The following is a 53,894-nucleotide window of genomic DNA, read 5'->3' as shown; positions in this document are numbered from 1 at the left end:
CCCCGCCGTTCCGGCGTTGCTGGTGCCGCCGTGGCCGCCGTCACCACCGTCGCCCATCAGAAGTCCGCCTGCTCCACCGTCAGCGCCGAGGCCGGCGCGGTTGGAGGCGAACCCGCCCGCTCCGCCGAGCCCGCCGTTGCCGATCAGGCCGGCGGCGCCGCCGACACCGCCGTTGCCACCCCAGTGGCTGCCGACCCCGCCGGCGCCCCCCGGACCGCCGTCGCCAATCAGGCCGGCAGCGCCACCATTGCCGCCGTTGCCACTGAAGGCAGATGCGATGGCGCCGGCGCCGCCAGCGCCGCCATTGCCGAACAGCAGCCCACCGGCGCCGCCATTGCCCCCGGGTCCGCCAATGTTGGCGGCGAGTCCACCTGGCCCGCCGGCCCCGCCATGGCCGAACAACAGCCCGCCATTTCCACCATTGCCGCCGGCCCCGCTGCGCTGGCCGGATCCACCCACCCCGCCGCGTCCACCACTGCCGATCAGTCCGGCGGAGCCCCCGTTTCCGCCGGGCAAGCCACTCGTCCTCCCGTTGACGGTGACTGTTCCGCCGGACCCGCCGTTGCCGCCGTTGCCGATCAAGAGCCCGCCGTCGCCGCCGTTCTGACCGGTGCCCGGCGCGCCGTCGGCACCATTGCCGATCAGCGGGCGGCCCAACAACGCCATGGTGGGCGCGTTGATCGCATTAAGCAGCTGCTGCCCGGCGCTGGTGATATCGGTGGCCGCATAGGCGCTCGCGCTGGCCTGCAGGGTGCGCACAAACTGGTCGTGAAATGCCGCCGCCTCGGCGCTGAGAGCCTGGTATGTCGCGGCGTGGTCACCGAACAACGCGGCCAGCGCCGTCGACACCTCATCGACTGCGGGCGCCAGCACCGACAACGTCGGTCCCGCGGCCGCGGCATTGGCCTGGGCGAGGGCAGAGCCGACCCTCGACAGATCACCGGCTGCGGCAGCCACCACCTCCGGTGCGGCGATGACAAACGACATGGGTCCTCCTAGCGCCTAGCTTCGCTGCCGGCATTGCCCGCGCGCGGGCGCCGGCTGCTGGCCCTAGGGTGCCTGGAGGGTGTGCGGCAGGCCTTGACGAATCATGAAATGCGCTTGTGCGGGCCGTTTGGCCTGGTCAGTGCATCATGCGGGGGGAGTGACGAACCGTTGCAGGCTCGACCGAGCCCGAGCCACCATCGCGGCGCTGTCGCTGACTGAGTCGCGGTGTGCCTCGAATCGATTCGCGCCCAAGCGGTCGATGAGGGCCTCCAATTGTTCGTCTCGCAACGGCGACGGCATGCCCGCCTTGACAAACGCGCAGTGGAGGAAGGCGGCGTCGTCGTCGGCGCCCAAGCGGACCAGCAACCGGGTGATGTACCGCAGCGCCGCCCCTTGCTCGAACCAGTCGCCGACGCGGTCCCAGTGGTCGAGCACCTCAATGAACATCCGCGCCGCCTCGACGGGATCACCGTGTACGGCGCGCGTTGCCGCGGCCGACATCAATGCGGTGCCGCTGTGCCAGAAGTTCTGCACCGCCGCAGCCAGCTGCGCCGCCTGGTCGAACAGGGCCGTCGCGCGGACCGGCTCCGATCTCTTGAGCAGGTAACCCAGGGCAAAGTAGGCCATCGACCGTGCTGTCGGGTTGCCGGTGCTGTCGGCGAGCGTCACCGCCTCCTCCGCGGCCGGCAGGCCGTAGTCTGGTTTGCCCAGCGCGCCCGAACAGATCGCAATCTCATACAGCGTCCACACCAGCCGGATCGGGTCGGCATCCCCGCGGGCGCGGGTCACCTCGCCTTCCCAGTAATCGAGGGCCCACTGCGAATCGCCCTCAAAGAAGATGACGTCGGCCAGCACGTCTGCCGGGTAGGCCACCCGTGCCGTACCGGGGCCGGGCACCCGGCCCTGCGCGAGCTCCGCCAGCGACCGCGCGTGGGCATAGTCGCCGCGGGCCCAGGCGCCGCGTGCCGCCACCCCGACAGCCGTGGCGAACAACGGATGCTCGGGGTGGGTCACCGTGATCAGGCGTTCGGCCCATTCGGCCATTTCGTAGCCAATGCGTAGTCCAAGGAGCTCGGGTAATGCCGCGACCAGACGAAGGGCAAGGTCGGTGGCGCTGTCGGCCATCGCGCGTTCGAACGCGGCGCGAAGGTTGTCGTAGTCCGGCATCATCCGCTCGACCCACTCTTGCTCCTGGCTATCGTGCAATCCGGTTGCGGCCCGCTCGGCCAGTTCGGTGTAGTAGGTCGCATGCCGGGCCGCATATGTATCGGTGAGTCCGGCTTCGCGCAGGTGCTCGCGGCCAAAGGCCCGAAGGGTTTCCAGGATGCCGTAGCGAGTCCGGTCGGTGACGCTGCGCACCACCACCATCGACTTGTCGACCAGACCGGCGAGCAGGTCTAGGGTGTCCTCTGCGACGTCGCCGTCGGAGCCGCACACGCCGTGCGCGGCATCCAGGTCGAAGCTCCCGGCGAAGACGGAGAGCCGCACAAACAGCGCTTGTTCAGCCTGGGTGAGCAGTTGATACGACCAGTCGATCGCGGCGGCCATGCTTTGCTGGCGCGGCAGGCTGCCCCGCGCGCCGCCGCGCAACACACCAAGGGTGTCGAGACGGCGGATGACGTCGGTACTGCTCATCATCCGCATGCGGGCCGCCGCCAGCTCCACTGCCAGCGGTAGGCAATCCACCATCCGGCAGATCTCCGCGACCGCGCCTTCAGGCTGATCTTGGAGATGAAAATCCGGCCGGCCCGCTCGGGCTCTATCGGCAAACAAGTGGGTGGCATCGTCGACCGTCAGCGGTGGGACGACCACAATCCGCTCGCCATCGATCGCAAGTGGTTGGCGGCTGGTCGCCAGCACCGCCACTTTCGGGCAGTGCTGGATGATCCGCGCCAGCAGATTGGCGACCGCTTCCACGACATGCTCGCAGTTGTCGGCGACCAGAAGCACCTCGCGGGCGCGCAGGTATTCGATCACCGAGTCTTCGATGCCCAACCCCTGCTGTTGCTGCAGATGCAAGGCTGTCGCAATGGTGTGGCTGACCGCTGCGCCATGCTCCAGCGGGGCCAGTTCGCAGATGGCTACACCTTCGCTGAAACGGCCCTGCTCACGCCGCGCGACCTCCAGCGCAAGCCGGGTCTTACCGACGCCGCCGACTCCGGTCAACGTCACCAGGGGACCTTCGGCCATCGACTCGATCACGCGCGCCACTTCGTGTTTGTGGCCGACGAAGCTTGTCGCTCGGCGCAGCAGCGGCGAATGCGGCCGATCCACCACCAGGTGCGGCGTCGGCGCGCGGCCCGGCGGCTGCTCGTCGCCGGTAAGAATTTGCTGGTGCACCTGGTCCAGCGAGGCGCCGGGGTCGACGCCGAGTTCGTCGGCAAGTCGCTGCCGCATCTGCCGGTAGGTGTCCAGCGCATCCGCCTGTCGGCCGCTGCGGTACTGGGCCAGCATCAGCTGTCCGGCCAGGCGTTCATCGAGCGGGTGAGCGGCGTGCGCCGCGGTGAGTTCCACCAGCACCTCGCTGTGGCGTCCGACGCGAAGTGCGACGTCGTTGCGGTCCAACACCACCGACAGCCGCTCGCCCAACAGAGTGCTGCGCAGGTTGTTGATCCATGGTGTGTCCAGCGCGGGAAACGGCTCGCCACGCCAGCCGCCCAGGGCGCGTTCGAACAGGTCTGCGGCTTGCAGCGGATCTTGGCAGCCCCGCGCTTGACGCACCACATGCCGGAACCGATGCAGGTCCACCGACAGTGCGTCGGTGCTCAGCACATATCCGCCCGGCTCCCGGGCAAGCGCTACGCCCGGGGTATCCGAAAACAGGTTCCGCAGTCGAGATACATACCCGGCCAACGAGTTTCGAGCGTGGTGCGGCGGGTGATCCGACCACACGTGATCAACCAAATGGTCCACCGCAATCGGGTGGTTGACGTCGACCAGCAACGCGACCAGTACGCACCGCTGGCGCGCGTGACCGATGTCGAGCCGCTGCCCGTCGACGTGCACCGCGACGTCGCCGAGCAAACAGAACTCGACTGACATTCAGTGCACCTTCTCCCCACGCCGCGCGCAGCTGCGCCGGGCAACATCAGGGGCGAACGCCGGCAACTCCCGGTGACCTCAAGGCGAAGTCGAAGAGCCCGCGAAACACCTGGACTTGAGCGGCAATGTACACCCAGCAGGTCGGTGACGCCGACGAATTGACCAGGCCGTTAGGAGACTGAATTCGCCGAACTACTGAATCCGGCGGTGCTGCGTCGCAGTCACGCCTGCGGCGCTTGGGCGCCCTCGAGCGCGACGGCCCGCGCTAACCGTGCGTAGCGCAACTCCAGGTCCTTGAACCGCATATAGGTGCTCAGGGTGGTGAAACTGAACGCCATGATCAGCGCGTAGAGCATCAGGTCGGTGCCGCGGCGCACCCCGAACCAGTGTGCGACCACCGTCGTGTCGTCCGGCCGCAGCACCGCGTAGACGCCGCCCAGCACGAACAACACGTAGCCCACCTTGACCCACGCCCGCGAGCGCGCGCTGCGGCGCGACCGCAGCAGGTACACCAGCAGGACGACGATCGACCCGATCAGCAACACCTGGATCCAGTTCAACGCCGTATCCTTCCTCGCAAGAACCCGTCGAAAATGATGTTGACGCCGTTGAGCAGCGGCTGGCCCTTGGACTTCGAATACTCGGTGTAGAGCACCTCGACGGGCTCTTCGGCTACCCGCCAATGGTTTTCGGCGATCAGCATGACGAATTCCGTGGCGTGGCTCATGCCGCTCATGGTGAAGTTCAGGCCGTCGGCCACCGTCTTGTTGAACACCCGCAGCCCGTTGTTGGTGTCGGTCAGGCCCAGTCGCCGTCCTCGTCGGCTCAACCGCGCCGCGGTCTGCAGCACGAGTCGCTTCAGCAGCGGTGGACGGTTGGTCACGGAGCCGCCGAAGCGCGTCCCGATCACCACGTCCACGTCACCGGCGGACAGCCGGTCGATCATGGCGGCCACGTCCTTGACGCGGTGCTGGCCGTCGGCGTCGAACGTGGCGAACACCTGAGCACCGGGCTGGCTGCGGGCGTACTCGACGCCGGTCTGGATGGCTGCGCCCTGGCCCAGGTTGACCGGATGGCGTACCAGATGGGCCCCGGCCCTCAGGGCGATGTCGCCGGTGCCGTCGGTGCTGCCGTCGTCGACGCAGACGACGTGGTCGAAGACGGACCGCACGTCGGCAATCACGTCGCCGATCACAGCGGCTTCGTTGAAGGCGGGGATGACGATCCAGACGTCGGGGTAATGCGAGGTCATTTAAGTCCACAAGTTACACGTTGGGTCTGCACTGATCATCGGCTACGCGCCAGCGCCGCCAGATGAACACCGATGCCTATCAGTGGGCCACACAACAACGCGACGACCGTGCGGGTCTCCAGCGGCACCGGTAACAACAGCATCAAGCCGGAGGCCACCGTCGCGCCGACCCAGCCCAGCGAATACGCCCGGTGCAGCGCGGCCGCCACCGCCGCGGCACCGGTGATCGTCAGCATGGCGATCGCCACCGCGGCGGCCGTCAGCCAGGCCAGCAGCGCGCCGCTGGCCTGGTATTGCGCCCCGAACAGGGCGCGCAGCAGCCAGGGGCCTACCACGCCGGCCGCCAGCACCCCGATCGCGCCGACGCCGCCGATCACCGCGGCCGGAGCCAGCAGCGCGCGAATCCGGTGAGTGCTTTCGTCGACGAAATGGGCGATGAGATTTCCCTGCATGGCCGTCAGCGGCACCAGCAGCGGGGCTCGCGTCAAGGTCACCGCCAGGATGACGACGCCGCCCCGGGCGCCCAGCTCGTCGGAGGTCAGCTTCAGCAGCACCGGAAAACCCATCACCAGGATCGCGCTGGCACCTGCCGCGGTGATCGAATGAGCCGCGCCCCGCAGGAACGTGGCGATGCTGCCGGGTGTCAGCAAACGTGCGGTCACCCGCGTGGCGGGCGACGCCGCCAGCATTATCAGCCAGGCCACCGAGCCGGCCACGGTGGCCCACAGGAAGCCGACCAGACCCCATCCAAGAACGAACGTGCCCGCGGCCACCGCAACCCGGATGACCGCGTCGGTCACCATCAACGCCCCGTATTGGGTCCACCGGTTCATCCCGGCGAGCATGCCCATCAGCGTGGCGTGCAGGCAGAATCCGGCCAGCCCGACGCTGAGCAGTCCTACCGACAGCCACCGCGCCTCGACGAACATCCGCGCGCTCCACAGCGGCGCGCTCCCGGCGATCACGACGGCTGCGGCGACGCCGACCAGTGCGGCGGCCCGCAGCGGATGAATACGACCGCCGTCCGGCAATACGTCCAGGTAGTGCATCGACCGGACTTCCCGGGTGGTTTCTTGCAGCAATCCGAAGGCTGCCCCGGTGACCAGCCCGAAAGCGCCCCAGAACACCCCGAAGACCGAGAAGCCGTCTGGCGCGAGATTGCGGGCGGCCAAGTAGATCACCGCGTAGCCGCACAGCCCGGTGACGGCGGTGGCGAGGCCGACCCGCGCCACGCTGCCGCGGGTGATCGGCCCGCCGGGTGCGGGGGCCGTGCCCGGGGTACCGCTGACGTCGGTCACCGTGGCCGCATTAACGGCCAACCGACCCGATGCGTGCCACGTTCGCACATATTAGGCGGGCCGGGCGCCGGCATTCGTGAGGCTGGTTAGGCCCAGCTGGATCCGATCGCTGAGTCGGTTTGGGCCATGTTGGAACCGGCGGCTTGCACCTTTTGGCCGTGCGCATTGGCTTGCTCGTAGATCGCCTGGAAGTTGCGGCCCAACGCGGTGATGAACTCATGGCAGGCCACCGACCCGGCCCCGCCCCAGAAGTCCCCGGCGGCCAACACATCACGCACGATCGCCTGATGCTCGGCCTCCAACGACGCCGCCTGCGCCCGGATCAACGCCCCATGGGCATCGACATCACCGAACTGGTAATTAATCGTCATCGCCGAAATCCTTCCTAACTGCTCAAAATCTGCTGCGACGCCTGCTCTTGCTGCTCATAGTTATTGGCGTCGCGGATCAACCCATCACGCACCCCGTGCAACATGGTCACGATATTGCGAAACGCCTGATTCATCTGACCCATGGTGTCCAACGAGGTCGCCTCGGCCAACCCACTCCAGCCGGCCCCGGAAATATTTTGCGACGACGCCCACATCCGCCGCGCCTCGTCCTCGACGGTCTGCGCACGCACCTCGAACCGACCCGCCATATCCCGCATCGCATGCGGTTCGGTGATAAACCGGGTGGTCATTACCTTGTGTCCCGTCAATCGTGGCTGAAAACTGCGCGACCGATCACCCCCGCCCTATCCGACGCCGGTGCGCGGAATCACACTCGGGCGCGCCTGCACCACATGCGGATTCGCCCCACCGCGGCCCATCATCGCGGCGGGCATCCCCGCACCGGCACCACCCATCCCCATCGGCATCGGCATCATCGGCATCCCCCCACCAGCCGGCGTGGCTGCCGGCGCCGTCGCCGCAGGACTTGCCATGGCACCTAACCCCGCCACCGCCGCACTGGCCATCCCCTTAGGCATCGAGCCCTGCCAGGCCGGCGGCACCGACATGGCCCCCAGCAAATGCGATTTACCTAACTGCGCGGCCATCCCCGCGCCGCCGCCCAGCGGCTTTAAGGCCGGAGCGGTGCCACCGACAAATTTCGGAACATCAGCACCCGCCCCCGCCGCCGCACGTGCCAATCCCGCCGTGCTCGGATTGGCGCTCTGCGCCAACGACATCAGCGGGGAAATCAGCATACTGGCCGGATACATCGCCATCTGGGCTAGCGACGTCAACGATGACACCGGAACCACTGAAGTCAACGACTGGACCCCGCTCAGCAAGGAGGGAGCCGTTGCCACCGCATGTTGGGCCGCCGACGCCATCCCAGCGATACCCGCACCGACTTGCGAAGCCAACCCCGCCAAATCCAGCGGCGGCACACTAAACGACGTCAGCGCCGCGGCCGCCGATGTCGCCCCGGCGTGATAGCCCACCATCGCGGCCACGTCCTGGGCCCACATTTCCATGTAGTCGAATTCAGTTGCCGCAATCGCGGGGGTGTTTTGTCACAGGAAGTTTGTCGCCACCAAAGCCCCGAGCAGCATCCGGTTGGCCGTCACCGCGGCCGGATGCACCGTGGCCGACATCGCCGTCTCAAACGCCGTCGCCGCCGCTCTAGCTGTGGACGCCGCCCGCTCCCCCTGTGCCGCCGCCTCATTGAGCCAACCCACATAACGCGTGGCCGCTGCGGCCATCGCCACCGCTGCTGGACCTGCCCACGGCCCACAGGTCAATCCAGTAACGACCGAGTCGAACGAGGCCGCCGATGCTGCCAATTCGGCGGCCAACGTATTCCAAGCCGCCGCGGCCATATGCAGCGGTCCCGATCCGGCGCCGGCAAAGATCCGTGCCGAGTTGATCTCCGGGGGCAACCCGGCAAACTCCGGAACCATCGCAACCCCCGATCGCTACCCACGCGGCCGCCTAGCCCGGCAGGTTCTGCGGCGCTTGCCGCCACGACGGTAACTGCGCGGCCACCTCCGAAGCCCCGGCGTGGTAGCCCGCCATCGCCGTCACATCCTGGGCCCACATTTGCTCGTAGTCACCTTCGGTGGCGGCGATGGCGGGAGCGAGGAGGCCCAATAGGTTCGACCTCACCAGCGATACCAGCTCGGTGCGGTTGGCCGCGACCGATAGCGGATGCACCGTCGCCGCCCGCGCTGCTTCGTAGATGGCGGCCGCAGCTTGGGCTCGTGCAGCTGCATGCCCCGCTCGGGCGGCCGACGTACTGAGCCATCCGGCGTATGGGGCTGCTGCGGCTGCCATCGCGGCCGAAGCCGGGCCTTGCCACGCCATGCCGGTGAGCCCCGACGTCACCGACTCAAACGCGGTGGCCGCCGAGCTCAACTCGGAGGCCATCCCGTCCCAGGCCGCCGCGGCGGTCAGCAACGGACCCGAGCCGGCACCGGTATAGATTTTTGCTGAATTGATTTCTGGCGGCTGCATCGAATAGTTCATTACCGTCGTCCTTTCTGCTTGAAAGATTTATGAACCGGCGCCGAGCCGATACCTGCCAATTCCGTCGTAGCTGCCTCCAATTTTTCGGTCACACCGCATGCCGGTACGCGAAGCGCAATAGTGAGGTGTTGACTCCGCCACACGGAATTTTTAAGGGTCGTAAGCCGGCCACCCCACAGCGCTGCTGAGGCTAGGCCAGATGACGGAAGAAGAAGAAGAATTAAATGGGCACGGGCGCACCGATTGCCTCCGCAAGCTGTTCGGGCAGGAAGGTGAACAAATCGGGAACGACGCCTCCGAATGCGGTGCCACTGAGCGGGAAGGGTCCTAACCCGAACAATGGGATGGAAAGTGACGCGAATTCCGATGGAGTAAGGATCCCGCCAAGCGGGACACTGGTGTCCACCTCGACGCCGGTAAGGAACGCCGGTATGGTGAGTGACCCGTGGCCGTTGAGGAAGCCATTCGCAACCACCGCCGGAGCGTCAATTAATGCGGTGGCGGCGCCAAGGATGTTCCCCGTTTGCGCCGCGCTGATAAACGCATTCACGCTGGATCCCAACGCGTTTACTGTGGTGATCGCCGGAGCTATCGCGCCCAGAGTCATTACCAGCGGCAACCCGACGTGAAGGACGCTGGTATTGATGTTCAACGCCTGAGAGGTGTCGGTCAGCGTGTTGATCACATTGGTGACGTTCTGCGAAATCTGACCCGGAATGGACGTGGCCGGTAGCAGGTTGGTGAAGCTCTGCGCCATCTGTCCGGGGATGGCGAGGATGGGTAAGAGATCTCCCAAAGTGCCCACCGGCGTGACCGGGATCACGCCACCGTGGATGGGGCCAGCGACGAAACCTGTCAGGAACAAATTGCCGAAGCCGGTCGCGATATCGCCGACCGCACCCGAGACGTTGCCGGCCGCAAAATCCTGGAAGGCGGTTTGGAAGGCGGCCGGCAGGGCCGCCAACCCGGCATCGAAGTCGTGGGCGGCGCTGTGCAGGGCGGTGCTGATCGTCTGGGAGTAGCCGATCTGTTGGTTGACGAGCGCCTGCAGGACTGCCGCCGGATCAGTGGACAACAGACCTTGGACGGAAGCGGGGAAGTTCTGAATGGCGCTTCGGAGCGCGGTGGCGAGCGTCTGTTGGTAACCGATCTGGTTGCTGAGGAACTGATGCAGGAACGGCTGCGGGTTCGCTGCGATGGCACTTTGTAGGCTTTGCAGATTGGCGGCAGTCGTGGTGAAGAGCGTTTGGTACGGGCCGGCGACCGTGGCGCCAAACGTGGCCAGGCCGGTGGTCAGCCCGGGCAACCCGCCTGTCGGGAGCGCTCCGAGCTCCGTCTGAAGTCCATTGATGGACTGCGAAATGGCTTGTGCGCCAGTCTGAATCTGGCCCGCAAGCCGAGCAGGATCGGTCGCGACGGCCTGTGAAACGGCTCGCATGTCGGCCTGGATCTGACCCGACCCTAGCGCCGTAGCGCCCCCGCTCTGGATAGCGGTCACGGCGCGGTTCAGGGTACTTCCGGCCTCGCCGGCGACCTGCCGAGCGGCGGACTCCGCGGCCATCACGGCGCCGCCGACCTGCCGGCCCAGGTTGCCGAGCATCTGAGCAACTCCGCCGGTGCCACCACCGAGTAGCGCCTGTTCGGCGTTCGCGGCTTCAGCGCTCAGGTACGCGCCCGCACCTGCGTTCATCACGTTGACGAACTGGTCGTGAAACGCCCGCGCTTGGGCGCTGAGTACCTGAAATTCGTGGCCAAAGTTGCCGAACATGGACGCGATGGCGACCGAAACTTCGTCCTGGGCCGCCGCAGCTATCCCGGTCGTGGGGCTCGCGGCAGTCGCGATGGCCTCGGCCAGCGACGAACGAATCCCCGCCAAATCCTGGGCCGCGCCCAGTACCAGTTCCGGCGTTGCGATCACATACGACATATCCGACTCCTTCGACTCCTCGCCCGGTAGACAGCGGGCCACTATTTGTCAAGTGTCTAACGTAGTTAACTCGTGAGTAACATGGGAGAATTCACAGCAACCTGCCAGTTACGTCCAAGTAATGTCCAAGAAATGCATGCGTGCAGGCGAGGCGGAGGTTGCCCGGATATCGAAGTCCGCATGGGGCGTCCATCGCGGGTGCCTACGAAGGATCGCGACGCGATCGTCGCAACTCGGATCGCGGGGAGCATCGACAAGTTCTTTGCAGGTTTGCTGTATGTAGGAAGGTCGGATTGCTGTACGGGTTATGGCCAACGCTGGCAGGCGTTAACGAGTGTCGAAGCCGACGCGGAGCGCGAGACGGTCACGACACCAACGGTGCACCCAGCGGACGGCAATGTGTATCGCCACCGGGATTCGGTGCCCGGTGTTGAGGGTGCACCCGCGGCAGACGACAACTGCTCGTCAAATCAGAAGTGGCGGGCCGACATCCATCGAAGGTCCCGCAACATCAGACGCGGCCCGCGTGATCTGCTGCCTTGGCCGATGCCCAAGCCATTGCGGCGGTGCCGACGATCCTGATTGTGTTCCTGCCGTATCAGGAAGCCACGCCGTGCAGCATTAGCCGTCTGGGCGCCACGGTTGGTTGCGTAACTCTTTGCTGAGATTTCCCTTCGCAAATAGCTGCCGTGGTAGCTGGTCGAGCCCGGCACCAGCTGGTTAGGCGCAGAACCGGCGGCTTGTAGCTGTTGACCGTGGGCGTTGGCTTGTTCGTCGATCAGCCGGAAGTTGCGGCCCAGCTGGGTGATGAACTCCCGGCAGGTCGCGCCCCAAAAGTCCCGGCGCTACCCGATCCCGGTGCGCGGGATCACACTCGGGCGCGCCTGCACCACATGCGGATTGGCCCCCCCACGGCCCATCATTCCGCCGGGCATCCCCGCCCCGGCACCACCGGCACCCATCGGCATCGGCATCATCGGCATTCCCGCGCCACTGCCGCCAGCGGCAGCCGCCAATTCCGCCGCATTGGGCATACCACCCAACCCCGCCATGGCTGCGGACGACAACCCCTTGGGCATCGACCCCTCCCAGGTCGGCGGCACCGACATCGCCCCCACCAACCGCGCCTTACCTAAGTCCGCGCCAATACCCGCACCCAGACCCGCGCCACCGCCGAGGCCCTTCATCGGATTGACATCACCGACAAACTTCGGCGCATCAGCCAGACCCTCCAACGCCGTCGCCCCGGCCAACCCCGCCGTACCCGCATTGGCCGTGCTGCCCAACTGCATCAGCGGCCCAAGCATCATGCTGGCGGGCTGCGCCGCGAACTGCGCCACCTGCATCACCGACGACAACGGCAGCGACGAGGCCAACGACTGCAACCCGGTCACCACCCCCGGAACCCCCGCCAGCGCACCCTGCAACGCCGGCGACACCGCCGCCGTAGCCGTCGTCGCCAACCCGGCCACCTGCGCACCCACCTGCGAGGCCAACCCCGCCAAATCCAACGGCGGCACACTAAACGGCATCAACTCCGCAGCCGCCGCCCCCGCCCCCGCGTCATAGCCGACCATCGCCCCCACATCCTGAGCCCACATCTCCACATAATCGAACTCAGTAGCCGCAATCGCCGGCGTGTTCTGCCCCAAGAAATTGGTCGCCACCAACGCCCCCAACAACCCCCGATTGGCCGCCACCGCCGCCGGATGCACCGTCGCCGACACCGCCGCCTCAAACGCCGTCGCCGCCGCCGCCGCCGACGCCGCCGCCGTCTCCGCCCGCGCCGCGGCCGCGCTCAACCACCCCACATACGGCGCCGCCGCCGCCGCCATCGACACCGACGCCGGACCCGCCCACGGCCCACCCGTCAACCCCGCAATCACCGCATCAAACGACGACGCCGACCCCGCCAACTCCGCGGCCAGCCCCTGCCACGCCGCCGCCGCCGCAAACAACGGCCCCGCGCCAGCACCAGCAAAAATCCGCGCCGAATTGATCTCCGGCGGCAACCACGCAAAATCTGACAAGGGATGCTCCTTCACAACGTTGCGGCGCGGTGGCCGCTCAGCGTGCCCACGAGAGCTTGCGACCAGGCCGCGCGGTTGCGGACAAGCCTTTCAGGGATTCATTGAGCGGCTATTGGGTAAAAATGAAATGGGCGGCCAGTCGGTATCCGCGCCGCCGTCGTCAAGCCGATATCCGGCCGCAGCATTCCGGGCGGCGCTCGGAAAGGAACCATGACAACGATCCGCATTTTCGGGTTGTCGCTGCTGTTCACCGCGGGCGCGCTAGCCATCGGCTACTGGCACGGCGGGCCGACGGCGCTGTTCTTGCTGGTTGTGTTGGCGGTGCTGGAGGTGTCGCTGTCGTTCGACAACGCCATCATCAACGCCACAATTCTGAAGCAGATGAGCCGGTTTTGGCAGCAAATGTTCCTGACTGTCGGGATTCTGATCGCGGTGTTCGGGATGCGGTTGGTGTTTCCGTTGGCCATCGTGTGGGTCACCGCCGGGCTGGACCCGGTACATGCGCTGGACCTGGCGCTCAATCCGCCGCCCAACGGCGCGCTGGAGTTTCCGGACGGCTCGCCCAGCTACGAAAAGCTGATCAAAGACGCGCATCCGCAGATTGCGGCGTTCGGCGGCATGTTTTTGCTGATGTTGTTCCTGGACTTCGTTTTTCACGACCGAGACATCAAGTGGCTGAAGTGGATCGAAGCGCCGTTCGCCCGCGTCGGCCGGCTCGGGCAGGTGCCGGTGGTGGCGGCGTGCGTTGCGCTGGTCCTCGTGGGCACGGAGTTGACGCATTCGGGTGAGGATCGGGCGACCGTGCTGATCGCCGGGTTACTTGGTCTGGTGACTTATCTCGTCGTCAACGGTTTGAGCCGGGCGTTCCGGCCCCCGGAAGCGGCGGCGTCGGACGTCGAGAGAGCGGGGGCGGTCGGCAAAGCCGGCTTCACCCTCTTCCTCTATCTGGAGGTGCTCGATGCGTCTTTTTCCTTCGACGGTGTCACCGGAGCCTTCGCGATCACCAGCGACCCGATCATCATTGCGCTGGGCCTCGGCCTGGTGGGCGCCATGTTCGTCCGGTCGATCACCATCTATCTGGTCCGCCAAGAAACCCTGGACCGCTACATCTACCTCGAGCACGGCGCGCATTGGGCGATCGGGGCTCTTGCGGTGATCATGCTGATATCGGTCGACCACGGCTTACAGTTGCCGGAGTGGATCACCGCCTCGATCGGGGTGGTCTTCATCGCGGCCGCCGTCACCAACAGCGTGCTGCGCAACCGGCGAATCGCCAGGTGATGCCCGAAATCAGTGTCCGGTGGCCTGGAATCGCTCCACCGAGCGCTGCACCTCGGCTTCGGCTTCCTTGCGCCCCACCCAGTCGGCGGCCTTGACGAACTTGCCCGGCTCCAGGTCCTTGTAGTGCACGAAGAAGTGCTTGATCGCGTCCAACTCGAAGGCCGGAACGTGCTCGAGGTCCTGGATGTGGTCCCAGCGGTGGTCGTCGGCCGGGACGCACAGCACCTTGTCGTCGCCGCCCTTCTCGTCGACCATCCGGAACATTCCGACCGGCCGGGCCGCCACCAGCACCCCCGGGAACACCGCCTCGGGCAGCAGAACCATCGCGTCCAACGGGTCGCCGTCCTCACCGAGGGTGTCCTCGATGAAGCCGTAGTCGGCCGGGTAGGCCATCGGGGTGTAGAGGTAGCGGTCCAGGCGGACCCGGCCCGTCTCGTGGTCGATCTCGTACTTGTTGCGCTGGCCCTTGGGAATTTCGATGGTCACGTCGAATTGCACCGCGTGGCTCCTTTGGATAAGCGAGTGGATAAGCGTGGATAAGCAAGGCCCGGGAGAGGCTTGAGTAGGTCGAATGCCGTCGCGGCTACACCCTAGTCCAGCGATACCGCAGCGCTGCCCCGTGGCCGGTTCGGCACAATGGGACACGGAAAGGACCGGGAAAGGACGCTGTAAGGCAGGAGAGTCATGGGTCCCAAACGTTGGCGAAAGACCACCCACGTGTTCGTCGGGGTGGCTGTGCTGGCGTTTGTCGCCGCCGTGGTGGCGGCCGCGGCGTTCTTCACGACCGGTGGTCACGGAGCCGGTGCGCGCCCGCCGGTCCCGCCACCGCGCCCGCCCACGGTCAAGCCGGGGGTGACACCGGTGGTGGACACGGCTCCGGCGCCCAGCGCGGCCGGGGTGGCCGCGGCGCTGGCCCAGACGGCGGCGGACCCCAACCTGGGCAGGCTGGCCGGCCGGGTCACCGACGCCTTGACCGGCCAGGAACTGTGGCGCCAGCTCGACGACGTGCCGTTGATCCCGGCGTCGACCAACAAGGTGCTGACCGCGACGGCGGCACTGCTCACCCTGGACCGACAAGCCCGGGTCAGCACTCGGGTGGTGGCCGGCACCCGCGACAGCCAGGGGCCGGTGGTTTTGGTGGGTGCCGGGGACCCGACGCTGTCGGCCGCGCCCCCGGGTGTCGACACCTGGTACCGAGGCGCGGCGCGAATCAGTGACCTGGTCGAGCAGATCCGCCGCAGCGGCATGACGCCGACGGCGGTGCAAGTCGACATCTCGGCGTTCACCGGCCCCACCATGGCGCCGGGCTGGGACCCGGCCGACGTCGACAACGGTGACATCGCCCCGATCGAGGCCGCCATGATCGACGCCGGCCGGATCCAGCCCACGACCGTCAACTCGCGGCGGTCACGCACCCCGGCACTGGACGCCGGACGGGAGCTGGCCAAAGCGCTCGGCGTGGACCCGGCGGCGGTGACGATCGCCTCGGCGCCGGCCGGCGCGCGGCAGCTGGCCGTGGTGCAGTCGGCGCCGTTGATCCAACGGCTGTCCCAGATGATGAACGCCTCCGACAACGTGATGGCCGAGTGCATCGCCCGTGAGGTGGCCGCCGCCATCAACCGGCCGCAGAGCTTTACCGGTGCGGTCGACGCGGTGCTCATCCGGCTCAACAGCGCACACATCGACACCGCCGGCGCCGCGCTGGCAGATTCCAGCGGGTTGTCGGTCAACGACCGGCTCACCGCCCGCACGCTCGACGGCGCGATGCAGGCCGCGGCGGGCCCGGACCAACCGGCGTTGCGCCCGCTGCTGGATCTGCTGCCGATTGCCGGTGGCAGCGGCACGCTGGGGGAGCGCTTCCTCGACCGGGCCACCAACCTGGGCCCGGCCGGCTGGTTGCGGGCCAAAACCGGCTCGTTGACGGCCATCAACTCGCTGGTCGGTGTGCTCACCGACAGCAGCGGACGGGTGCTGACGTTCGCGTTCCTGTCCAACGATGCCGGGCCGAACGGTCGCAACGCGATGGACGCCCTGGCGACCAAACTGTGGTTCTGCGGGTGCACGACGTGACGGCACCCTCGGAGTTGACCCTGGGCAACACCGTCGATTGGCGATTTGCGGCCACGGTGGGGGAGCGGCTGGCCCGCCCTGGCCCGCCGTCCACCGAATACACCCGCCGCCAGGTGATCGGCGAACTGATGCGGGCCGCGGAGCAGGCAGAACCGCCGGTTCGCGACGTGACCGGGCTGATCACCTCGGGTGCGGTGCCGCCGGCGCGCGTCCTGGACCGGCCCGCATGGGTGCGGGCTGCCGCCGAATCGATGCGGGCGATGACCAACGGCAGTGACAGGCCGCGGGGGTTTCTCACCGGCCGGGTCACCGGCGCCCAGACCGGGGCGGTGCTGGCGTTCGTGGCCTCGGGCATCCTCGGCCAGTACGACCCGTTTGCCGCCGCCGACGGCGCCGGAATAGGCGGTCTGCTGCTGGTGTATCCCAACGTCATCGCGGTCGAGCGGCAACTGCGGGTCGACCCTTCGGATTTCCGGCTGTGGGTGTGCTTGCATGAGGTCACGCACCGGGTGCAATTCACCGCCAACCCCTGGCTGGCCGGCTACATGCAGGAAGCGCTGGGTCTGCTCACCCGGGAACCGGCCGACGATCTCGGTCAGGTGGTGGGCCGGCTGGCAGACTTCGTCCGCAACCGCGGTGACTCGTCCGACGATTCCGGCGGCCACGTGTCCGGCATTCTGGGCGTGGTGCGCGCCGTGCAGTCCGAGGCGCAGCGCCATGCCTTGGATCAGCTGTTGGTGCTCGGCACGCTGCTGGAAGGCCACGCCGAGCATGTGATGGACGCGGTGGGGCCGGTGGTGGTGCCGTCTGTGGCCACCATCCGACGCCGCTTCGACGAGCGGCGTCAGCGTAAGCAACCGCCGCTGCAGCGGCTGCTGCGGGCCCTGCTGGGCTTCGACGCCAAGCTCAGTCAGTACACCCGCGGCAAGGCGTTCGTCGACGAGGTGGTGGGCCGGGTCGGGATGAAACGGTTCAACACGATCTGGACGGGTCCGCAGACACTGCCCCTGCCGGCCGAGATCGAAAACCCGCGGCGATGGATCGACCGGGTGCTGTAGCGCAGCTGCGCAGGGCTGTCGAGAAATTCGTCGCCCACTACCTCGGCTCCGCCGAGCCGTGGTGCATCGGGCTGTCCGGCGGCCCGGACTCGTTGGCGCTCACCGCTGTTGCGGCGCGACTGCGGCCCACCACCGCGCTGATCGTCGACCACGGTTTGCAGCCGGATTCGGCTTCGGTCGCCGAAACCGCACGGGCACAAGCTATTTCGTTGGGCTGTCGGGACGTCGAGGTGGTCTGCGTCCAGGTAGGGACTGACGGAGGTTTGGAGGCGGCGGCGCGTGCCGCTCGCTATGCCGCGCTGGAGGCCCGCCGCGACGGTCCGGTCTTGTTGGCCCACACGCTCGACGACCAAGCCGAGACGGTGCTGCTGGGGCTCGGCCGTGGTTCGGGGCCCCGGTCGATCGCCGGCATGCGTCCCTACGATCCGCCGTGGTGCCGGCCGCTGCTGGGGGTGCGTCGCAACGTGACCCATGCCGCGTGCCGGGAGCTGGGCCTGACCGCCTGGCAGGATCCGCACAATAGCGACCGGCGCTTCACCCGGACCCGGTTGCGCCACGAGGTGTTGCCCCTGCTGGAGGACGTCTTGGGCGGCGGCGTGGCCGAGGCGCTGGCCCGCACCGCGACGGCGTTGCGCGAGGACACCGATCTCATCGACGCGATTGCCGCCGCCGCTCTGACCGCGGCGACTGCCGGTGCGGGCCTGGACACCGCGGCGCTGACCGCGCTGCCGGGCCCGGTGCGACGCCGGGTGATCCGCAGCTGGCTGCTGGCCGGCGGCGCGACTGGGCTAACCGACAAACAGATCCGCGGCGTCGACGCGCTGGTCACCGACTGGCACGGCCAGGGTGGCGTGGCGGTCGGGTCGGCATCTCGGGGTCAGCGATTGTTCGCGGGACGACGTGACGGCGTGCTGTCCTTGCGGCTCGAGCCTGTCGCGAAACCGATTTGACGACTGCCTTGGTTGCCGGTCGGTCGACGTCGCTACGCTGTGGTCGTGGCTGAGACCTTCCCGGGACAGATAGCGGAGCTGTACCCGGGAGATATCAAGTCCGTGCTGCTCACCGAGGAGCAGATTCAGCGCCGCATCGCAGAGCTCGCCGCCCAAATCGGCGACGACTATCGCGAGGTGTCCGCGACGACCGGCCAGGATCTGTTGTTGGTCACCGTGCTGAAGGGCGCGGTGCTCTTTGTCACCGACCTGGCACGTGCGATTCCGTTGCCCACCCAGTTCGAATTCATGGCGGTGAGTTCCTACGGGTCCTCGACATCGTCGTCGGGAGTGGTGCGCATCCTCAAAGACCTCGACCGCGACATCCACGACCGTGATGTGCTGATCGTCGAGGACGTCGTCGACTCGGGTCTGACGCTGTCCTGGCTGTTGCGCAACCTCAAGAGCCGCCATCCCAGGTCGCTGCGGGTGTGCACGCTGCTGCGTAAGCCTGATGCGCTGGGAGCCAACGTCGATATCGCCTACGTCGGCTTCGACATTCCCAACGACTTCGTGGTGGGCTACGGCCTGGACTACGACGAGCGCTACCGCGACCTGTCATACATCGGGACGCTGGACCCCCGGGTCTATCAATAACGCCTAGTCCAGTTCCCACACCGCGGTCACCGAGAACCTGACCGTCTGTTGGCCGGGTTCCAGGGGCACCGGCGTCGCCGCGCGCGGCGGCGCCTCCGGGGCAGTCCTCGTCGGTGCGGAACCGGAGCCCTCGGAGATCGACAGCACCTTGCCCAGGCGCAGCCCCGACAACTGCGCGTACTGCTGGGCACGGTTCTTGGCGTCGTCGAAGGCGCGGGCCCGCGCGTCCTTCACCAGCTGCGAGTCGTCGGCGATGGAATAGCTGACCGAACTGATCCGGGTGGCGTCACCGCCGGTGCTGACGATCAGTGCCAGCAGCCGCGAGGCGGCATCGGTGGGGTGAATTTTGACCTCGATCGCGTTGTCGGCGCGGTAGCTGGTGATCGTGGCCGTTGCGCCCGGCTCCGCGCTGCTGTACTGCGGTTGCAGGCTGACCTCCGTGGTGCGAATGTCCTTGCGGTCCACCCCCGCTCCCACCAGCGCATTGATCACCGCCTGCTGGCGGTCGTTGGTCTGGTTCATCGCGCTGGTGACGTCGGCCGCGGTGAACTCGATCGCGACGTCGGCGGTCAACGTGTCCGGAACACCTTGCACTTGCCCCGACCCGAAAACTGTCACCTGACGCGGATTTGCCCCGGGCGGCGACGCAACGTGGGAATCGCACGCTGACAGCGACGCGGCGACCAGGCCCGCGACGGCCAGGGCAACCGACTTGCGGACGACCTGTGGGGCGCTTTGTGTGAACGGCATGCGCTACCCTAGCGCCGCTGCGGCGCCGGGAAGCGAAATCCGCGCCGTCGCTTCGGCTCTGCTAACCGCCGGCGGGCGTTCGGGGGATGAACCTTGTCCGAGCCATCGGCGCGGCACCCGCGCGGGCGACCCCGGTTCCAGCCAGGCTGGACATGGCCATTTGGACCCACGGCGTTCCGGAGTCCGGATCGGCCGCGACCGCGCCGGGCGACAGGTCGGCGCCGGGAAGGATTGCCGGGGCTTTGACGGCCCAACTCGGCGGTACCGACAGCCTTCCGATCGAGTCCGCGCTGCCCAACGCCGCGCTGATCTGGTGAGCCGGGGCGGTGATGGGCACCATGTGGGTCGCCGCGGCGACACCACCCATCGCGGCCTTGGCCAGCGCCTTGGTCGCAAAGCTTTGCATCATGCTGCCCATGTTCATCCCGTCCATGACGGACAGGGAAAAGATGGTTGGTTCGAACGCCACCTTGCCCCCCAGCAGTCCCCACTCGGTCGTCTTCCGCATCGCACTCGCGGCGTCGGTTATCGCGGTCCACACTTTCGACCAAGTGCTGGAGCTGGCCGGGGAAGCGAGTGCCTGCAGTGCCGAGGGTGTCAGCTCGTGCAGCCGCGCCACATGCTGAAGCACCTCACCCGAGGCGTGTGTGGCACCGACCGCGCGCGCGGCGAACTGGCCGGCGAGTCCGCCCGGATCGGTGGTCGGCGCCGGCGCGGTGAACGGTGTCAGTCGTGATGCGGCGGCCGACGCTTCGGCATATGCATACATGGCGGCGGCGTCCTGAACCCACATCCGCAGGTAATCCACTTCGTTGAGCATGATCAGCGGGGTGTTCTGGCCGAAGAAGTTGGTGGCGATCAGCACGTGGTGCACGAGCCGGTTGGTCAGGACTTCGGCCAGCGGCACCGTCATCAGGTGCGCGATCTCGTAGGCTTCTGCAAACAGCCGCGCATGCCGTCCGGCGCGCGCTGCTTCGGCAGCGTTCGCCGTCAGCCATGCCACGAAATGCGCTGCTGCTGCCGCCATTTTCGTCGCCGACGGTCCTCGCCATGACATGGCCAAGTTGGCCAGCATCGACCCATACGAACTGGCCGCATCGTAGAGATTGGCGGCCATCTCATCCCAGGCGACTGCGGCCGCGTGCAGCGAGCCGGAGCCGGGGCCGGCCCACATCCGGCCGGAGTTGACCTCCGGCGGCAATAGCGCGTAATCCATTGCGGCACTAGCTTTTCTACGCCAAACCGACTTTATTCGTGGCCTCAACGGCGGTGTACGAATCCCCACAAGCCGCGAGCGTCGCGACAAACGCCTCGTGAATCGCGATGGCCCGGGTGTAGACCGCCTGAAACGCCTTCGCGTGTGCCGCGAAATGCATCGCGGTCAAAACCGAAACCTCGTCGGCAGCAGGCGGAATCACATTCATCGTCGCAGCGGCCGCAGCCGCGTTACGGGAGATCATCGACGAGCCGAGTGTTTGCAGCTTGGTCGCCGCTGACCGCAGCATTTCCGGCTCTGTGGTGAGAATCGACATTAGTGACTAAACCTCCGCGACGTGTCAAGGCGGGTAGTTGAATGGGCATCGGCGGCGACGACGCCGTCAAGCCCGATTGGCCGTACCCTGCCGAATGTCCTTGGGGTACAGTTATGTTGGTGCGACTTCGTTGTCGGAGAGTGACGCTTTCGTACGAAAGCCGTTGTGAGCAAACCGCTGAACTAGACCGTCGCCGGTGCGGAGATTTCGGCGTCGACGTACTGGTCTAGGGGCCGTGGATGGTGTTGTCGTTCGATCTCGCACCGGCGTTGCGAACGGCCGGGCCGTTTGGTACGGAGCGCATACCCATGCCTCCTGGACTAGTGCGAGCTCATTGGCAACCGTCGGGAGCGGGACCTATCGTGAGCCCGATCACAACGATGCTGGATGCGAAGGTAGCACTAGGACATGATTTTTGTCAACCGTAGTTGTCCAATGATGGGGGATGGCTGCGGCGGGTGAGCCGGGTCGCAAGCCGGCTCGGCGACGGCGGCATCCGCCCTGGTTGCTTCGCGAACCCGGACCGCACATTGAGCAACAATTTCCGACAGCAAATTTCTGAACCCGCAATCCCGCCGAAAATCTGAGACGTAAAGCGCGACCGCGTTGGTGCACCGGACCGGCTCCGCCCGCTGACACTATCGCCGCGTGCCAACCCGCAGTGGCGGAGCCTCCGCGACCATAACTCTCACCTTGGTGGGCGCATCTTGATTGGTTCCCGGGGTGGCATGGCGACTCAGATAGCAGTGTGTCCAGCAAGTACGGCGCATCTGTTGTGGATCTGGGGCTCGATAACGCGCTAGCCGGACGGTCAACGGCGGCGCGCATACGCTATCCGAACCCATTACCGTATCGTGTTTGCCGGCGTCGCCCAGAACTTCATATCAAACTCAAATCATATTTGATTCAGATATGTTTCATAGAATAGGGCCAACGGCCCTGCGCTTTTGCCTCAGCAAATGAATTGTTATCGACACAGCAGTGAACAGGCTGGGTGAAACCTGTGTTGTTCCTATCTGACTGGCCTACCGTGTCCTGCGATGTGCTTCAGCGATGAGCGGCGTCACCATCCGTGAAAGTCGTTGACGCAAAGTGAAATTGGGGAAGGGAAATTCATGTCGATCATGCTCGCGCAGCCGGACATGCTGGCTGCAACCGCTACCGAACTGCAATCCATCAACTTTGCGGTCCGTGCCGGGAATGCCGCCGCGGCAGGCCCGACGACCGGGGTGGTTCCAGCGGCGGCCGATCTGGTGTCGCTGCTGACCGCCACGCAGTTCGCCACGCATGCACAGATGTATCAGCAGATCAGCGCCCAGGCCGTAGCGGTGCAGGAGCAGTTGGCGACCACCCTGGGCATCAGCGCCGGCTCGTACGCGGCTACCGAGGCCGCCAACGCGGCCACCATCGGCTAGGAGACCGATAAAGTCATGGATTTCGCACAGTTACCACCGGAAATCAACTCTGCGCTGATGTATTCCGGGCCGGGTTCGGGGCCGATGCTGGCTGCAGCGGCTGCGTGGGATGCCCTGGCTGCCGAACTGCAATCCACCGCGTCCTCCTATGACGCGCTGGTCACCGCCCTGACCGACGGGCCGTGGCAGGGGCCGTCGGCGGCATCCATGGTGGCCGCCGCCATGCCGCAGGTGGCGTGGCTGAGGAGCACCGCGTCACAGGCAGAGCAGGCGGGTAGCCAGGCCGTGGCCGCCGCGACCGCCTACGAGGCGGCGTTCATGGCGACGGTGCCGCCGGCAGAGGTCGCGGCCAACCGGGCGTTGATGATGGCGTTGTTGGCCACCAACTTTCTCGGCCAGAACACCGCGGCGATAGCGGCGACGGAGGCGCAATACGCCGAAATGTGGGCCCAGGACGCGGCCGCGATGTATGGCTATTCCGGCGCAGCGGCGCAAGCCACCACATTGACGCCGTTCAGCCCGGCGACGCCGACGGTCAACCTGGCCGGGGTTGTCGCCCAGGCTAATGCGGTGGCGCAAGCGGTGAGCACGTCGGCGCCTGCGCAAGGAATGACCCAGATCACCAACTCGCTGTTGCAGATGGCCGGTCTGACGAATGAAGCGCCCTGGCTCAGCAATCCGTTGGCAGCACTCGGCCTCGTCGGGCACACCTGGAACTCCAACGGCGACGGCATCGTCGTGGCCGGTTTGTTCGGCGATGTGGTTGAGGGCTTGACCGGTTCGGCAACGGTGGACGGCAGCTTGCCCATGGACGTGTTCAATAGGTGGGTTTCTCCGGCTCGGCTCGTGGTCACCCAGATGAAGGACTACTTCGGTCTCGCGCACGACCTGCCGAAGTGGGCCAGCGAGGGCGCCGAAGCGGCCGCCAAGGCCGCCGAAGGTGCGGCGAAAGCCGCGGCAGGGGCATTGCCTGCGGCCCTTCCGAGTGGCTTGGGTGGCATAGCGGGAGCCGTCGGTAAGGCGGCGTCAGTCGGCGGATTGGCGGTCCCGGCTTCCTGGGCCAACACGGTCGGGGCGGCCAACCCCATCGTGACGATCAGCAACCTGGGCGCCGCGGCGGCGGCAGAACCCGCCGCAAGCGCGTTCGGCGGGATGCCGGTGATGCCTGGTTCTGGCGTCGGCCGCGGCATGGCGGCCCACTTCGCTGCTCCCCGATACGGATTCAAGCCGACCGTGGTGCCACAGCCGCCGGCCGGTGGATGACGGAGTGGGGCAAGAGGCAGTTCTTTGTAGCGCGCCGTAGCCGAGGCGGATCTTGCGCGAAGTGGCGATGGATGACGCCTGATCGTCGGTGATGCCCGGCTTTCCATGTGGCAACGGTCGTGGGATTAACCGTGTTGCGGCTCAACGCAACTCGGTTATCTGCAACCGGTGGCCGCAGCCAACCGGGCCATCCCGCGCAGTACCACGGTGTCCGTTTCGCCATCACCGCCACTGCGCGATCCGACCGGCGCATCGCGGAGCGCGGGCCGGGCGTGGGAGTTGACACCAATTGCGCCTCGGCCGATCCAGCCCGCGCGCCGTGACGCTCGACCGCCAGGAGTTGCCAGGAGCCGGGTACACCGCGCAGCTCAACGTTGCCGCGGTCCTGGAAACCGGTGCCGGAGCCGACCACGAGGTCACGGACCGTGCAGGAGACCAGGATGTCGCCCGCCCCCGCGTGCCCGAGGATTCGCGCCGCGATGTGTACCGCGATCCCGCCGATGTCGCGGTCCAGCAGTTCACACTCGCAGGTGTGGACGCCGATGCGGATCTCGATGCCCGCCGTCTCGGCCCCAGCGCGCAACGCTTCCGCGCACCGGATGGCCTGTGTCGGGCCGTCGAACGTGGTGAGATGCCCATCGCCGGTGCTCTTGACCACCGTGCCGCCGAAACGATGGGTGAGTTCGGCAGTGATCTCACCGAAGCGCTTCAGTACCGCCCGCCACCGCTCGTCGCCCATGGCCGCGGCGCGTTCCGTCGAGGCGACGATGTCGGTGAACAACACGGTGCGCTGGGCTCGATGTGACTGCGCCGGTGCGGTATGGCTGCCGGTGAGCAGCTCCTCGATCTCGGTCGCGACCCTGTCGGGATCGGTGAACCAGGGCGCGTGGTCCGCGCCCTCGAGTTCAACCATGCGCGCGCCGGGAATGTGATCGGCGAGGTACCGGCCCGACTGCACCGGCACGCCAGGGTCTTCCCGGGCATACAGGACGAGCGTCGGCACGGTGATCGTCGGCAGAATCGCCCTGACATCGATCCGGAATGCCGCTTCGGCCGTCGCCCGCGCCATCCCCGGACTGGCGCACAGGCGCTTCAACATTCCAAGCTGGCGCGTTGACCGGATCGACGAAAGGACGCACTTGAGTGCGGTGCCATTGCCCCAGGCGGACCGGATGGCGTGGCCGAATTCCTGGGTCCGGGCGATCCATTCCAGCGACGCCACGTAGTCCTCACCCAGCTCACGGACCACGCGCGCCCGCAGCTGCGCCGGGTCGCACTCCAGGTCATCCCAACTCTGGGCGGCGTTGTACGCCGTCGTACCGGTGAGGATCAACGCCCGGGTACGTTCCGGTCGCGTCGCGGCGAAGAGGATCGCGGCCGGGCCGCCCTCACTCACACCGAGAAGGGCGGCCTTGCCGAAGCCGGCGGCGTCCATGACGGCCTCGATCTCGGCTGCTCGTTTGTCGAGGGTGCGAACTCTTGGGACGGGATCCGACAGCCCCACCCCGGCCTTGTCGAACAAGAGGATCCGGGCGAACGTGCCCAGCTTTTCCATAAGGGACCCGAATTCGGGCATCGCCCAATACAGCTCGACGTGGCTTGCGAACGACCCGGCCCAGACCAGCTCGACCGGCCCGTCGCCGAATACCTGATACGCCAGGCTGAGATCACCGCAGGATGCGTACGACGTTTCCGCCACGGCGTCGAGCCGTAATTGGCGCGAGCGCAAGGCGTGGCGGATCACGCAGCCCGACGGCACGTGCTGCGGGCCGCTCACCGTGCGCTTGCATCAAATAGCTTGTCGGCAAAGGCATTCGGGGTTCTCAAATGCGGAGTCGGTGCTGCCGGATCCTGGTGATCGACCGGATGGCGCGATCCACATCGGAGACGACGACAGTACTGAGCGTCGCCGACGGTTGGGAGTGCGGGGCGTCAACCGGACTGCGAGCGGTCGGCGGTGCAACCAATTAGCGAAAGCTGTCCAGCCTCAACGACTCCGTAACCGTCCAGGTCACCGGGCGCCGAGCGGTCGCGACGACGGTGTGGTCGCTCGCCGCGACGTCGATGGCTATCGGCGTGCGGCCGTTGTGCCCGCGTGCCAACGCCGTCACGGCATCGGCGCGGATCCAGCATCGATTGCCAGGAGCGTGGGCGGCCCGGCCAGCCCGTCGACCACCGTTAGGTGCGCGGCGGCTCGGCCGTCGGATTGGGTGCCAGCACTCGCTGTCGAGTCGTCACCCGGAACGGGTCCAACGATTGTGACCCGTCCAAGGCCTCTTGCACATCCTCGGCAGTGATGAGGCCCAGTTCCATTTGGAGCCAGGTGGCGCTGAGGCCGAATGCATGCGCCGCGCGCCTGGCTTCCTCGGCGTCCGGGAAGTCCTCGGCGTTCGCGCGCCCGCTTCCCCCATACCACCGGCCTTTGGTCACCCCGCAGGCATCGCGCAACTGCTCGACGGTGATGTCACGGTTCAGCGTTGCTTCAAGCAGGCGCTTGAGCCCCCACCCGGCAGCGTTGGTCCTCGGCACGGGTCAAGCCTAGCCCGATGCCAAAAGACGGTCAAAGCATCCTCACCAGAGAGTCTCGGGTTAGAAACACGAATCAGAGATCTAGGACTAGACAAATAGTCATAATTTATGACACCGTATCCGCTACGGGGATGACCCAGTCAATACGGGTACTAGCTGTGCCGGACTTCGGCACCGCGGTAGGAGGAGGAGAAACCACATGTCCTTTGTGATCACGCTGCCGGAACTGCTGATGGCGGCGGTTGGCCGGCTGGAAGCGATCGGCTCGACCGTCAGTGCGGCCAATGTGACCGCGGCGCTTCCCATCACCGGAGTGATCCCGGCGGCAGCCGACGAGGTATCGATGGTGACGGCGGCGAGCTTCGCCGCTTACGGCCAGCTGTACCAGGCGATCAGCGCAGAGGCCCAGCTGATCCATGAGCAATTCGTCAAAGCCTTGGGATTGAGCGGCAATTGGTATGCAGCAACCGAGGCCGCCAATGCGACCCACGCCGGCAGCGGGTCAACGTCCGGTGTACCCATGCAACCGGTACCAGTCGGCCCCTCACCTATCAGTCCGGCGCCCGCCACCCCGGCGCCCAAGAGCCCGACGCCCCGGATGGCACCCACCCCGGCGCCCAAGAGCCCGACGCCCCGGATGGCACCTACCCCGGCGCCGCGCCAGGCACCCCCGAGCCCGACGCTTACCCGCCCGGCGCCCGACCGCCCGTCACCTACCAGCCCGGCGCCCCGCCCGGCGCCCGATCGGATGCCTGCCCACCCGACGCCCGATCGGATGCCTGCCCACCCGACTCCCGATCGGATGCCCACTCGCCCGACGCCCGCCGAGCCTGCCAGCACAACGCCGTATCGCGAGGGCTATGGCGCCTATGGCGGCTACGACCGTCACTCGACCACCCATGGCGGCGGCTATGGCGGGGGCCATGGCGGCTATGGCGGCTATGACCCCTATGGCGGTTACGACCGTCACTCGGCGTCCTACGGGCGCGGTAGCTATGCCGGGACTCACTAGCGCAGCCGTCGTACAGCCGATAACCACTCAAAAGGAGGGATTAGCAATGGATTTCGGTGCCTTACCCCCGGAAATCAACTCGGGGCTGATGTATGCAGGACCAGGGTCGGCGTCGATGCTGGCCGCGGCGGCGGCCTGGGATGGCCTGGCTGCCGAGTTGCGCTCCGCCGCGACGGGCTACGGCTCGGTGATTGCCGAACTTGCCGACGCGGGATGGCAGGGCCCGTCCTCGGCGGCCATGGCCGCCGCCGCCGCACCGTATGTGGGCTGGATGCACTCCACCGCCGTGCAGGCCGAGCAGGCGGGAACGCAGGCGACCGTGGCCGCGGCCGCGCACGAGGCTGCGTTTGCGGCCACCGTGCCACCGCCGGTGATTGCGGCTAACCGGGCGTTGCTCGCGTCGCTGGTCGCGACGAATTTCCTGGGCATCAATACGCCGGCGATCATGGCCACGGAGGCGCACTACGCCGAGATGTGGGCTCAAGACGCCGCCGCAATGTATGCCTACGCCGGCGCGGCATCAGCGGCGGCCATGCTGACCCCGATGGCGGTGGCGCCTGCCACGACCAATGTGGCCGGCCTGGTCGGCAGTGCGGTCGCGGCCGGCGAGGTCGCCGTCACCAACCTGCAAGGCGCCATCCAGGGCCTGGCCGGTCAAGCGGCCAACACGCTGGCGACGATTCCGTCATCGCTGCGTAGCAGCTTCCAAACCGGCATTAGCCAACTTGTGGGCCTCTTGGGCGGCACCTTCGGCCAGGCTGGCCAGGGCGCCGGCATGGGCGCACCCGGAACTGGCGGGCTGCAACAACCGGCAGCACCCAGCCCGTCTCCGGCGAGGCCGATGCACACCCCGGCCCCGGTCCCTCGACCGGCGACGCCCATTCCCACCGCACCCATGCGGGTGCCCGAGATGCCGGTGCTGCCCCCGACTCGCGTGCCGGAGATGCTGGCCCCGGGTCGGACCATGGTGCCGTTGACGGCCGGTATGGGTCAGGCCGGTTCGGTCGGAAGTCTGTCGGTGCCGCCGAGCTGGGCCGCGTCCGCGCCCGAAGCTGCGGCCGCTCCGGCGGCTGCGGCCACGCCGATCACCGGTGCCGGTACGGCGGCGCCAATGATGACCCGGGGCATCCCCGCGGAAACGGTGCGGTTCATGCAGACGCGAGAGTTCGGCGTAGCCATGCCGGCCCTGGCCGTGTTGCCGCGCAGCGTGGTCGGCTGAGGAGAGGGGGCGACGCTCTCGAGTTACCGGTGATCGACATCAGATTCGACGATTCTTCAAGGAGGCATTCAACATGACCGCACGTTTTATGACCGACCCGCACGCGATGCGGGACATGGCGGGCCGTTTCGAGGTGCACGCCCAGACCGTGGAAGACGAGGCCCGCAGGATGTGGGCGTCCGCGCAGAACATCTCTGGTGCGGGCTGGGCCGGTACGGCAGAGGCGAGCTCTTACGACACCATGGGCCAGATGCATCAGGCCTTCCGCAACATCGTCACCATGCTGCACGGGGTGCGCGACGGACTGGTCCGCGACGCCGGCAACTACGAGCAGCAAGAGCAAGCGTCCCAGCAGATCCTCGGCAGCTGAGCCGATTCCACGACAGGAGAACACCGACATGACAATCAGCTATCAGTTCGGCGATGTCGACGCCCACGGCGCCACCATTCGCGCACAAGCCGCCTCATTGGAAGCCGAGCACCAGGCCATCGTTCGTGACGTCGTTGCCGCCGGGGACTTCTGGGGCGGCGCCGGGTCGGCGGCCTGCCAGGAGTTCATCACCCAATTGGGCCGCAATTTCCAGGTCATTTACGAGCAAGCCAATGCTCATGGCGCCAATGTGCAAGCCGCCGGGGCCAATATGGCCAACACCGACGGTGCGGTCGGCTCCAGCTGGGCCTAAGCTAAGCCTGGGGCGTGACCAGAATCTTGCAGTGCCGCTCGGGGTCGGTGAGGTCGTCGAAGGCCGTACCGACCCCGTCCAGGCCGACCTCCCCGGTGATCAGCGGGCTGACGTCGATATCGCCCTCGGCGATCGCACGCAGTGACTCGGCGAATTCATCCGGGCCGTAGGCGAGCACGAACTGCACGTTGATCTCTTTGGCAATCGCGAAGAACGGATGCATGGTGTCGGTCTGCATGCACACTCCGGCCACGACCAGCCGCGTGCCCGGCCGCGCCCGTCGCAACACCTCATCGATGATCCCCGGCACGCCGATCGCCTCGAAAACCACTGCAGCCTTGACGGTGTCAAATGGCGAGCCCTGTGCCGGGTTTACCGTCCGATGCGCTCCCATCGTCGTCGCCAGTTCCCGTCGCTTCGACGAAAAGTCAGCTGCCACAATGGTTTCAACGCCGCGCAACCGAAGTGCTGCGATGATGGACATACCGATCGGACCGCAACCAAGCACCAGGGCCGCCTCGCCGGGGGCAATGCCCGACTTGTTGACGGCGTGCAATCCCACCGCCATGGGTTCGGCGAGGGCGGCATGTTTGGGATCGAGGCCATTCGGAACGGGCAGCAGCAGCGGTGCCGAGAGCAGCATCCGTTCGGCATAGCCGCCGATTGTGTCGTTGCTGTAGATGATCGGCTCGAAACCCTTGGCCGACAGCAACACCGGAATCGACGTGACCAACGTTCCGGGTGGCTGGGTTTCGGTATCGGGTCCCGCTTCGAGTATCTCGGCGCTGAATTCGTGACCCATGAAGACGTCACGGTTCAGATCGACGTTGGGTCCGCCGGCGCCGCGCGACATCTGATCGGTGAGCGCCAGCATTTCCTCGCCGTGCGCGGCGAAATGCAGGTCAGAACCGCAGATACCGCATGCCAGCACCTTGACCAGTACCTGGCCCGGGCCGGGCGCCGGGTCGGGCACGTCGTCCCGGTACACCATGCGCCCATTTCGTAACACCGAGGCGCGCATCAGCTTTCACCGCCTTGGTGCTCGGCCACGTGCTCGTTGATGGCCTTGACGACCGCCTGGCCCGCCCGGCCGATCAAGTCCTCACGCTTGCCCTTGGCCCACTCGTGCGACGCGCGGGGCGCTTCGAGCTGACCCTTGAAATAGGGGATCACTTTGCGGGCGAACAGGTCATAGGAGTGAAAAGTCGCCTGTGGCGCCGCCCAGTCGTGGCCGAGCAACAGCAGCGTTCCGAAGCCGCCCGAGCGGTCCAGCAGGTCCTCGATGTGGGCGATAGCGTCCTCAGGTGTGCCGATGCAGCAATTCCCCTTGGCGGCATACTCTTCGACGAATTCCCGGGTGGATTGCGTGCCCTCGACCGCGTTGGATAGCGGGACAAACCCCGCCGCGCCAAAGTACTTCGAGAAATCGGGCAACCCGTAGATACAGTCGTCGAGAGCCTGGTCCCGGGTGTCGGCCAAATGCATGATGGAAAGCACTCGCCAGTCGCGACGATCGGGCTCGTCCCGTCCGACTTTGGCGGCCTGCTCGCACACCACTCCCCAGGTGTTCTCCAGTGCGGCATACCCGCCGGGCACCGACATCGACAGCGACAGCAGCGACGTGCCCAGCGCTCCGGCCAGCCTTGGCCCGGACGGCGAAATCATTGCCGCCGTTGAGATCTCAGGGTACGGCCAGGTGTACGGCCGGATATGTAGTTGCGCCTCGCGCAGGGTGAACCAGTCGGAATGGCGGTCGATACGTTCGTCCGGCGCGGCACGGAACAAGGCGAGAATCGCCTCCAGAGACTCCTGCATCATCCGGCGCTGGTCGATGGGATCGATGCCCATCATGTAGGCGTCCGACGGCAGCGCGCCGGGGCCCGTGCCGAACATGACCCGGCCACGGGTCAGGTGATCCAGCAGCACCCAGCGGTCGGCCACCATCAGCGGATGGTGGTAGGGCAGCGAGACCACTCCGGTGCCCAGCCGGATGTGTTTGGTCCGCTCGGCCGCGGCCGCGATGAAGACCTCCGGGCAGGCGATCAGCTCGTAGCCGCCGGAGTGATGTTCGCCGAACCAGGCCTCGTCGAAGCCCAGGCGGTCCAGCGCGACCACCCGGTCCATGTCGTATTCCAGTGCCGCCGTGGGGGATTGGCCGGTCGGGTGAAACGGTGTGATGAAGACGCCGAAGCGAAGCGGCGCACCCGTCACCACTGCACCCCGTTGAGGAACTCGAGTAGTATCGCGTTCACGTCGTCGGGCCGCTCCTGCTGCAACCAGTGCCCGGCGCCGTCGATCAGCACCTCGCGGTAGGGGCCGCTGATCACCTCCGAAGCGCGGTCGGTACGGGTGAAGGACAGCACCGGGTCCGCGGTCCCAGCAATAAATAGTGACGGCACCGAGATTTTGGCGTCAGCGAGTTCGGCCGTTGTCTCCCAGTTGCGGTCGAAATTGCGATACCAGTTGAGCCCGCCGGTAAAACCGGTGTGAGCGAATTCGCTGATGTAGTGGTCCAGTTCGTCCTGACTGATCCAGTCCGGCAGCCCTTCCGGCTCCGGCAGCCGGTCGATAAAGCCCTCAGGTCCGGGCGCCAGCATGCGCAGTGCCGAACTCTGGTCGCCCGGTGGTCGCAAACCGCCGATCATTCGGCGCATCGTGCGGGCCGGGTCACCATCGAGCTCAGCATCGGCCACACCCGGCTGCTGGAAATAGAGGATGTAGAAGAAGTTCTCTCCGAACGTCTTGCGAAACGCTTCGGTGGGCGGCACCTGAGCGCGGGGCAGCGGTGGAACGCTCAATGCGGCGACTCCCGCGACCCGGTCGGGGTGCAACAGCGGCGCATTCCACACCACCACGGCACCCCAGTCGTGACCCACCCAGACCGCGCGCTCCGCGCCCACGTCGTCAAGCAAACCCGCCAGGTCGGCCGTCAACTGGTGAATGTCGTAGGCCTCGATCGCCTCCGGACGCGACGAACCCCCATAGCCGCGTTGATCCGGAGCCAGCACGTGGTAGCCGGCGGCGGCCAGTGCGGGAATCTGGTGCCGCCAGGAGTAGGCCAGCTCGGGAAAGCCGTGGGCCAGTATCACCACGGGTGCGCCGCGATCTCCGGCCTCGACCACCCGCAGCTGTACACCATTGGTATCGACTAACCGTTCGGTTGATAGAGCCACCGTCTCACCAAATCACAACGGCACCGGAGCGGGAAGGCCCCATCTGGGTAGGGCTCCGCCGAGCGTGAAACCGCTGCGAAAATTCGGCTTGAATTTCGCAGCAGTTTCACGCTGGGTGCAACGGTCGGTCGGTCAGATGGAAGCGCGGACTGGATATCGTGACCGGCGCCGCGCATCATCGGCTGATGCGGCTGGACCACATAGTGCTATGGACAAAAGACGTGCGGGCGGCAATGGACTTCTACTCCAGGGTGGTCGGGCTTACGCCGGTACGGTTCGACGAGTTCGAAGGCGGAACTGCGCCGTTCCCGAGTGTGCGGGTGTGCGAGGACTCCATCATCGACCTCATCCCCGTGCGAAGTGCCGCGGCTACCGAGTCGATGACCAGGGTCGCCGGCAGCGCGGGCCATCCGGTCAACCACGTCTGTCTCGCCATGTCGAAGACCGAGTACGACGCCCTCGACGAACGTCTGCAGGCAGCGGGCATCGACACCGGCGCGCGGCTGAACCTCAGCTTCGGCGCTCGCGGCTGGGCGCCGCAGGGCTACTACTTCGCCGATCCGGACGGCAATGTGATCGAGGCGCGCTACTACGAGTAACTGCCCACCCGATGGCCGAGCGCCCCGGTCGCGCGATCTGTGGGCCACGTCACGCTGGAAGACCGTGACCAGCCAACCGCGGGCGCTGATGTGACCAATATCCCCGCGGCGGTTGCGATGCTCGGGAACCCTGGCGGGAACCGCCGGACGTTGACGCAGCAGGGCTGTGCCGACCCGCTAGCCCGGCTAGACCCGTCGAGCTGGGCTTGCGATCGCCACGGGACGGTAACCTTGACATTTCCAGCTGCGTGAATCCGGAAGGACCTGGCCGGCACGGCCGATGATTGATGAATCGAAAAAACGTGATCCGCACCGTCACGGCGATCGCCGTCGTGGTGCTGCTGGGCTGGTCGTTCTTCTATTTCAGTGACGACACCCGCGGTTACAAGCCCGTCGACACCTCGGTGGCGGTGGCTCAGATCAACAGCGACAACGTCAAGAGCGCGCAGATTGATGACCGCGAGCAGCAGCTGCGGCTGACCCTGAAGAAGGGCAACAACGACACCGACGGATCCGACAAGGTCATCACCAAGTACCCCACCGGCTACGCCGTCGACCTGTTCAACGCGCTGACCGCGAAAAACGCCAAGGTCAGCACCGTCGTCAACCAGGGCAGCATCCTGGGCGAGCTGCTGGTCTACGTGCTTCCCCTGCTGCTGCTGGTGGGGCTGTTCGTGATGTTCTCCCGCATGCAGGGCGGCGCGCGGATGGGCTTCGGTTTCGGCAAGTCCCGGGCCAAGATGCTCAACAAGGACATGCCCAAGACGACGTTCGCCGACGTTGCCGGTGTCGACGAAGCCGTCGAGGAGCTCTACGAGATCAAGGATTTCCTGCAGAACCCCGGCCGCTACCAGGCGCTGGGCGCCAAGATCCCCAGGGGTGTGCTGCTCTACGGCCCACCGGGCACCGGCAAGACGCTGCTGGCCCGGGCGGTCGCAGGCGAGGCAGGCGTGCCATTCTTCACCATCTCCGGGTCCGACTTCGTCGAGATGTTCGTCGGTGTCGGCGCCTCGCGCGTCCGGGACCTATTCGACCAGGCCAAGCAGAACAACCCCTGCATCATCTTCGTCGACGAGATCGACGCGGTGGGCCGCCAGCGCGGTGCCGGCCTGGGCGGCGGCCATGACGAGCGCGAGCAGACGCTCAACCAGCTGCTGGTCGAGATGGATGGCTTCGACCCGCGTGCCGGCGTCATTCTGATCGCGGCCACCAACCGGCCCGACATCCTGGACCCGGCGCTGCTGCGGCCCGGCCGATTCGACCGGCAGATCCCGGTGACCAACCCGGACCTGGCGGGTCGCCGCGCGGTGCTGCAAGTGCATTCCAAGGGCAAGCCGATCGGCCCGGACGCCGACCTCGACGGGCTGGCCAAGCGGACCGTCGGCATGACCGGCGCCGACCTGGCCAACGTCATCAACGAGGCGGCGCTGCTGACCGCTCGGGAGAACGGCACCGTCATCACCGGTCCCGCCTTGGAGGAGGCGGTGGACCGGGTGATCGGCGGCCCACGCCGCAAAGGGCGGATCATCAGCGAGCACGAGAAAAAGATCACCGCCTATCATGAGGGCGGCCACACCCTGGCGGCCTGGGCGATGCCCGACATCGACCCCGTCTACAAGGTGACGATCCTGGCCCGCGGCCGCACCGGCGGCCACGCGGTGGCGGTGCCCGAGGAGGACAAGGGCCTGAGGACCCGCTCCGAGATGATCGCGCAGCTGGTGTTCGCGATGGGTGGGCGTGCTGCGGAGGAATTGGTGTTTCGCGAGCCGACCACCGGCGCGGTGTCCGACATCGAGCAGGCGACCAAGGTGGCCCGCGCGATGGTCACCGAGTACGGCATGAGCGCCCGCCTCGGGGCGGTGAAATACGGCACCGAGCACGGCGACCCGTTCCTGGGCCGCTCGATGGGCACGCAGTCCGACTACTCGCACGAGGTTGCCCGCGAAATCGACGAAGAAGTGCGCAAGCTCATTGAGGCGGCGCACACCGAGGCGTGGGAGATCCTCACCGAATACCGCGACGTGCTCGACACGCTGGCGGGTGAGCTGTTGGAAAAGGAAACCCTGCACCGGCCGGAGCTGGAGGCGATCTTCGCCAACGTCGAAAAGCGGCCCCGGCTCACCGTGTTCGACGACTTCGGCGGCCGGATTCCCTCGGACAAGCCGCCCATCAAGACACCCGGCGAGCTCGCCATGGAACGCGGCGAGCCGTGGCCACCGCCGCTGAAAGAGCCGGCGTTCAAGCAAGCGATCGCGCGGGCTACCCGCGCGGCCGAAGCAGCACAGGGTGCCCAGTCAGCCGCCGGCGGCGGCAACGGATTGGACCGGGAGGACAGATCGGCCTACCAGCCCGACTACGGTGCACCGGCGGACTGGCACGCTCCGGGATGGCCACCACCACCGTCGTCGCCCGGCCGGCCGCAGCCGGCGCCGGGTTATCGTCTGCCAGAAAAATCCGAACCGGACCCCGATGAGCCTTCCGACCAGCAGAATAAGGACGTCAGCCGGTCCAATCCGTCGGCGCACGGCTGACGAAACGGAGGATTGCCATGACGCAGCTGGATTCTCGCCCCACGTCGTCCCTCCCGCGGGCGTTCGACCAGCCGCGCGCCGAGGCCGCCGTTCGTGAATTGCTGTGCGCCATCGGCGAGGACCCGGACCGGGGCGGTTTGCGGGACACTCCGGCACGCGTCGCCCGCGCCTACAAGGAGATCTTCGCCGGGCTCTACACCGACCCCGACGCGGTGCTCAACGCCATGTTCGACGAAGACCACGACGAGCTGGTGCTGGTCAAGCAGATACCGATGTACTCCACGTGCGAACACCATCTGGTGTCGTTTCACGGTGTGGCCCACGTCGGCTATATCCCGGGTGAGGACGGCCGGGTGACCGGGTTGTCCAAAATCGCCCGGCTGGTAGACCTGTATGCCAAGCGGCCGCAGGTGCAGGAGCGGCTGACCAGCCAGATCGCCGACGCGCTGGTGAAGAAGCTGGAACCCCGGGGCGTCATCGTCGTCGTCGAGGCCGAACATCTGTGCATGGCGATGCGCGGGGTCCGCAAGCCCGGTGCCGTCACGACGACCTCAGCGGTGCGTGGTCTGTTCAAAACCAATGCCGCTTCTCGAGCCGAAGCGCTCGATCTCATCCTGCGTAAGTGACCCCGGCGCCTGTGCAGGTCATGGGTGTCGTCAACGTCACCGACGACTCGTTCTCGGACGGCGGGCGTTACCTCGATGCCGCCGGCGCCGTGGAGCACGGTCTGGCGCTGGTTGCCGACGGCGCCCACATCGTCGACGTCGGCGGCGAGTCCACTCGGCCCGGCGCTGCCCGCGTCGACCCGGGTGTCGAGACGGCCCGAGTGCTACCGGTGGTGAAAGAGCTTGCTGCACAGGGAGTTACGGTCAGCATCGACACCATGCACGCCGCCGTCGCGCGCTCGGCGCTGGAAAGCGGCGCGCAACTGGTCAACGACGTGTCCGGCGGCCGGGCCGATCCGGCGATGGCGCCGTTGGTGGCCGAAGCCGGGGTGACGTGGGTGCTGATGCACTGGCGGCCGGTGTCGGCGGCCAACCCGCACCAGGTGCCCGACTACGGCGACGTGGTGGCGCAAGTGCGCGGCGAACTGATGGCAGCCGTTGACGACGCGGTAGCCGCCGGCGTCAACCCGGCGAAGCTGGTGATCGATCCGGGCCTCGGTTTCGCCAAGACGGGACAACACAATTGGGCACTTCTTCGGGCCCTGCCGGAGTTGGTCGCCACCGGGTTTCCCGTTTTGCTGGGTGCCTCGCGCAAGCGTTTCATCGGTAGCTTGCTCGCCGGGCCCGACGGCACCACCCGCCCGCCTGCCGGGCGCGAGACGGCCACGGCGGTGATTTCGGCGCTGGCTGCCCTGCACGGGGCTTGGGGCGTGCGGGTACACGACGTGCGGGCAACGGTCGACGCCCTCAAGGTGGTCGAAGCATGGCAGCGAGTTGAAGGGACCGAGCGCGATGGCTGACCGAATTGAGCTGCGCGGCTTGATTGTTCACGGCAAACACGGGGTCTACGACCACGAGCGGGTGGCCGGGCAGCGCTTCGTCGTCGACATCACCATGTGGATCGATCTGGTCGACGCGGCCCGCAGCGACGATTTGGCCGACACCTACGACTACATCGGGCTGGCGCAGCGAGCCAGCGATATTGTCGGCGGGACGCCGCGCAACCTCATCGAAACGGTCGGCGCCGAGATCGCCGACGAGGTGATGGAAGACCAGCGCGTGCACGCCGTCGAGGTGGTGGTGCACAAGCCGCAGGCCCCCATCCCGCTGCCGTTCGCCGACATAGCGGTGGTGACCCGGCGGTCGCGGCGTGGCGGCCGCGGATCGGTGGTCCCTGCGGGCGGGGCGGTATGACGCGGGTAGTGCTGTCGATCGGCTCGAACCTCGGTGACCGCCTCGCGCATCTTCGGTCGGTCGTCGACGGGCTCGGTGATGCGTTTGTCGCGGCGTCCCGGGTGTACGAGACCGACCCGTGGGGCGGCATCGAGCAGGATCCGTTTCTCAACGCGGTGCTGATTGCCGACGACCCGGATCGTGACTGCCACGCGTGGCTGTGCCGGGCTCACGAGTTCGAGCGGGCCGCGGGCCGGATGCGCGACGAGCGCTGGGGTCCGCGAACGCTGGACGTCGACCTGGTCACCTGCGCCGAGATCACCCCGTCCGGCCGAGTGGACGTGCTCTCCGACGACAGCGATCTGCGGCTACCGCACCCACTGGCACACCTGCGGGCCTTCGTGATGATTCCGTGGCTGGACGTCGATCCGGCGGCCGAAGTGCCGCTGCCGGACGGTCCGCGACCCGTCGCCGAGCTGCTGGCTGAACTTCAGCCCGCCGATCGGGCGGGTGTCCGGTTGACGGCCCTGACCTTGGGAAACTGATGGGCCCCACCCGCAAACGCGATCTGATGGCCGCGGTGATTGCGGCTGCGGTGGGCGGTTATCTGCTGGTCATGGTGTTGTTCCGGTGGTTTCCGCGGATCACGGTGTGGACCGGGCTGTCGCTGCTCGGCGTCGCGATCGCCGAGGCGTTGTGGGCTCGCTACATCCGGACCAAGATCGGTGACGGCGAGATCGGCGACGGGCCCGGCCGACTGCACCCGCTCGCCGTGGCCCGCAGTCTGATGGTCGCCAAGGCATCGGCGTGGGTGGGCGCCCTGGTGCTCGGCTGGTGGATTGGGGTGCTGGTGTACCTATTGCCGCGGCGGTCATGGCAGCGGGTTGCCGTCGAAGACACCACCGGAACCGTCGTGGCCGCCGGCAGCGCGCTGGCGTTGGTGGTTGCCGCGCTGTGGCTGCAACACTGCTGCAAGTCTCCGCAGGATCCCACCGAGGGCGGCGAGGGGGCCGAAACCTAACCGGTTGCCAGGCATCGCTCGCCGACGTTGCTGGCGGCCCGTCGAATCGGCTGAAGAATCGCCGGACCGGCGCGACACGCGGACGGCGCTGCCCGGGTACAGTCAGGCCATGACCGTTCTGTCCCGCGGCGCCCGGGTCCGGCGCGGCGGCCGCAGGCCGGGTTGGGTGCTCTTGACGACGTTGCTGGTCCTCGCGATTGCGGCCAGTTCGGCACTGGTTTTCACCAACCGCGTAGAACTGCTCAAGCTCGCGGTAATCCTGGCGCTGTGGGCTGCCGTCGCCGGTGCTTTCGTGTCGGTGCTGTACCGCCGGCAAGCCGATGCGGAGCAGGCACGGGCACGCGATCTGAAGCTGGTTTACGACTTGCAGTTGGATCGCGAAATCTCGGCTCGCCGCGAGTACGAGCTGACGGTCGAGTCGCACCTGCGCCGCGAGCTGGCCGCCGAACTGCGCGGTGCGGCCGCCGACGAGGTGGCCGCGCTACGAGCGGAACTGACCGCGTTGCGGACCAGTCTGGAGATCTTGTTCGACACGGACTTCGAACACCGTCCGGCGCTGGAGCCCATGGACAAGACGGGGGCAACAGAGACGCGCCGCTCACGTGCGGTGGCCGATCGGGTCCAGAATGGGCGGGGCCCGTCCGCCGACTGGGTATCCATCGACCGGGTCGCGGTGGTTCGCCCGGGTGAAGCGGTCAACCGTGCCGAGGAAGCGATCATCGACGTGCCCGAGGTGGGAATGCCCCCATACGACGACCGGGATGCTCCTCCAGCGGGACCATTGCCGCCGCCCGCCGAGCCCGCAGGAACGAAACACTCCGCCGAGCGGGTCGGGCTGCCCTACGAAACCGCGCCGGCCCCGCCCGGTCCGCGGTATGAGCCTCGTCATCGGCCACCGCCCCCGCCGCCGCAACCGGAGCCACGACCGGAGCCACAATCGGCATCGTCATGGGAACCCGTCGCCGCCGATGGACACTGGATACCGCCCGGGGCGCCCGGCAGTCACTGGGCGTCCGGGGAACCCGCCGCCGCGCCGCCTGCCCAGTCGTCGGGCCGCCGGCGGCGTTACCGGCATACCAGACCGGAGGAAGATCAGGGGGACATCAGCCTGGGCCACGTCGAGGTGCCCGGAGATTACGGTGGTCGCCGGTCACGATCTCGCCATTCGACGGAGTACCGCGACCATGGCGTGGGGAGCCTGGGATCGGCCCGCAGGGCGGAAGGCCCAGGTCCGGTTGCCGCGCCGCCTCCCGCTCCGCCTCCCTCGACCGCTCCGCCTCCGCCGGCCGCTGCGCGGCCCACTGCGCCGCCGCCGCCCCGCCTGGCCGCGCCGCCGCCTCCGGAACCGGCTGCCCGCCATCGCAGCCCGGAGCCGGAGCCCGCGGCGGGAGCACATGGCTCCGACGCGCAAACCGGTGGTCAGTCGGTCGCGGACCTGCTGGCCCGGCTGCAGGTCCAGCCGTCCGGTGGTGGCCGGCGTCGCCGCCGCAGCGGCTGATCGACTACAGTTTTAGTGACCGTCCGGTACCCGCTCAATCAAGGGACTGGAACGAACGACAGAAACCTGTGAGGTCGTCTGCGATGGTGCAGTTCGACGGATTGCGCCCGGCCAGGCTCAAAGTGGGAATCATCTCCGCCGGCCGGGTAGGCACCGCGTTAGGAGTGGCGCTGGAACGCGCCGACCACGTTGTGGTGGCATGTAGCGCCGTCTCCCATGCGTCGCGGCAACGGGCCGGGCGCCGGCTGCCCGACACCCCGGTATTGCCGCCGCCGGACGTCGCTGCCGCGGCCGAGCTACTGCTGTTGGCGGTGCCCGACAGCGAACTGGCGGGTTTGGTGTCCGGACTCGCGGCAACCTCGGCGGTGCGGCCCGGGACACTCGTGGCGCACACCTCCGGCGCCAACGGGATCGGGATCCTGGCACCGCTGACCCGGCAGGGCTGCATACCGCTGGCCATTCACCCGGCGATGACCTTCACCGGGTCCGACGAGGACATCAGCCGCCTGCCAGATACCTGCTTCGGGATCACCGCAGCCGATGGCGTCGGCTATGCGATTGCCCAATCGCTGGTGCTGGAAATGGGCGGGGAGCCGTTCAGTGTCCCGGAGGACGCCCGCATCATCTACCATGCGGCGCTGGCCCACGCGAGCAACCACATCGTGACGGTCCTGGCCGACGCTCTCGAGGCGTTGCGCGCCGCGCTGCGCGGCAGCGAACTGCTGGGCCAACAGTGCGTCGACGACCATCCCGGGGGAATCGCCGAACGCATCATCGGACCGCTGGCCCGCGCTGCGCTGGAGAACACACTGCAGCGTGGGCAGGCCGCGCTGACCGGGCCGATCGCCCGAGGTGACGCCGCCGCGGTCGCCGGGCACCTGGCCGCGCTGACCGGCGTCGACCCGCAACTGGCCCACGCCTATCGGGTGAACGCACTGCGGACCGCGCAGCGGGCGCATGCTCCCGCCGACGTCGTCGAGGTGTTGGCGCGATGAAAGTCAGCTTCAACCCGGGCGAACTCAACCGGTACTCGGTGCCGCGTGAGGTCGGCGACGTCTGCCGGGCGCTGCGGCACACCGGCCGGCGAGTGATGTTGGTGCCCACGATGGGCGCCCTGCACGAGGGTCATCTTGCGCTGGTGCGCGCGGCCAAGAGGACACCCGGCTCGGTGGTCGTGGTGTCGATCTTCGTCAACCCGCTGCAATTCGGCGCCGGGGAGGATCTCGACGCCTATCCGCGAACCCTCGAGGACGACGTGGCGCAGCTGCGTGCCGAAGGGGTGGAGATCGTGTTCGCGCCGACGGCCGCGGCGATGTACCCCGACGGGATGCGCACCACGGTGCAACCCGGGCCGCTGGGCGCCGATCTGGAAGGCAGCGCGCGGCCGGGCCATTTCGCCGGGGTGCTGACCGTGGTGCTCAAACTGCTGCACATCGTCCGGCCCGACCGGGCCTATTTCGGCGAGAAGGACTACCAGCAGCTGGTGCTCATTCGGCAGCTGGTCGCGGACCTCAACGTCGACGTGCAGGTGATCGGGGTGCCGACCGTGCGGGAGGCCGACGGGCTGGCGATGTCGTCTCGCAACCGCTACCTGGACCCGGCTCAGCGGGAAGCGGCGGTGGCGCTGTCGGCGGCGCTGACGGCTGGGGCGCATGCGGCTGCAGTGGCCGGCGCCGGTGCCCGGGCCGCGGTGGACGCGGCCCGCGCGGTGCTCGACGCGGTGCCCGGCATCGCGGTCGATTACGTGGAGCTGCGCGACGCCGGGCTCGGCCCGGCGCCCGCCAGCGGATCGGCCCGGCTGCTGGTTGCGGCGCGCGTCGGCGCCACCAGACTGCTGGACAACGTGGAAATCCAGATCGGAAATTTCGCCGGCACCTTCGGGCCGGACGAGTCGCGGGCTCACTATGCCCAATCACCTTGGAGGAATTGATGTTACGGACAATGCTGAAGTCAAAGATCCACCGCGCGACGGTGACGCAGGCGGACTTGCATTACGTCGGGTCGGTGACCATCGACGCCGATCTGATGGAGGCCGCCGATCTGCTCGAGGGTGAACAGGTGACCATCGTCGACATCGACAACGGGGCCCGCCTCGTCACCTATGCGATCACCGGCGAGCGCGGCAGCGGCGTCATCGGGATCAACGGTGCGGCGGCTCACCTGGTGCACCCGGGCGACCTGGTGATCCTGATCGCCTACGGGACCATGGAGGATGCCGAGGCGCGCGCCTACCAACCGCGGATCGTGTTTGTCGACGCCCGGAACAAGCAGATCGACCTGGGCAGCGATCCGGCTTATGTGCCCGACAACGCCGCCGAGCTGATGAACCCGCGGATGGGTGCACGGTAGCCGTGCTGCTGGCGATCGACGTCCGCAACACCCACACCGTCGTCGGCCTGCTGTCCGGAGCCAAACAGCACGCAAAGGTGGTGCAGCAATGGCGGATACGCACCGAATCTGAAGTCACGGCCGACGAATTGGCGCTCACCATCGACGGCCTGATCGGCGACGACTCCGAGCGGCTCACCGGCGCGGCCGGTCTGTCCACGGTCCCGTCGGTGCTGCACGAGGTGCGGATCATGCTCGACCAGTACTGGCCGTCGGTCCCGCACGTGCTGATCGAACCGGGGGTGCGCACCGGTATCCCGCTGTTGGTCGACAACCCCAAGGAAGTGGGCGCCGACCGGATAATCAACTGCCTGGCGGCGCATCACAAGTTCGGTAAGGCCGCCATCGTCGTCGATTTCGGATCGTCGATCTGCGTGGACGTGGTGTCGGCCAAGGGCGAATTCCTCGGTGGTGCCATCGCACCCGGCGTGCAGGTGTCTTCCGACGCCGCAGCCGCCCGCTCGGCGGCGCTGCGCCGCGTCGAGCTGACCCGGCCGCGTTCGGTCGTCGGCAAGAACACCGTCGAATGCATGCAGGCCGGCGCGGTGTTCGGCTTCGCCGGGCTGGTCGACGGCTTGGTCGGACGCATCCGCGAAGACGTCAAGGGTTTCTCCGCCACCGACGATGTCGCGGTCGTGGCCACCGGGCACACCGCGCCGCTGCTGCTGCCGGAGCTGCATACCGTCGACCACTACGACCAGCACCTGACCCTGCACGGGCTGCGGCTCGTCTTCGAACGAAACCGCGACGCCCAGGGGGGCCGGCTGAAGAGCGCCCGCTAGAACCCGCAGCGAGTCTGCGTAGAGCGCGCGCCGCGAGCCGGCAGTCACGCCGTCAGCGCAGGCTCGCTGCCGTGAGCGCAGACTCGACCCCTTAAGCTGGCACGTCGTGGACTCGGCCGAGACAGACATTCCCGAGCAGTTCCGGATCCGTCGGGACAAGCGTGCTCGGCTATTGGCAGAAGGGCATGACCCCTACCCGGTTGCCATCGAACGCACCCATACCTTGGCCGAGGTCCGCGCCGCCCACCCAGACCTGCCCGTCGACACCGCGACCGACGACATCGTCGGCGTCGCGGGCCGGGTGGTCTTCGCCCGCAACACCGGAAAACTGTGCTTTGCGACACTCCAGGATGGTGACGGTACCCGCCTACAGGTGATGATCAGCCTCGACAAGGTCGGCCGGGAAGCGCTCGACGCGTGGAAAGCCGATGTCGATCTCGGCGACATCGTGTATGTGCACGGCACCGTGATCAGTTCACGGCGAGGCGAATTGTCGGTTCTCGCCGACTCGTGGCGGATGGCCGCCAAGTCGCTGCGGCCGCTGCCCGTCGCGCACAAGGAGATGAGCGAGGAGGCGCGGGTACGGCAGCGCTATGTCGACCTGATCGTCCGCCCGCAGGCGCGGGGGGTGGCCCGGCAGCGGATTGCCGTCATCCGAGCGATACGGAATGCGCTGGAACGCCGCGGGTTCATCGAGGTCGAGACGCCCATGTTGCAGACGTTGGCCGGCGGCGCGGCGGCTCGGCCGTTCGTCACCCATTCCAACGCTCTCGACATGGACCTCTACCTTCGCATCGCGCCGGAACTGTTCCTCAAGCGTTGCATAGTCGGCGGCTTCGACAGAGTCTTCGAACTAAATCGGGTGTTCCGAAACGAAGGCGCCGATTCTACACATTCCCCGGAATTCTCGATGTTGGAGACCTACCAGACCTATGGAACCTATGACGATTCCGCGGTGGTCACCAGGCAGGTTATTCAAGAGGTAGCCGACGAGGCGATCGGCACCCGACAACTTCCGATGCCCGACGGCAGTGTCTACGACATCGACGGAGAATGGGCGACAATCCAGATGTATTCCTCCCTGTCGGCGGCACTGGGCGAAGAGATCACACCGCAGACCTCGGTCGATCGGTTACGCGAGATCGCACGTCGACTCGATGAAGAGATTCTGGACAAGGGTGGCTACCGTCACGGCAAACTCGTCGAGGAACTCTGGGAGCACACCGTGGGCAACACGTTGACCGCACCCACATTTGTGAAGGATTTTCCGGTAGAGACAACGCCATTGACCCGTCAGCACCGCAGTATCGCCGGAGTAACCGAGAAGTGGGACCTCTACCTGCACGGAGTCGAACTGGCCACCGGGTACTCTGAATTAAACGATCCGGTGGTACAGCGGGATAGATTCGCTGACCAGGCCCGCGCCGCGGCGGCGGGCGACGACGAGGCGATGTTGCTCGACGAGGATTTTCTGGCGGCCCTGGAGTACGGGATGCCGCCGTGCACCGGAACGGGAATGGGTATCGATCGGTTGTTGATGGCTTTGACCGGCCTGTCAATTAGGGAGACAGTTTTGTTCCCGATTGTTCGACCACACTCCAACTGAACTGGCCGCCGATGTGTCCAGATTGAGTATTTCACGTTCTTATGGCAGATTAGTGGCCGGGGAGTCTATCCATCCTGCACGGTAACTGCACGGGAAGAAACGCGAGGGTAAGCCAATGGCGAAGAAAGTAACCGTCACCTTGGTCGACGATTTCGACGGTTCCGGCGCCGCCGACGAAACGGTCGAATTCGGGCTTGACGGGGTGACCTATGAGATTGACCTTTCTTCTAAGAATGCCGCGAAACTGCGCGGCGACTTGAAGCAATGGGTTGAGGCCGGCCGTCGTGTCGGCGGTCGCCGGCGCGGGCGTTCCGGCTCCGGCCGCGGCCGCGGCGCGATCGATCGCGAACAAAGCGCCGCGATCCGGGAATGGGCGCGTCGCAATGGACACAACGTGTCGACTCGTGGCCGCATCCCGGCCGACGTCATCGACGCGTTCCACGCCGCAACCTAGTCATCGCTCACACCGGCGCCCAGGCTCCAAGCCTGGGCGCCGGTGCTGTGTCGCTTTCGCTGGTGGCGAACTTGCCGCCGGTCCGCGCCGGAAACATAGCGGCGAGCTTCCTCGTTGACGTGGTGCGGTTCTGAAGTAAGAGGTGCCACGCGGACAGGGGTCCGTGCCCCGGAACCGCTAGGCACCGCAAGGTTATGAACCCTGGCGGGCCGACCATTACAGTGGACAGCAGGTACGCGGGGCCGAGCCGGACCGGTTCGGGGCCGACCAAAGTACCGATGAGGAGAGCAGGTAACCGCCGATGTTCGAACGATTTACCGACCGTGCCCGCCGGGTCGTCGTCCTGGCGCAAGAAGAGGCCCGGATGCTGAACCACAACTACATCGGCACCGAGCACATTCTGTTGGGTCTTATCCACGAAGGCGAGGGCGTAGCCGCCAAGTCGCTGGAGTCGCTGGGTATCTCGCTGGAAGGGGTCCGCAGCCAGGTCGAAGAGATCATCGGCCAGGGCCAGCAGGCGCCGTCCGGGCACATCCCGTTCACTCCGCGGGCCAAGAAGGTCCTCGAGCTGAGCCTGCGCGAGGCGCTGCAACTGGGCCACAACTACATCGGCACCGAGCACATCCTGCTGGGCCTCATCCGCGAGGGTGAGGGGGTAGCGGCTCAGGTTCTGGTGAAGCTGGGCGCCGAGCTGACCCGGGTGCGTCAGCAGGTGATCCAGCTGCTGTCCGGCTACCAGGGCAAGGAGGCCGCCGAGGCCGGCACTGGCGGTCGGGGTGGCGAGTCGGGCACTCCGTCCACCTCGTTGGTGCTCGACCAGTTCGGCCGCAACCTGACAGCCGCGGCGATGGAAGGCAAGCTGGACCCGGTCATCGGCCGCGAGAAGGAAATCGAGCGGGTGATGCAGGTGCTCTCCCGGCGCACCAAGAACAACCCGGTGCTGATCGGCGAGCCCGGTGTCGGTAAGACGGCCGTCGTCGAAGGCCTCGCCCAGGCCATCGTGCACGGCCAGGTCCCCGAGACGCTCAAGGACAAGCAGCTCTACACCCTGGACCTGGGGTCCTTGGTGGCGGGCTCGCGCTACCGCGGTGACTTCGAGGAGCGCCTCAAGAAGGTGCTCAAAGAGATCAACACCCGCGGCGACATCATCTTGTTCATCGACGAGCTGCACACCCTGGTGGGTGCCGGTGCGGCCGAGGGCGCCATCGACGCGGCCAGCATTCTCAAGCCGAAGCTGGCTCGCGGTGAACTTCAAACGATCGGCGCCACCACGCTCGACGAGTACCGCAAGTACATCGAAAAGGACGCCGCCCTGGAGCGCCGCTTCCAGCCGGTGCAAGTCGGCGAGCCGACGGTGGAGCACACCATCGAGATCCTCAAGGGTCTCCGCGACCGCTACGAGGCCCATCACCGGGTGTCCATCACCGACAGCGCTATGGTGGCCGCCGCCACGTTGGCCGACCGCTACATCAACGACCGGTTCCTGCCGGACAAGGCGATCGACCTGATCGACGAGGCCGGGGCCCGGATGCGGATCCGCCGGATGACCGCGCCGCCGGACCTGCGCGAGTTCGACGAGAAGATCGCCGAGGCGCGCCGGGAGAAGGAATCGGCGATCGACGCCCAGGACTTCGAGAAGGCCGCCAGCCTGCGGGATCGGGAGAAGACGCTCGTCGCCCAGCGCGCGGAGCGCGAAAAGCAGTGGCGTTCAGGGGATCTCGACGTGGTCGCCGAAGTCGACGACGAGCAGATCGCCGAGGTCCTGGGTAACTGGACCGGCATCCCGGTGTTCAAGCTCACCGAGGCCGAGACCACCCGGTTGCTGCGCATGGAAGAAGAGCTTCACAAGCGGATCATCGGCCAGGAGGACGCCGTCAAGGCCGTCTCGAAAGCCATCCGGCGTACTCGCGCCGGACTGAAAGACCCGAAGCGCCCGTCGGGCTCGTTTATCTTCGCCGGACCGTCCGGCGTGGGTAAGACCGAACTGTCCAAGGCGCTGGCCAACTTCCTGTTCGGCGACGACGACGCGCTCATCCAGATCGACATGGGTGAGTTCCACGACCGGTTCACCGCGTCGCGGCTGTTCGGTGCTCCGCCCGGATATGTCGGCTACGAGGAGGGCGGTCAGCTCACCGAGAAGGTGCGGCGCAAACCGTTCAGCGTGGTCTTGTTCGACGAGATCGAGAAGGCGCACCAGGAGATCTACAACAGCCTGTTGCAAGTGCTCGAGGATGGCCGGCTCACCGACGGTCAGGGCCGCACGGTGGACTTCAAGAACACCGTGCTGATCTTCACGTCGAACCTGGGGACATCCGATATTTCTAAGCCCGTCGGCCTCGGGTTCACCAAGGGTGGCGGTGAGAACGACTACGAGCGGATGAAGCAGAAGGTCAACGACGAGCTCAAGAAGCACTTCCGCCCGGAGTTCCTCAACCGCATCGACGACATCATCGTGTTCCACCAGCTGACCCGCGACGAAATCATCCAGATGGTCGACCTGATGATCGGCCGGGTCGCCGGCCAGCTCAAGAGCAAGGACATGGCGCTGGAGCTGACCGACAAGGCCAAGTCGCTGCTGGCCAAGCGTGGCTTCGACCCGGTGCTGGGTGCCCGTCCGCTGCGGCGCACCATACAGCGCGAGATCGAGGACCAGCTGTCCGAGAAGATCCTTTTCGAGGAGGTCGGGCCGGGCCAGGTCGTCACGGTCGACGTGGACAACTGGGACGGTGAAGGCGCCGGCGAGGATGCCGTGTTCACCTTCACCGGCACCCGCAAGCCGCCGGCCGAGCCGGACCTGGCCAAGGCCGGAGCGCCTGGCGCTGGCAGTCCCGGGCCGAGCGGGCCGTAGTAGCGGGCGGTAGACAACTGAGCGATCCTGCCGAGGCATGCCCACTCCTGGGCGCCTCGGCAGGACCGTTTGGTATTACCTGAGCGTCGACCGGCAACGCTTGAGCGGTTTACACTGACCGGTATCGACGACGGCAACGGAATCTGGTGAGAGTCCAGAACGGTCGCGCCACTGTACACAGTCAGACCCGTTGCCCGTCACCAGCACCTACGTGGGACGCGAGATCCCCAGAAGGAGTCGACCCGTGGCTAATTCCCAGGCAACCCCCGCTCGGCCGGTTCATGTGTCGGCGGTGAGTGCCGCGCTGTGGTTGGCCGCCACCGCCGTCCTGGCGCTGTTGGTCATCTATTTTGTCGCCTTCGACCAGGGCGCGGTGTCACTGTTCGGTGGCGACACGCACGTGCACGAATTCTTCCACGACGCAAGGCATCTGCTCGGCTTCCCCTGCCACTGAGCCACCCAGGGCTGACATTATGGAGAAGCGTCTGATAGCGCGCGGACTCCTGGCCGGCGCGGTGGGCGCCGTGCTGGCGTTTGCGTTCGCTCGTGTGTTTGCCGAGCCGGTCATCGGCCGCGCAATCGACTACGAGGACGGCCGCACCGAAGCGGCGCACGCTCAGGGCGTGCACGAGCACGGTGTCGAATTGTTCAGCCGCGGCGTGCAGGGCACCGCCGGATTGGGTTTCGGTGTCCTGTTTTTCGGCGTCGCCCTGGGTGCGTTGTTCGCCGTGCTGTTCTGCGTTGCCCACTCTCGGACCAGAAACGTTGGACCGCAAAGGCTTTCGATTCGTCTAGCAGCCGGTGCCGGCACCGCGGTGTACCTAGTGCCCTTTCTGAAATATCCGCCCAACCCACCGGCCGTGGGTCAGGCGGACACGATCGGATCGCGCACCCTGTGGTACCTGGTCATGGTGGTGGCGTCGGTGGCGCTTGCACTGGGCGCCGTGTGGCTGGGCGGCCGGCTGGCTCCGCGGGTGGGTGCGTGGAACGCCGGACTATCGGCCGTTGGTGTCTATATCGTCGCGAGTGCGGTGGTCATGTCGGTGTTGCCGACAGTCGACGAAACACCGAGGCCGATGCGCGACGCTGCCGGAACGATCATCTATCCCGGATTCCCGGCCGATGTCCTCTACGAATTCAGGCTGGCGTCGCTGGGCACCCAGATGGTGCTGTGGGCGACCATCGGGGTGGTCTTTTCGACGCTGGCGCGCCGGCTGCTGGATACGACGGCCGCGACGGGACGGGCGGCGAGCATCGAGACGTGACCCGCCAGTGAGCCAGGTCATCAGGCTGACGTTGGTGTCGCACGCGATGACCGATGCCATGGCGGTCGGCCGGTTTCCGGCCGACGAGCCGCTCAACGACACCGGCCGTCGCCAGGCAGAAACCGCGGGGCGCCCCGACATCCGGTGTGGCGTTACCCAACTGGTCGCACCCGAGCGGCGGACCCGGCAAACGGCTCACCTGTTGGGACTGCGGGCCGCGACGGAGCCGCAACTGGCCGACCTCGATTGCGGATGCTGGCGCGGCACCGGTCTCGAGTACGTTGACAACCATCAGCTTCAGGCGTGGCTGACCGAACCCGCCGAGGCGCCGCACGGCGGTGAGTCCATCGTCGACCTGATCGACCGGGTGGCGGGATGGCTGGCGTCGCTGGCCGGCAACACCGTGGCGGTGACCCATCCGGCGGTAATCCGGGCGGCGATCCTGGTGGCGCTTGACAGTCCACCGAAATCCTTCTGGCGTATCGACATTGCGCCGGTCAGTCGAACCGTCATGCATTACCGCGGGCATCGCTGGACGCTGCGGCTATAGCGACCTATCGCGGACCCACCAATGCGAAGACCTGCTTGGCAACCTGCAGCATCCATCCGGTCACCGTCGGCCCGTGATCACGGGGCCAGTTCAGCTGAAAGCTCACCACCCATGCCTGGCCGGTCCTGTCCTCGGCATACCAGCTGAAGGTCAGGTCCCCTGGCAGCCCGCCGGCCTTCGCGCCGATGTAAGGCCAATCGTTGCGGTCCAGCTGGATACCTGGAACAGCGGACAGGATCTGCCGGACCGGCGCGGCCGGGCCAACCGCATTGGCCTGCAAAGCCAGGTGCACCCGGCAAATGTCCTCCGCGCTTCCGTACCACTCCGCGCCGTACGTGGAGGCCGGAGTGTGGGCACGCATCGGATCAGGTTGGTAGGGCGTCGCATTCGCCTGCTGCAGTAACTGAGCGCGGACCTGCTGGGATGCGTGTTTCCATTGGTCGCGCACATCCGGTTGACCCCAGCCGACGGAGAACAGCTCGTACATCGTGGGAAACGGTGTCATGCTGGCCGGATCGTGATGGCCGGCGGTGGCCAGCGCCTCCTCGATAGCGTGAGTGCCCAGCCTCTCGATCAGCAAGTCGGTGGCCATGTTGTCGCTGGTGGCGATCATCTTCTCGGCGGCGGTGCGAACCGAAACATTCGCCCCGGGCGGCAGTTCCAGGCCCGACGAACCCACCGCTTTGCTCTTGGCGGTCACGGTGAGCAGTTCGTCCCAGGACACCGTGCCGTCCTTCACCGCGTCAGCCAGGGCGTGCAACACGTACAACTTGAAAATCGAAGCAAGCGGCAAGGATTCGCGGGTATTGGTGCCCGCTACCGGGTCGCAGTTGCCGTTGGTCACCTTCGCGACTTGGTAGGAATAGCGGGCGCCGGTTCGGCTCAACACGGCGTCGACGTCGCGCCACGAGCTGACCGACGGTGGCTGGGTCTCGAGATCGAACCGATCGACCTGGCCCTGGTCGTCGGTATGGATCCGAATGTCTTGCCGCGCACCGTAAGACGAAATGAGATGCAGCGTGGCCACGCTGGCGCCGATGGCTACGCCTTCGACGGTGAACGGGCGGTCCCACCACAGCTCTTCCATGGTGTGCTCGACGGAGCCGATTTGCCCGGGCGTCGCCAGGGTGCCGACGCCCACCGGCCCGATCGGCCAATCCGAGTTGAGCATGTCCACCGTCTGCTGGGCACGCAGGCCGGGTGGTGTTCTGGTGTCGATGCGGCGCCCCGGATCGGCTGCGTTGGCGGTTGGCGTGGGCGAGTGTGCGCAACCGGGAGCCAGGGCGACCACTAATGCGGCGGCGGCGCCTAACGCCCTTGCACGGGGCGGCAGCGCCGGCCGGCTACTTCGTTTCGCCAGTCCCGGCAACGTCGAGCACAACCTCGAATTCCAGGAGCGAAGCACCGGTCGCCACGGGGTTGGCCCGGTGGCCGGCGTGGGCCTCTTTGGCCGGCCCGTTCGCCCAGGCCTGGAATGCTTCATCGGACTCCCAGTGTGTCACCACGAAGTAGCGGTCTTCGCCCTTGACCGGTCGCAGCAACTGAAAGCCGAGGAAACCGGGAGAATTCTCCACCGCATGCGCACGGTGGGCGAAACGCTTCTCCAGTTCGGGGCCAGCGTCGGCAGGCACCTCGATTGCGTTGATCTTCACCACTGGCATGTCGCTAGGCTACCGTGCCCGCCATGCCGACCGATCTGCTGACCCATCGCGGCGGGCAAGGCAAACCGCTGGTCCTGGTACACGGGTTGATGGGCCGGGGTAGCACGTGGTCGCGGCAACTGCCGTGGCTGACCCGGTTGGGCAGTGTCTATACCTACGACGCGCCGTGGCACCGGGGCCGTGACGTCGACGATCCGTACCCGATCAGCACCGAACGCTTCGTGGCCGACCTGGTTGACGCGGTTGCCCCGCTGGGCGTGCCTGCGCGCCTGGTCGGGCATTCGATGGGTGCTTTGCATTCGTGGTGTTTGGCCGCGCAGCGTCCCGATTTGGTGGCGGCGTTGGTGGTCGAGGACATGGCACCGGACTTCGTTGGCCGCACCACCGGTCCGTGGGAGCCGTGGCTACATGCGCTTCCCGTCGAATTCGCCTCTGCAGAACAGGTTTTCGCCGAGTTCGGCCCGGTCGCCGGTCAATACTTCCTGGAGGCCTTCGACCGCACCGCCACCGGTTGGCGGCTGCACGGAAATACCTCACGGTGGATCGAGATCGCCGCCGAGTGGGGCACCCGCGACTACTGGGCGCAGTGGCGGGCGGTCCGGGCCCCAGCACTGCTGATCGAGGCCGGCAACTCGGTCACGCCGCCGGGGCAGATGCGCGAAATGGCTGAAAGGGACTGTCCAACAACGTATCTGCGAGTCCCAGAAGCGGGTCATCTGGTCCACGATGAAGCGCCGCTGGTGTATCGCCACGCGGTCGAATCCTTTTTCGCCGACATCGGGGCCGGCTGAGCCGACTCCCTGCAAACCTCAACGGAAACTCGGCCGGCGCCCGCCCCGCGACGACCGTCGCCGTTACCCATCCGGGGCTTGGGTACCGGAGCCGCTAACCCCGATGGTCAATTAACGAAGTGGTTTACGCGAATCTCAAAAGTCCTATAATGAGGGAATGGACGCTGCCGAAAAGCGGAGCGCGGCCGCCCAACCTGCTGTCGAAGCTCCCGACCGAACCTGGACCTTCCTGACGAACCATGCCCATGTGTTGCTGTGCGTGTCGACCGGCGAGCCCCTGACAGCTCGCGAGCTGGCGCTGCGAATCGGCATCACCGAGCGTTCCGTGCAGGCGATATTGACCGACCTGACCGAGGAGGGCTACCTCATCAAGTCCAAGGTTGGTCGTCGCAACGTGTACGAGCTCAATCCGCAGGGTCGGCTACGCCACCCACTCGAAGCCAGCCATACCGTGGGTGAGCTCGTTACGGCCTTGTCCTGAACTGAACGCCCTGGCATGGCCGGTTGGCCGCCGCGCCGGTCCGTCATGCCGACGTCCGAGCGAGCTGGTGCCGCCCTGCCCGCTTGGGCAGGGGTAGCCCGGCCAGACGGCGCCATGACTGGATCGCCTCGGAGGTGACGTGGGCGTATCCGATTGGCGAGTCAATCCCGGTACCGAGCATGTGGGCGCGCAGGGCGCTGCCGGTGATGGCGTCCAGTGTCGCCACGCGGCGACCTGCGACCAGCTCGGTCGACTGGTGTGCCGCCTGCAGGGCATAGAACCCGGCGGGATTCGACGCGGGGACGAAGGCATTGGCTTCGCCCATCGCAATGTCGTACGCGGTATGCCAACGGGTGAGCGACGGCATAGTGCCGCGCGCAACGCGTCGGTGCAGTTCGGCGATATCGGCGATCGCCTTGATCGTGGTGATTCTGGCGTATCGGACGAGTCCCCAGGTCGGGCTGGTCAACAGCTCGGCCACCCAGCCGTGGACGACCCGGCGGGAAACCCCGGCGGTTCCCACCGTCTGCCAGCCCAGGTCGAGGGCGATGATGCTGTTTTCGGGCGTCAGGTAACCGCCTGGACCGGCCAGCAGGTCATTGCACGATTGGACGAATGCGGCCAACGGGCGGGCCGAACACGCAGGATAGTCGGTGATCTTCGAGTCGCCATTGATGTAGGAGATGACGTTCATGGCGCAGCCGGCGCCCGTCCCCGGCTGGTGAGGGCCTTTGGCCAACCTCAACGGGTTGGTGATGCGGTCGAGATCCATGTGCCCTTCCTCCGGCGTTCGCCACTCCCTAATGCGAAAGGTATATAGCCGAAGCGTTTTTCATCAATGGAAGTTCATATGAGTTTGCTATGAGTGGGGACGTGGGAGGCCGGTAAGACGGGCCGTCGCCACCGGTGCTCATGGCCTGCTCAGCTCGGCGGTGAAGGTGCCGGGACTGATCGGTCGGCGAACGCCGGCGCCCCCCGCCCCGGCATAGTTGCCGGTTCGCAACCTGGTCCACCGCAACTC

The 53,894-nt window shown here is 66.8% G+C and carries 50 protein-coding genes and 5 pseudogenes; 31 read left to right on the top strand and 24 right to left on the bottom strand.

Annotation, left to right across the window (positions count from 1 at the left end; all coding sequences use genetic code 11):
- The 12 genes and pseudogenes from B4U45_RS11950 to B4U45_RS11895 form a co-directional block, all read right to left on the bottom strand.
- Nucleotides 1-987 (bottom strand): PE family protein (locus tag B4U45_RS11950; protein ID WP_219859404.1); only part of this gene is annotated, 987 nt, incomplete at its 3' end.
- A 144-nt stretch (nt 988-1,131) separates the two neighbouring features.
- Nucleotides 1,132-4,029 carry an ATP-binding protein gene (locus tag B4U45_RS11945; RefSeq protein ID WP_075548948.1) on the bottom strand — a complete coding sequence of 966 codons (2,898 nt, stop codon included), beginning with the start codon at nt 4,027-4,029 and terminating at the stop codon, nt 1,132-1,134.
- A 221-nt stretch (nt 4,030-4,250) separates the two neighbouring features.
- Nucleotides 4,251-4,589, bottom strand: coding sequence for a DUF2304 domain-containing protein (locus tag B4U45_RS11940; RefSeq protein WP_023368557.1), 339 nt, complete (start codon nt 4,587-4,589; stop codon nt 4,251-4,253).
- Complete coding sequence (locus tag B4U45_RS11935) at nt 4,586-5,281, bottom strand: glycosyltransferase family 2 protein (protein WP_075548949.1); 696 nt, start codon at nt 5,279-5,281, stop codon at nt 4,586-4,588. Before B4U45_RS11935 ends, B4U45_RS11940 begins: the two co-directional genes overlap by 4 nt.
- Before the next feature lie 35 nt (nt 5,282-5,316).
- Nucleotides 5,317-6,600 (bottom strand): hypothetical protein, encoded by a 1,284-nt coding sequence (locus B4U45_RS11930; RefSeq protein WP_116671289.1) that lies wholly within the window; start codon nt 6,598-6,600, stop codon nt 5,317-5,319.
- Between the two features lie 65 nt (nt 6,601-6,665).
- Nucleotides 6,666-6,950, bottom strand: a complete 285-nt coding sequence (locus B4U45_RS11925; protein WP_075548951.1) for a WXG100 family type VII secretion target — start codon at nt 6,948-6,950, stop codon at nt 6,666-6,668.
- A 14-nt stretch (nt 6,951-6,964) separates the two neighbouring features.
- The gene (locus B4U45_RS11920) at nt 6,965-7,261 is read right to left on the bottom strand and encodes a WXG100 family type VII secretion target (RefSeq protein WP_075548952.1); all 297 of its coding nucleotides are present in this window, start codon (nt 7,259-7,261) and stop codon (nt 6,965-6,967) included.
- Between the two features lie 54 nt (nt 7,262-7,315).
- Nucleotides 7,316-8,467, bottom strand: a pseudogene (locus B4U45_RS11915) (PPE family protein).
- 34 nt (nt 8,468-8,501) lie between these two features.
- Nucleotides 8,502-9,032, bottom strand: a pseudogene (locus B4U45_RS11910) (PPE family protein); the annotation flags it as partial.
- Between the two features lie 220 nt (nt 9,033-9,252).
- Nucleotides 9,253-10,959 (bottom strand): PE family protein, encoded by a 1,707-nt coding sequence (locus B4U45_RS11905; protein WP_075548954.1) that lies wholly within the window; start codon nt 10,957-10,959, stop codon nt 9,253-9,255.
- 728 nt (nt 10,960-11,687) lie between these two features.
- Nucleotides 11,688-11,798 (bottom strand): annotated as a pseudogene (locus tag B4U45_RS11900) (type VII secretion protein EsxI); the annotation flags it as partial.
- Nucleotides 11,799-11,804: 6 nt separating this feature from the next.
- The gene (locus tag B4U45_RS11895; RefSeq protein ID WP_219859403.1) at nt 11,805-12,989 is read right to left on the bottom strand and encodes a PPE family protein; all 1,185 of its coding nucleotides are present in this window, start codon (nt 12,987-12,989) and stop codon (nt 11,805-11,807) included.
- Nucleotides 12,990-13,199: 210 nt separating this feature from the next.
- Between B4U45_RS11895 and B4U45_RS11890 the strand changes: the two genes are divergently transcribed.
- Nucleotides 13,200-14,270 carry a DUF475 domain-containing protein gene (locus tag B4U45_RS11890; protein WP_075549851.1) on the top strand — a complete coding sequence of 357 codons (1,071 nt, stop codon included), beginning with the start codon at nt 13,200-13,202 and terminating at the stop codon, nt 14,268-14,270.
- A 9-nt stretch (nt 14,271-14,279) separates the two neighbouring features.
- Here B4U45_RS11890 and B4U45_RS11885 read toward each other — a convergent pair whose 3' ends face one another.
- Nucleotides 14,280-14,768 (bottom strand): inorganic diphosphatase, encoded by a 489-nt coding sequence (locus B4U45_RS11885; protein ID WP_075549850.1) that lies wholly within the window; start codon nt 14,766-14,768, stop codon nt 14,280-14,282.
- Between the two features lie 186 nt (nt 14,769-14,954).
- Here B4U45_RS11885 and dacB point away from each other — a divergent pair, with 186 nt between their 5' ends.
- Genes dacB through hpt form a run of 4 tightly spaced genes read left to right on the top strand, consistent with a single transcriptional unit; the run spans nt 14,955 to nt 18,984 of the window.
- The gene (dacB, locus tag B4U45_RS11880) at nt 14,955-16,340 is read left to right on the top strand and encodes a D-alanyl-D-alanine carboxypeptidase/D-alanyl-D-alanine endopeptidase (RefSeq protein ID WP_082275694.1); all 1,386 of its coding nucleotides are present in this window, start codon (nt 14,955-14,957) and stop codon (nt 16,338-16,340) included.
- Nucleotides 16,337-17,398, top strand: a complete 1,062-nt coding sequence (locus B4U45_RS11875) for a zinc-dependent metalloprotease (protein ID WP_075549853.1) — start codon at nt 16,337-16,339, stop codon at nt 17,396-17,398. Before dacB ends, B4U45_RS11875 begins: the two co-directional genes overlap by 4 nt.
- Nucleotides 17,377-18,348, top strand: coding sequence for a tRNA lysidine(34) synthetase TilS (gene tilS, locus B4U45_RS11870; RefSeq protein WP_075549848.1), 972 nt, complete (start codon nt 17,377-17,379; stop codon nt 18,346-18,348). Before B4U45_RS11875 ends, tilS begins: the two co-directional genes overlap by 22 nt.
- Nucleotides 18,349-18,387: 39 nt before the next feature.
- Nucleotides 18,388-18,984, top strand: a complete 597-nt coding sequence (gene hpt, locus B4U45_RS11865) for a hypoxanthine phosphoribosyltransferase (RefSeq protein ID WP_162877329.1) — start codon at nt 18,388-18,390, stop codon at nt 18,982-18,984.
- Between the two features lie 3 nt (nt 18,985-18,987).
- On the opposite strand, the gene B4U45_RS11860 is transcribed toward hpt, so the two are convergent.
- From B4U45_RS11860 to B4U45_RS11850, 3 genes are all read right to left on the bottom strand, one after another.
- On the bottom strand, nt 18,988-19,734 hold the full coding sequence (locus B4U45_RS11860) for an SIMPL domain-containing protein (protein WP_075549847.1): 747 nt from the start codon (nt 19,732-19,734) through the stop codon (nt 18,988-18,990).
- A 61-nt stretch (nt 19,735-19,795) separates the two neighbouring features.
- Nucleotides 19,796-20,950: a PPE family protein gene (locus B4U45_RS11855; protein ID WP_075549846.1), complete on the bottom strand. Its 1,155-nt coding sequence runs from the start codon at nt 20,948-20,950 to the stop codon at nt 19,796-19,798.
- Between the two features lie 16 nt (nt 20,951-20,966).
- Nucleotides 20,967-21,266 (bottom strand): PE family protein, encoded by a 300-nt coding sequence (locus B4U45_RS11850; RefSeq protein WP_075549845.1) that lies wholly within the window; start codon nt 21,264-21,266, stop codon nt 20,967-20,969.
- A 1,115-nt stretch (nt 21,267-22,381) separates the two neighbouring features.
- On the opposite strand from B4U45_RS11850, the gene B4U45_RS11845 reads away from it, so the two are divergent.
- Together B4U45_RS11845 and B4U45_RS11840 are read left to right on the top strand one after the other, a co-directional pair.
- The gene (locus B4U45_RS11845; protein ID WP_075549844.1) at nt 22,382-22,681 is read left to right on the top strand and encodes a PE family protein; all 300 of its coding nucleotides are present in this window, start codon (nt 22,382-22,384) and stop codon (nt 22,679-22,681) included.
- Between the two features lie 15 nt (nt 22,682-22,696).
- Nucleotides 22,697-23,944: a PPE family protein gene (locus tag B4U45_RS11840; RefSeq protein ID WP_083156090.1), complete on the top strand. Its 1,248-nt coding sequence runs from the start codon at nt 22,697-22,699 to the stop codon at nt 23,942-23,944.
- Nucleotides 23,945-24,099: 155 nt separating this feature from the next.
- Here the strand turns inward: B4U45_RS11840 and B4U45_RS11835 are convergent.
- Nucleotides 24,100-25,643: pseudogene (locus tag B4U45_RS11835) on the bottom strand (adenylate/guanylate cyclase domain-containing protein).
- Nucleotides 25,644-26,122: 479 nt separating this feature from the next.
- Entirely contained in the window at nt 26,123-26,473 is a 351-nt protein-coding gene (locus tag B4U45_RS11830) for a hypothetical protein (protein WP_075549842.1), read from the bottom strand.
- A 199-nt stretch (nt 26,474-26,672) separates the two neighbouring features.
- Between B4U45_RS11830 and B4U45_RS11825 the strand changes: the two are divergent.
- From B4U45_RS11825 to B4U45_RS11810, 4 genes and pseudogenes are all read left to right on the top strand, one after another.
- A pseudogene (locus B4U45_RS11825) lies at nt 26,673-26,969 on the top strand (PE family protein); the annotation flags it as partial.
- Nucleotides 26,970-27,531: 562 nt separating this feature from the next.
- Nucleotides 27,532-28,704, top strand: coding sequence for a PPE family protein (locus B4U45_RS29865; RefSeq protein WP_075549067.1), 1,173 nt, complete (start codon nt 27,532-27,534; stop codon nt 28,702-28,704).
- 73 nt (nt 28,705-28,777) lie between these two features.
- A complete protein-coding gene (locus tag B4U45_RS11815; RefSeq protein WP_075549066.1) occupies nt 28,778-29,074 on the top strand; it encodes a WXG100 family type VII secretion target in 297 nt (98 codons plus the stop codon).
- Between the two features lie 28 nt (nt 29,075-29,102).
- Entirely contained in the window at nt 29,103-29,387 is a 285-nt protein-coding gene (locus B4U45_RS11810; RefSeq protein WP_075549065.1) for a WXG100 family type VII secretion target, read from the top strand.
- 1 nt (nt 29,388) lies between these two features.
- Here B4U45_RS11810 and B4U45_RS11805 read toward each other — a convergent pair whose 3' ends face one another.
- From B4U45_RS11805 to B4U45_RS11795, 3 genes are read right to left on the bottom strand one after another with little or no spacing between them, the layout of a single operon-like run.
- Nucleotides 29,389-30,408 (bottom strand): zinc-binding dehydrogenase, encoded by a 1,020-nt coding sequence (locus B4U45_RS11805; RefSeq protein WP_075549064.1) that lies wholly within the window; start codon nt 30,406-30,408, stop codon nt 29,389-29,391.
- Nucleotides 30,408-31,598: an LLM class flavin-dependent oxidoreductase gene (locus B4U45_RS11800; protein ID WP_075549070.1), complete on the bottom strand. Its 1,191-nt coding sequence runs from the start codon at nt 31,596-31,598 to the stop codon at nt 30,408-30,410. The genes B4U45_RS11805 and B4U45_RS11800 overlap by 1 nt, the downstream gene beginning before the upstream one ends.
- Nucleotides 31,595-32,560: an alpha/beta fold hydrolase gene (locus B4U45_RS11795; protein ID WP_075549063.1), complete on the bottom strand. Its 966-nt coding sequence runs from the start codon at nt 32,558-32,560 to the stop codon at nt 31,595-31,597. Before B4U45_RS11795 ends, B4U45_RS11800 begins: the two co-directional genes overlap by 4 nt.
- A gap of 185 nt (nt 32,561-32,745) precedes the next feature.
- Between B4U45_RS11795 and B4U45_RS11790 the strand changes: the two genes are divergently transcribed.
- The 18 genes from B4U45_RS11790 to B4U45_RS11705 all read left to right on the top strand — a co-directional run bounded on the left by B4U45_RS11790 (nt 32,746) and on the right by B4U45_RS11705 (nt 49,940).
- Nucleotides 32,746-33,159, top strand: a complete 414-nt coding sequence (locus B4U45_RS11790; RefSeq protein WP_075549069.1) for a VOC family protein — start codon at nt 32,746-32,748, stop codon at nt 33,157-33,159.
- A 287-nt stretch (nt 33,160-33,446) separates the two neighbouring features.
- Nucleotides 33,447-35,690 carry an ATP-dependent zinc metalloprotease FtsH gene (gene ftsH / locus B4U45_RS11785; protein ID WP_075549062.1) on the top strand — a complete coding sequence of 748 codons (2,244 nt, stop codon included), beginning with the start codon at nt 33,447-33,449 and terminating at the stop codon, nt 35,688-35,690.
- Nucleotides 35,691-35,707: 17 nt separating this feature from the next.
- A complete protein-coding gene (gene folE, locus B4U45_RS11780) occupies nt 35,708-36,316 on the top strand; it encodes a GTP cyclohydrolase I FolE (protein ID WP_075549061.1) in 609 nt (202 codons plus the stop codon).
- The gene (folP, locus tag B4U45_RS11775) at nt 36,313-37,155 is read left to right on the top strand and encodes a dihydropteroate synthase (RefSeq protein WP_082275604.1); all 843 of its coding nucleotides are present in this window, start codon (nt 36,313-36,315) and stop codon (nt 37,153-37,155) included. The genes folE and folP overlap by 4 nt, the downstream gene beginning before the upstream one ends.
- Complete coding sequence (folB, locus tag B4U45_RS11770; protein WP_075549059.1) at nt 37,148-37,549, top strand: dihydroneopterin aldolase; 402 nt, start codon at nt 37,148-37,150, stop codon at nt 37,547-37,549. The genes folP and folB overlap by 8 nt, the downstream gene beginning before the upstream one ends.
- Complete coding sequence (gene folK / locus B4U45_RS11765; protein WP_075549058.1) at nt 37,546-38,073, top strand: 2-amino-4-hydroxy-6-hydroxymethyldihydropteridine diphosphokinase; 528 nt, start codon at nt 37,546-37,548, stop codon at nt 38,071-38,073. Before folB ends, folK begins: the two co-directional genes overlap by 4 nt.
- Nucleotides 38,073-38,549 (top strand): DUF3180 domain-containing protein, encoded by a 477-nt coding sequence (locus B4U45_RS11760; RefSeq protein WP_075549057.1) that lies wholly within the window; start codon nt 38,073-38,075, stop codon nt 38,547-38,549. The genes folK and B4U45_RS11760 overlap by 1 nt, the downstream gene beginning before the upstream one ends.
- 109 nt (nt 38,550-38,658) lie before the next feature.
- On the top strand, nt 38,659-40,047 hold the full coding sequence (locus B4U45_RS11755; protein WP_122526531.1) for a DUF6779 domain-containing protein: 1,389 nt from the start codon (nt 38,659-38,661) through the stop codon (nt 40,045-40,047).
- 83 nt (nt 40,048-40,130) lie between these two features.
- The gene (locus tag B4U45_RS11750) at nt 40,131-41,042 is read left to right on the top strand and encodes a Rossmann-like and DUF2520 domain-containing protein (RefSeq protein ID WP_075549055.1); all 912 of its coding nucleotides are present in this window, start codon (nt 40,131-40,133) and stop codon (nt 41,040-41,042) included.
- Nucleotides 41,039-41,977, top strand: coding sequence for a pantoate--beta-alanine ligase (gene panC, locus B4U45_RS11745; protein WP_075549054.1), 939 nt, complete (start codon nt 41,039-41,041; stop codon nt 41,975-41,977). The genes B4U45_RS11750 and panC overlap by 4 nt, the downstream gene beginning before the upstream one ends.
- The gene (gene panD, locus B4U45_RS11740) at nt 41,977-42,396 is read left to right on the top strand and encodes an aspartate 1-decarboxylase (protein ID WP_075549053.1); all 420 of its coding nucleotides are present in this window, start codon (nt 41,977-41,979) and stop codon (nt 42,394-42,396) included. Before panC ends, panD begins: the two co-directional genes overlap by 1 nt.
- A gap of 2 nt (nt 42,397-42,398) precedes the next feature.
- Nucleotides 42,399-43,217, top strand: a complete 819-nt coding sequence (locus B4U45_RS11735; protein WP_075549052.1) for a type III pantothenate kinase — start codon at nt 42,399-42,401, stop codon at nt 43,215-43,217.
- A 106-nt stretch (nt 43,218-43,323) separates the two neighbouring features.
- On the top strand, nt 43,324-44,823 hold the full coding sequence (lysS, locus tag B4U45_RS11730) for a lysine--tRNA ligase (RefSeq protein WP_075549051.1): 1,500 nt from the start codon (nt 43,324-43,326) through the stop codon (nt 44,821-44,823).
- 115 nt (nt 44,824-44,938) lie between these two features.
- Nucleotides 44,939-45,277 (top strand): histone-like nucleoid-structuring protein Lsr2, encoded by a 339-nt coding sequence (gene lsr2, locus B4U45_RS11725; RefSeq protein WP_023368518.1) that lies wholly within the window; start codon nt 44,939-44,941, stop codon nt 45,275-45,277.
- Between the two features lie 301 nt (nt 45,278-45,578).
- Nucleotides 45,579-48,125: an ATP-dependent protease ATP-binding subunit ClpC gene (gene clpC1 / locus B4U45_RS11720; RefSeq protein ID WP_075549050.1), complete on the top strand. Its 2,547-nt coding sequence runs from the start codon at nt 45,579-45,581 to the stop codon at nt 48,123-48,125.
- A gap of 244 nt (nt 48,126-48,369) precedes the next feature.
- Nucleotides 48,370-48,579, top strand: a complete 210-nt coding sequence (locus tag B4U45_RS11715) for a CbtB domain-containing protein (RefSeq protein ID WP_075549049.1) — start codon at nt 48,370-48,372, stop codon at nt 48,577-48,579.
- A gap of 19 nt (nt 48,580-48,598) precedes the next feature.
- Nucleotides 48,599-49,390 carry a CbtA family protein gene (locus tag B4U45_RS11710; RefSeq protein WP_075549048.1) on the top strand — a complete coding sequence of 264 codons (792 nt, stop codon included), beginning with the start codon at nt 48,599-48,601 and terminating at the stop codon, nt 49,388-49,390.
- A 7-nt stretch (nt 49,391-49,397) separates the two neighbouring features.
- Nucleotides 49,398-49,940 (top strand): histidine phosphatase family protein, encoded by a 543-nt coding sequence (locus tag B4U45_RS11705; RefSeq protein WP_075549047.1) that lies wholly within the window; start codon nt 49,398-49,400, stop codon nt 49,938-49,940.
- Between the two features lie 4 nt (nt 49,941-49,944).
- On the opposite strand, the gene B4U45_RS11700 is transcribed toward B4U45_RS11705, so the two are convergent.
- A complete protein-coding gene (locus B4U45_RS11700; protein WP_183155058.1) occupies nt 49,945-51,300 on the bottom strand; it encodes a serine hydrolase in 1,356 nt (451 codons plus the stop codon).
- The gene (gene mhuD / locus B4U45_RS11695; protein ID WP_075549045.1) at nt 51,284-51,601 is read right to left on the bottom strand and encodes a mycobilin-forming heme oxygenase MhuD; all 318 of its coding nucleotides are present in this window, start codon (nt 51,599-51,601) and stop codon (nt 51,284-51,286) included. Before mhuD ends, B4U45_RS11700 begins: the two co-directional genes overlap by 17 nt.
- A gap of 14 nt (nt 51,602-51,615) precedes the next feature.
- Between mhuD and B4U45_RS11690 the strand changes: the two genes are divergently transcribed.
- On the top strand, nt 51,616-52,392 hold the full coding sequence (locus B4U45_RS11690) for an alpha/beta fold hydrolase (protein ID WP_116671291.1): 777 nt from the start codon (nt 51,616-51,618) through the stop codon (nt 52,390-52,392).
- Nucleotides 52,393-52,549: 157 nt separating this feature from the next.
- Entirely contained in the window at nt 52,550-52,873 is a 324-nt protein-coding gene (locus B4U45_RS11685) for a helix-turn-helix transcriptional regulator (protein ID WP_063468853.1), read from the top strand.
- A 43-nt stretch (nt 52,874-52,916) separates the two neighbouring features.
- On the opposite strand, the gene B4U45_RS11680 is transcribed toward B4U45_RS11685, so the two are convergent.
- Entirely contained in the window at nt 52,917-53,645 is a 729-nt protein-coding gene (locus tag B4U45_RS11680; RefSeq protein ID WP_075549044.1) for a hypothetical protein, read from the bottom strand.
- Nucleotides 53,646-53,894: the final 249 nt, after the last annotated feature.

The sequence above is a fragment of the Mycobacterium persicum genome, from assembly GCF_002086915.1.
In the GTDB taxonomy this organism is placed as follows: domain Bacteria; phylum Actinomycetota; class Actinomycetes; order Mycobacteriales; family Mycobacteriaceae; genus Mycobacterium; species Mycobacterium persicum.
The sequence above is the reverse complement of the archived record's forward strand: the minus strand, read 5'-3'. Positions and strand labels throughout refer to the sequence as shown.

Coding starts and splice junctions, on each gene's coding strand:
- folE (WP_075549061.1), top strand. CDS start 35,708: ATGACGCAGCTGGATTCTCGCCCCACGTCGTCCCTCCCGCGGGCGTTC.
- B4U45_RS11840 (WP_083156090.1), top strand. CDS start 22,697: ATGGATTTCGCACAGTTACCACCGGAAATCAACTCTGCGCTGATGTAT.
- B4U45_RS11755 (WP_122526531.1), top strand. CDS start 38,659: ATGACCGTTCTGTCCCGCGGCGCCCGGGTCCGGCGCGGCGGCCGCAGG.
- B4U45_RS11710 (WP_075549048.1), top strand. CDS start 48,599: ATGGAGAAGCGTCTGATAGCGCGCGGACTCCTGGCCGGCGCGGTGGGC.
- B4U45_RS11680 (WP_075549044.1), bottom strand. CDS start 53,645: ATGGATCTCGACCGCATCACCAACCCGTTGAGGTTGGCCAAAGGCCCT.
- B4U45_RS11935 (WP_075548949.1), bottom strand. CDS start 5,281: ATGACCTCGCATTACCCCGACGTCTGGATCGTCATCCCCGCCTTCAAC.
- B4U45_RS11805 (WP_075549064.1), bottom strand. CDS start 30,408: ATGCGCGCCTCGGTGTTACGAAATGGGCGCATGGTGTACCGGGACGAC.
- ftsH (WP_075549062.1), top strand. CDS start 33,447: ATGAATCGAAAAAACGTGATCCGCACCGTCACGGCGATCGCCGTCGTG.
- folB (WP_075549059.1), top strand. CDS start 37,148: ATGGCTGACCGAATTGAGCTGCGCGGCTTGATTGTTCACGGCAAACAC.
- B4U45_RS29865 (WP_075549067.1), top strand. CDS start 27,532: ATGGATTTCGGTGCCTTACCCCCGGAAATCAACTCGGGGCTGATGTAT.
- dacB (WP_082275694.1), top strand. CDS start 14,955: ATGGGTCCCAAACGTTGGCGAAAGACCACCCACGTGTTCGTCGGGGTG.
- panD (WP_075549053.1), top strand. CDS start 41,977: ATGTTACGGACAATGCTGAAGTCAAAGATCCACCGCGCGACGGTGACG.
- B4U45_RS11750 (WP_075549055.1), top strand. CDS start 40,131: ATGGTGCAGTTCGACGGATTGCGCCCGGCCAGGCTCAAAGTGGGAATC.
- B4U45_RS11845 (WP_075549844.1), top strand. CDS start 22,382: ATGTCGATCATGCTCGCGCAGCCGGACATGCTGGCTGCAACCGCTACC.
- B4U45_RS11685 (WP_063468853.1), top strand. CDS start 52,550: ATGGACGCTGCCGAAAAGCGGAGCGCGGCCGCCCAACCTGCTGTCGAA.
- B4U45_RS11905 (WP_075548954.1), bottom strand. CDS start 10,959: ATGTCGTATGTGATCGCAACGCCGGAACTGGTACTGGGCGCGGCCCAG.
- tilS (WP_075549848.1), top strand. CDS start 17,377: ATGGATCGACCGGGTGCTGTAGCGCAGCTGCGCAGGGCTGTCGAGAAA.
- B4U45_RS11890 (WP_075549851.1), top strand. CDS start 13,200: ATGACAACGATCCGCATTTTCGGGTTGTCGCTGCTGTTCACCGCGGGC.
- mhuD (WP_075549045.1), bottom strand. CDS start 51,601: ATGCCAGTGGTGAAGATCAACGCAATCGAGGTGCCTGCCGACGCTGGC.
- clpC1 (WP_075549050.1), top strand. CDS start 45,579: ATGTTCGAACGATTTACCGACCGTGCCCGCCGGGTCGTCGTCCTGGCG.
- folK (WP_075549058.1), top strand. CDS start 37,546: ATGACGCGGGTAGTGCTGTCGATCGGCTCGAACCTCGGTGACCGCCTC.
- B4U45_RS11815 (WP_075549066.1), top strand. CDS start 28,778: ATGACCGCACGTTTTATGACCGACCCGCACGCGATGCGGGACATGGCG.
- B4U45_RS11920 (WP_075548952.1), bottom strand. CDS start 7,261: ATGACCACCCGGTTTATCACCGAACCGCATGCGATGCGGGATATGGCG.
- B4U45_RS11810 (WP_075549065.1), top strand. CDS start 29,103: ATGACAATCAGCTATCAGTTCGGCGATGTCGACGCCCACGGCGCCACC.
- B4U45_RS11760 (WP_075549057.1), top strand. CDS start 38,073: ATGGGCCCCACCCGCAAACGCGATCTGATGGCCGCGGTGATTGCGGCT.
- panC (WP_075549054.1), top strand. CDS start 41,039: ATGAAAGTCAGCTTCAACCCGGGCGAACTCAACCGGTACTCGGTGCCG.
- B4U45_RS11850 (WP_075549845.1), bottom strand. CDS start 21,266: ATGTCGATTCTCACCACAGAGCCGGAAATGCTGCGGTCAGCGGCGACC.
- lsr2 (WP_023368518.1), top strand. CDS start 44,939: ATGGCGAAGAAAGTAACCGTCACCTTGGTCGACGATTTCGACGGTTCC.
- B4U45_RS11945 (WP_075548948.1), bottom strand. CDS start 4,029: ATGTCAGTCGAGTTCTGTTTGCTCGGCGACGTCGCGGTGCACGTCGAC.
- B4U45_RS11860 (WP_075549847.1), bottom strand. CDS start 19,734: ATGCCGTTCACACAAAGCGCCCCACAGGTCGTCCGCAAGTCGGTTGCC.
- B4U45_RS11925 (WP_075548951.1), bottom strand. CDS start 6,950: ATGACGATTAATTACCAGTTCGGTGATGTCGATGCCCATGGGGCGTTG.
- B4U45_RS11855 (WP_075549846.1), bottom strand. CDS start 20,950: ATGGATTACGCGCTATTGCCGCCGGAGGTCAACTCCGGCCGGATGTGG.
- B4U45_RS11790 (WP_075549069.1), top strand. CDS start 32,746: ATGCGGCTGGACCACATAGTGCTATGGACAAAAGACGTGCGGGCGGCA.